Annotated in this window: 48 protein-coding genes, 1 tRNA gene and 1 riboswitch (1 of these 50 running past the window's edge); of the genes, 38 read left to right on the forward strand and 11 right to left on the reverse strand. The window is 70.9% G+C overall.

Going from position 1 to position 57,671, the window contains the following annotated elements; genetic code table 11:
• Window positions 1–241 precede the first annotated feature (241 nt).
• Window positions 242–1,165: a cellulose-binding protein gene (locus AC07DC_RS38640; protein WP_478919462.1), complete on the forward strand. Its 924-nt coding sequence runs from the start codon at window positions 242–244 to the stop codon at window positions 1,163–1,165.
• Between the two features lie 15 nt (window positions 1,166–1,180).
• Here AC07DC_RS38640 and AC07DC_RS38645 read toward each other — a convergent pair whose 3' ends face one another.
• Window positions 1,181–2,722 (reverse strand): MFS transporter, encoded by a 1,542-nt coding sequence (locus AC07DC_RS38645; protein WP_478919463.1) that lies wholly within the window; start codon window positions 2,720–2,722, stop codon window positions 1,181–1,183.
• 363 nt (window positions 2,723–3,085) lie between these two features.
• Here AC07DC_RS38645 and AC07DC_RS38650 point away from each other — a divergent pair, with 363 nt between their 5' ends.
• The 5 genes from AC07DC_RS38650 to AC07DC_RS38670 all read left to right on the forward strand — a co-directional run bounded on the left by AC07DC_RS38650 (window position 3,086) and on the right by AC07DC_RS38670 (window position 11,858).
• Window positions 3,086–3,877 carry an ABC transporter ATP-binding protein gene (locus tag AC07DC_RS38650; protein ID WP_478919465.1) on the forward strand — a complete coding sequence of 264 codons (792 nt, stop codon included), beginning with the start codon at window positions 3,086–3,088 and terminating at the stop codon, window positions 3,875–3,877.
• On the forward strand, window positions 3,874–6,441 hold the full coding sequence (locus AC07DC_RS38655) for an ABC transporter permease (RefSeq protein ID WP_478919467.1): 2,568 nt from the start codon (window positions 3,874–3,876) through the stop codon (window positions 6,439–6,441). The genes AC07DC_RS38650 and AC07DC_RS38655 overlap by 4 nt, the downstream gene beginning before the upstream one ends.
• Window positions 6,442–6,680: 239 nt before the next feature.
• Complete coding sequence (mfd, locus tag AC07DC_RS38660) at window positions 6,681–10,214, forward strand: transcription-repair coupling factor (RefSeq protein WP_478919469.1); 3,534 nt, start codon at window positions 6,681–6,683, stop codon at window positions 10,212–10,214.
• 190 nt (window positions 10,215–10,404) lie between these two features.
• Window positions 10,405–11,418, forward strand: a complete 1,014-nt coding sequence (locus AC07DC_RS38665) for a glycosyltransferase family 2 protein (protein WP_478919470.1) — start codon at window positions 10,405–10,407, stop codon at window positions 11,416–11,418.
• Entirely contained in the window at window positions 11,418–11,858 is a 441-nt protein-coding gene (locus tag AC07DC_RS38670; protein WP_478919471.1) for a GtrA family protein, read from the forward strand. Before AC07DC_RS38665 ends, AC07DC_RS38670 begins: the two co-directional genes overlap by 1 nt.
• Here AC07DC_RS38670 and AC07DC_RS38675 read toward each other — a convergent pair.
• Window positions 11,839–13,269 carry a DUF2079 domain-containing protein gene (locus AC07DC_RS38675; protein WP_478919473.1) on the reverse strand — a complete coding sequence of 477 codons (1,431 nt, stop codon included), beginning with the start codon at window positions 13,267–13,269 and terminating at the stop codon, window positions 11,839–11,841. The two genes, AC07DC_RS38670 and AC07DC_RS38675, sit on opposite strands and share 20 nt — an antisense overlap.
• 295 nt (window positions 13,270–13,564) lie before the next feature.
• On the opposite strand from AC07DC_RS38675, the gene AC07DC_RS38680 reads away from it, so the two are divergent.
• The 15 genes from AC07DC_RS38680 (at window position 13,565) to AC07DC_RS38750 (ending at window position 29,613) form a co-directional block, all read left to right on the forward strand.
• A complete protein-coding gene (locus AC07DC_RS38680) occupies window positions 13,565–14,167 on the forward strand; it encodes a hypothetical protein (protein WP_478919474.1) in 603 nt (200 codons plus the stop codon).
• Window positions 14,164–15,729 (forward strand): protein kinase domain-containing protein, encoded by a 1,566-nt coding sequence (locus tag AC07DC_RS38685; RefSeq protein WP_478919475.1) that lies wholly within the window; start codon window positions 14,164–14,166, stop codon window positions 15,727–15,729. The genes AC07DC_RS38680 and AC07DC_RS38685 overlap by 4 nt, the downstream gene beginning before the upstream one ends.
• Window positions 15,730–15,797: 68 nt before the next feature.
• The gene (locus tag AC07DC_RS38690) at window positions 15,798–16,508 is read left to right on the forward strand and encodes an HNH endonuclease family protein (protein WP_478919476.1); all 711 of its coding nucleotides are present in this window, start codon (window positions 15,798–15,800) and stop codon (window positions 16,506–16,508) included.
• A 125-nt stretch (window positions 16,509–16,633) separates the two neighbouring features.
• Entirely contained in the window at window positions 16,634–17,275 is a 642-nt protein-coding gene (locus AC07DC_RS38695) for a SurA N-terminal domain-containing protein (protein WP_478919477.1), read from the forward strand.
• A gap of 108 nt (window positions 17,276–17,383) precedes the next feature.
• Window positions 17,384–18,367 (forward strand): nucleoside triphosphate pyrophosphohydrolase, encoded by a 984-nt coding sequence (locus AC07DC_RS38700; protein WP_478919565.1) that lies wholly within the window; start codon window positions 17,384–17,386, stop codon window positions 18,365–18,367.
• 41 nt (window positions 18,368–18,408) lie between these two features.
• A complete protein-coding gene (locus AC07DC_RS38705) occupies window positions 18,409–19,110 on the forward strand; it encodes an endonuclease V (RefSeq protein ID WP_478919478.1) in 702 nt (233 codons plus the stop codon).
• On the forward strand, window positions 19,103–20,404 hold the full coding sequence (locus AC07DC_RS38710; RefSeq protein ID WP_478919479.1) for a cytochrome P450 family protein: 1,302 nt from the start codon (window positions 19,103–19,105) through the stop codon (window positions 20,402–20,404). The genes AC07DC_RS38705 and AC07DC_RS38710 overlap by 8 nt, the downstream gene beginning before the upstream one ends.
• A gap of 204 nt (window positions 20,405–20,608) precedes the next feature.
• A complete protein-coding gene (locus AC07DC_RS38715; RefSeq protein ID WP_478919480.1) occupies window positions 20,609–21,538 on the forward strand; it encodes a transglycosylase family protein in 930 nt (309 codons plus the stop codon).
• Window positions 21,539–21,798: 260 nt separating this feature from the next.
• Window positions 21,799–21,971, forward strand: a riboswitch (cyclic di-AMP (ydaO/yuaA leader).
• Window positions 21,972–21,975: 4 nt separating this feature from the next.
• The gene (locus tag AC07DC_RS38720) at window positions 21,976–22,677 is read left to right on the forward strand and encodes a transglycosylase family protein (RefSeq protein WP_478919481.1); all 702 of its coding nucleotides are present in this window, start codon (window positions 21,976–21,978) and stop codon (window positions 22,675–22,677) included.
• Between the two features lie 298 nt (window positions 22,678–22,975).
• Window positions 22,976–24,259: a phosphopyruvate hydratase gene (gene eno, locus AC07DC_RS38725; protein WP_478919482.1), complete on the forward strand. Its 1,284-nt coding sequence runs from the start codon at window positions 22,976–22,978 to the stop codon at window positions 24,257–24,259.
• Between the two features lie 94 nt (window positions 24,260–24,353).
• Window positions 24,354–24,860 (forward strand): FtsB family cell division protein, encoded by a 507-nt coding sequence (locus AC07DC_RS38730; RefSeq protein ID WP_478919483.1) that lies wholly within the window; start codon window positions 24,354–24,356, stop codon window positions 24,858–24,860.
• A 44-nt stretch (window positions 24,861–24,904) separates the two neighbouring features.
• Window positions 24,905–25,462 carry a DUF501 domain-containing protein gene (locus AC07DC_RS38735; RefSeq protein WP_478919484.1) on the forward strand — a complete coding sequence of 186 codons (558 nt, stop codon included), beginning with the start codon at window positions 24,905–24,907 and terminating at the stop codon, window positions 25,460–25,462.
• Entirely contained in the window at window positions 25,459–26,403 is a 945-nt protein-coding gene (locus AC07DC_RS38740) for a Ppx/GppA phosphatase family protein (RefSeq protein WP_478919486.1), read from the forward strand. Before AC07DC_RS38735 ends, AC07DC_RS38740 begins: the two co-directional genes overlap by 4 nt.
• Window positions 26,404–26,712: 309 nt before the next feature.
• On the forward strand, window positions 26,713–28,110 hold the full coding sequence (locus AC07DC_RS38745; protein WP_478919487.1) for an NAD(P)/FAD-dependent oxidoreductase: 1,398 nt from the start codon (window positions 26,713–26,715) through the stop codon (window positions 28,108–28,110).
• A gap of 165 nt (window positions 28,111–28,275) precedes the next feature.
• Window positions 28,276–29,613: a class I SAM-dependent methyltransferase gene (locus tag AC07DC_RS38750; RefSeq protein ID WP_478919488.1), complete on the forward strand. Its 1,338-nt coding sequence runs from the start codon at window positions 28,276–28,278 to the stop codon at window positions 29,611–29,613.
• 74 nt (window positions 29,614–29,687) lie between these two features.
• On the opposite strand, the gene AC07DC_RS38755 is transcribed toward AC07DC_RS38750, so the two are convergent.
• Window positions 29,688–32,222, reverse strand: coding sequence for an ABC transporter permease (locus tag AC07DC_RS38755; protein ID WP_478919489.1), 2,535 nt, complete (start codon window positions 32,220–32,222; stop codon window positions 29,688–29,690).
• 167 nt (window positions 32,223–32,389) lie between these two features.
• Window positions 32,390–33,190 carry an ABC transporter ATP-binding protein gene (locus AC07DC_RS38760; RefSeq protein ID WP_478919490.1) on the reverse strand — a complete coding sequence of 267 codons (801 nt, stop codon included), beginning with the start codon at window positions 33,188–33,190 and terminating at the stop codon, window positions 32,390–32,392.
• A gap of 402 nt (window positions 33,191–33,592) precedes the next feature.
• Here AC07DC_RS38760 and AC07DC_RS38765 point away from each other — a divergent pair.
• Both AC07DC_RS38765 and AC07DC_RS38770 read left to right on the forward strand, forming a co-directional pair.
• Window positions 33,593–33,674 (forward strand) — tRNA-Leu (locus AC07DC_RS38765).
• A 116-nt stretch (window positions 33,675–33,790) separates the two neighbouring features.
• Window positions 33,791–34,690, forward strand: coding sequence for a Bax inhibitor-1/YccA family protein (locus AC07DC_RS38770; protein WP_478919491.1), 900 nt, complete (start codon window positions 33,791–33,793; stop codon window positions 34,688–34,690).
• A gap of 77 nt (window positions 34,691–34,767) precedes the next feature.
• On the opposite strand, the gene AC07DC_RS38775 is transcribed toward AC07DC_RS38770, so the two are convergent.
• Window positions 34,768–34,998, reverse strand: coding sequence for a DUF4287 domain-containing protein (locus tag AC07DC_RS38775; protein WP_138356104.1), 231 nt, complete (start codon window positions 34,996–34,998; stop codon window positions 34,768–34,770).
• Window positions 34,999–35,123: 125 nt separating this feature from the next.
• Here AC07DC_RS38775 and AC07DC_RS38780 point away from each other — a divergent pair, with 125 nt between their 5' ends.
• A complete protein-coding gene (locus AC07DC_RS38780) occupies window positions 35,124–35,447 on the forward strand; it encodes a hypothetical protein (RefSeq protein WP_478919492.1) in 324 nt (107 codons plus the stop codon).
• 75 nt (window positions 35,448–35,522) lie between these two features.
• Here AC07DC_RS38780 and AC07DC_RS38785 read toward each other — a convergent pair whose 3' ends face one another.
• The 3 genes from AC07DC_RS38785 to AC07DC_RS38795 all read right to left on the reverse strand — a co-directional run bounded on the left by AC07DC_RS38785 (window position 35,523) and on the right by AC07DC_RS38795 (window position 39,268).
• Window positions 35,523–36,341 (reverse strand): hypothetical protein, encoded by an 819-nt coding sequence (locus AC07DC_RS38785; protein ID WP_478919493.1) that lies wholly within the window; start codon window positions 36,339–36,341, stop codon window positions 35,523–35,525.
• A 490-nt stretch (window positions 36,342–36,831) separates the two neighbouring features.
• The gene (locus tag AC07DC_RS38790) at window positions 36,832–38,052 is read right to left on the reverse strand and encodes an acetyl-CoA C-acetyltransferase (protein ID WP_478919494.1); all 1,221 of its coding nucleotides are present in this window, start codon (window positions 38,050–38,052) and stop codon (window positions 36,832–36,834) included.
• A 187-nt stretch (window positions 38,053–38,239) separates the two neighbouring features.
• The gene (locus AC07DC_RS38795; protein ID WP_478919495.1) at window positions 38,240–39,268 is read right to left on the reverse strand and encodes an SGNH/GDSL hydrolase family protein; all 1,029 of its coding nucleotides are present in this window, start codon (window positions 39,266–39,268) and stop codon (window positions 38,240–38,242) included.
• A gap of 196 nt (window positions 39,269–39,464) precedes the next feature.
• Here AC07DC_RS38795 and AC07DC_RS38800 point away from each other — a divergent pair, with 196 nt between their 5' ends.
• Window positions 39,465–40,844 (forward strand): cystathionine beta-synthase, encoded by a 1,380-nt coding sequence (locus AC07DC_RS38800; protein WP_478919566.1) that lies wholly within the window; start codon window positions 39,465–39,467, stop codon window positions 40,842–40,844.
• 143 nt (window positions 40,845–40,987) lie between these two features.
• The gene (locus tag AC07DC_RS38805; RefSeq protein ID WP_478919496.1) at window positions 40,988–41,755 is read left to right on the forward strand and encodes a hypothetical protein; all 768 of its coding nucleotides are present in this window, start codon (window positions 40,988–40,990) and stop codon (window positions 41,753–41,755) included.
• A 387-nt stretch (window positions 41,756–42,142) separates the two neighbouring features.
• Here AC07DC_RS38805 and AC07DC_RS38810 read toward each other — a convergent pair whose 3' ends face one another.
• Window positions 42,143–42,571: a hypothetical protein gene (locus AC07DC_RS38810; protein WP_478919497.1), complete on the reverse strand. Its 429-nt coding sequence runs from the start codon at window positions 42,569–42,571 to the stop codon at window positions 42,143–42,145.
• 186 nt (window positions 42,572–42,757) lie between these two features.
• Between AC07DC_RS38810 and AC07DC_RS38815 the strand changes: the two genes are divergently transcribed.
• From AC07DC_RS38815 to AC07DC_RS38825, 3 genes are all read left to right on the forward strand, one after another.
• Window positions 42,758–44,134 carry an acyl-CoA synthetase gene (locus tag AC07DC_RS38815; RefSeq protein WP_478919498.1) on the forward strand — a complete coding sequence of 459 codons (1,377 nt, stop codon included), beginning with the start codon at window positions 42,758–42,760 and terminating at the stop codon, window positions 44,132–44,134.
• Between the two features lie 112 nt (window positions 44,135–44,246).
• Window positions 44,247–45,125 carry a MurR/RpiR family transcriptional regulator gene (locus AC07DC_RS38820; RefSeq protein ID WP_478919500.1) on the forward strand — a complete coding sequence of 293 codons (879 nt, stop codon included), beginning with the start codon at window positions 44,247–44,249 and terminating at the stop codon, window positions 45,123–45,125.
• A gap of 123 nt (window positions 45,126–45,248) precedes the next feature.
• Entirely contained in the window at window positions 45,249–45,764 is a 516-nt protein-coding gene (locus tag AC07DC_RS38825) for a hypothetical protein (protein ID WP_478919501.1), read from the forward strand.
• A 70-nt stretch (window positions 45,765–45,834) separates the two neighbouring features.
• Here the strand turns inward: AC07DC_RS38825 and AC07DC_RS38830 are convergent, their stop codons facing one another.
• Window positions 45,835–47,163 carry a type III PLP-dependent enzyme domain-containing protein gene (locus AC07DC_RS38830; protein ID WP_478919567.1) on the reverse strand — a complete coding sequence of 443 codons (1,329 nt, stop codon included), beginning with the start codon at window positions 47,161–47,163 and terminating at the stop codon, window positions 45,835–45,837.
• A 118-nt stretch (window positions 47,164–47,281) separates the two neighbouring features.
• Between AC07DC_RS38830 and hutU the strand changes: the two genes are divergently transcribed.
• The 4 genes from hutU to hutI are packed head-to-tail and all read left to right on the forward strand — an operon-like array spanning window position 47,282 to window position 52,680.
• Entirely contained in the window at window positions 47,282–48,946 is a 1,665-nt protein-coding gene (hutU, locus tag AC07DC_RS38835; RefSeq protein ID WP_478919502.1) for a urocanate hydratase, read from the forward strand.
• Between the two features lie 11 nt (window positions 48,947–48,957).
• Window positions 48,958–50,148, forward strand: a complete 1,191-nt coding sequence (locus AC07DC_RS38840) for an allantoate amidohydrolase (protein WP_478919568.1) — start codon at window positions 48,958–48,960, stop codon at window positions 50,146–50,148.
• Window positions 50,139–51,476, forward strand: a complete 1,338-nt coding sequence (locus AC07DC_RS38845; protein ID WP_478919503.1) for a formimidoylglutamate deiminase — start codon at window positions 50,139–50,141, stop codon at window positions 51,474–51,476. The genes AC07DC_RS38840 and AC07DC_RS38845 overlap by 10 nt, the downstream gene beginning before the upstream one ends.
• Window positions 51,477–51,504: 28 nt before the next feature.
• A complete protein-coding gene (gene hutI, locus AC07DC_RS38850) occupies window positions 51,505–52,680 on the forward strand; it encodes an imidazolonepropionase (protein WP_478919504.1) in 1,176 nt (391 codons plus the stop codon).
• Window positions 52,681–52,704: 24 nt separating this feature from the next.
• Here the strand turns inward: hutI and AC07DC_RS38855 are convergent, their stop codons facing one another.
• On the reverse strand, window positions 52,705–53,595 hold the full coding sequence (locus AC07DC_RS38855; protein ID WP_478919505.1) for an RNA polymerase sigma factor SigF: 891 nt from the start codon (window positions 53,593–53,595) through the stop codon (window positions 52,705–52,707).
• A 292-nt stretch (window positions 53,596–53,887) separates the two neighbouring features.
• On the opposite strand from AC07DC_RS38855, the gene AC07DC_RS38860 reads away from it, so the two are divergent.
• The 5 genes from AC07DC_RS38860 to AC07DC_RS38880 form a co-directional block, all read left to right on the forward strand.
• Window positions 53,888–54,256: an STAS domain-containing protein gene (locus AC07DC_RS38860; protein ID WP_478919507.1), complete on the forward strand. Its 369-nt coding sequence runs from the start codon at window positions 53,888–53,890 to the stop codon at window positions 54,254–54,256.
• A gap of 123 nt (window positions 54,257–54,379) precedes the next feature.
• Window positions 54,380–54,859: an ATP-binding protein gene (locus AC07DC_RS38865; protein WP_478919508.1), complete on the forward strand. Its 480-nt coding sequence runs from the start codon at window positions 54,380–54,382 to the stop codon at window positions 54,857–54,859.
• Between the two features lie 116 nt (window positions 54,860–54,975).
• The gene (locus AC07DC_RS38870) at window positions 54,976–55,662 is read left to right on the forward strand and encodes an LPXTG cell wall anchor domain-containing protein (RefSeq protein ID WP_478919509.1); all 687 of its coding nucleotides are present in this window, start codon (window positions 54,976–54,978) and stop codon (window positions 55,660–55,662) included.
• Window positions 55,663–55,899: 237 nt separating this feature from the next.
• Window positions 55,900–57,207 carry a WxL domain-containing protein gene (locus AC07DC_RS38875; RefSeq protein ID WP_478919510.1) on the forward strand — a complete coding sequence of 436 codons (1,308 nt, stop codon included), beginning with the start codon at window positions 55,900–55,902 and terminating at the stop codon, window positions 57,205–57,207.
• A gap of 39 nt (window positions 57,208–57,246) precedes the next feature.
• A protein-coding gene (locus AC07DC_RS38880; RefSeq protein WP_478919511.1) for a DUF916 domain-containing protein crosses the window boundary here: on the forward strand, window positions 57,247–57,671 show its 5' portion. Its footprint extends 655 nt past the window's final position; only the first 425 of its 1,080 coding nucleotides appear in the window; it begins with the start codon at window positions 57,247–57,249; the stop codon falls past the right edge of the window.

Below are 57,671 nucleotides of genomic sequence, written 5' to 3' on the forward strand. Positions count from 1 at the left end.
CACGGGGGGGGGCCTGTCGGGTCCGCGTTTTGGGGCGCGGGGGGGGGGGCCCCCGGGGGGCGGGGGGCCCCCCCCCCCCCGCGGCGGGCGGGCCCCCCCCCCCCCCCCCCCCCCCCGCCGCGCTATGTACGGGCGATGGGTTGGGTAGGGGTAGGTCGGAGTGTCGCGGTATACACAATTCGGACATATAGACAAAAATGGATAACAAGGCACGGTTCGGAAGGACGGCGAGGGGCAGCGCATGAGCAGCACGGCAACACCTCACGGCTTCGACACCGTTCGCGGGCGCGGCTACCGGGTGGAACAGGTCGAACGCTTCCTCGAGGAACTGTCCGAGGATCGCGACGCGGCCTGGGAACGGGCCGCCCGGCTCACCGTCCTCGCGAACGAGATGGACACCGAGGCCGCAGCGCTGCGCGAACACGTCGACGCGCTCGGACCGGAGAGTTACCAGGCGCTCGGCGAGGGCGCGCAGGAACTGCTGCGCCTCGTCCAGGACGAGGCCGCGGCCGTCAGAGAACGCGCCGAGAACGAGATCCAGTACGCCCACGACGCCGCGGAGACCGCCCGCCGCGCCCTCCAGGACGAGGCCAGGGCCGCCGCCGCCGAGCGGCGCGCCATCGCGGAGGACCAGGCCGCCCGGGTGCTCGACGAGGCCCGCGGGCGCGCCGGCGAGATCCTCGACGAGGTGCGGACCGAGGCCGCCCGGGTACGCGGCGAGGCCGAACAGGCCCTGGAGGCCACCCGGCAGGACACCACGCGCACCCTCACCGACCTCGACAAGGAACAGCGCGAGCGGCTGGACGCCCTGGAGCACGAGATGGCCGAGCGCGAGGCCGGCGTCGACAGCCGGATCGGCGAGCTGGCCGGATACGCCGAACGCCGTCTTGAGGACGCGCGGGCGGCGCGCGCCGAGGCCGAGGAGTACGCACGGCGCGGGCAGGAGGACGCCGAAGCCCGCGCGGGAGCCCTGCTGGCCGAGGCCCGGATGCGGGAGGAACGCATCCGGCGCGAGAGCGAGCGGGAGCTGCGCGAGCACGAGGAGCGCCGCGAGGAGATCCGCGCCCACCTCGCCCACGTCCGCAGCAGCCTCGCGGCCCTCACCGGCCGCCCCCTGCCCGACGACGATCCCTCGGTCCCGGAACCGGGCCCGGCCCCGGAGTAGCGGAGCGGATGGACGTCAGTCGCCGTCCGTCAGGACGGGGAAGCGGCGCGGGGCGACGAACAACAGGACCAGCACGGCCGCCCCGGCCGCCGCTGCGGCCCCCACGTAGACATGGTCGACCGCCGCCGCCACCGCGCGCCGCACCGGCTCGGCCGCCCCGCCCGGCGGCGTGAGCGAAGCGGGCGCCGCGCCGAGCCGGGCGACCAGCGTGTGGTTGGCGACTGCGCCGAAGACGGCCGCGCCCACGCTCTGCCCGACCTGGCGGCAGAAGAGCACCGACGAGGTCGTCGTGGCCCGCTCCGCCCACCCCACCGTGGACTGCACGCCGACGATCAGCGGCAGTTGGAAGAGCCCGAGCGCGCCGCCGAGCAGCAGCATCATGAGCGCGGGCTGCCAGGCCGGCCCGCCGTAGGGCAGCAGCGGGAACGCGGCGAGGATCGCGGTGGCGCAACTCATGCCGATGACGGCGCTGTTGCGGAAGCCGATCCGCAGATAGACGCGGCTGCTCAGGGCGGCCGACAGCGGCCAGCTCAGCGTCATCACGGACAGCACGAACCCGGCGGCGACCGGCCCGAGCCCGAGGACGGTCTGGGCGTACGTCGGCAGGAAGACCGTCGGCGCGATCATGAGCAGCCCGAGCGCGCCGAGCGCCAGGTTCACGGAGACGATCACGCGCCGCCGCCAGACCCAGCCCGGGATGATCGGCTCGGCGGCGCGCCGTTCGATCACCACCGTGACGGCGGTGCAGACGGCGCTGGCGGCGAACAGGGTGAGGGACTGCCAGGACAGCCAGGACCATGCGATGCCGCCCTGGACGAGGGCGAAGAGCAGCAGCCCACCGGCGAGGAAGAGCGCGACCGCACCGGGCCAGTCGATGCGGTGGCGGGTGCGGGCGATGTTCTCGTGCAGATGGCGCAGGATGAGGACGAGGGCTGCCGCGCCCACCGGCAGGTTGATGAGGAAGATCCAGCGCCAGTCGCCGTACCCGGCGAGGAAGCCGCCGGCCAGCGGTCCCGCGATGGCGGACGCCGCCCACACGGTGGAGAGCGCCGCCTGGATGCGGCCGCGCTCCTTCAGCCCGTACAGATCGGCGGCCACGGTCTGCACGGTGCCCTGTATCGCACCGCCGCCCAGCCCCTGGACGATGCGGAAGGCGATCAGGCTCGCCATGTCCCAGGCTCCCGCGCACAGCAGCGAGCCGAGCAGGAAGAGCGCGATGCCCACCAGGAGCACCGGCTTGCGGCCGAAGGTGTCGGCGAGCTTGCCGTACACGGGCAGCGTCACCGTCACCGCGAGCAGGTAGCCGGAGAAGAGCCAGGAGAACACCGACAGGCCGCCGAGGTCGCCGACGATCTGCGGGACGGCCGTCGAGATGATCGTGGAGTCCATCGCGGCGAGCGCCATGGCGAGCATGAGCGCAGCGACGACCCGACCGCGCCGGGGCGGGCGGGCAGGTTCCGACGCAGCCGATGACCGGGCCGTACGTTCCACAGGACCGCTCACGGCGGCTCCCTCCCCTGGCGTCCACCGCAGTGTGTGTACACCGCACCATTCCATGCCGGACCAGGGTGGCGACAGTCGGTATCGGGGGCATCGCCGCAGGCAGGAGAAGGGTCTTGCACCTCACGCGACGTGAGGGCGCAGGATCGACCCCGAGGTCGCGACGGTACGGAAGTCGGCGACCCTTAGGGGAAAGTACTCACTTCCGCCTACGCGATGTTCGTACTGACGGAGGACGTTCGGAGGGCCCGGTGCTCCTTAAGGTCATCAGTGGGACGTGGTGGGGCTAACCCCACCAGCAAGACGGAGACCTGCCCCATCGCCACGACCCCAGGCTGACCAGCACTCTGATAACGCGGGACAGGGACCACCAGGTTCCGCAGGAGCCCGACGAAACACACGAGATTTCAGGAGATAGCAGTGACAACGGCTGTAACGATTCCCAAGTCCGGGGGCAGCGGAGAGCGTTCGGCTGTTGCCGCCCGTGCACGTCAGGTCACCAAGTCGTACGGCACCACCGAGGACACGCGCGTGGTCGCGCTGGACGCGGTGGACGTGGACATCGCCCGCAGCGGTTTCACCGCGATCATGGGCCCGTCCGGTTCCGGCAAGTCGACCCTGATGCACTGCCTGGCGGGTCTGGACACGGTCACCAGCGGACAGATCTGGGTCGGTGACACGGAGATCACCAAGCTGAAGGACAAGAAGCTCACCCAGCTCCGCCGTGACCAGATCGGCTTCATCTTCCAGGCGTTCAACCTGCTCCCGACGCTCAACGCGGTGGAGAACATCACGCTGCCGATGGACATCGCGGGCCGCAAGCCCGACCGCGAGTGGCTGAACCGCGTCATCGAGACCGTCGGCCTGGCCGGGCGTCTCAAGCACCGCCCGAACCAGCTCTCCGGTGGCCAGCAGCAGCGCGTCGCGGTCGCCCGCGCCCTCGCCGCCCGCCCCGAGATCATCTTCGGTGACGAGCCGACCGGAAACCTGGACTCGCGCGCTGGCGCCGAGGTGCTGGGCTTCCTGCGCCGCTCGGTCGACGAGCTCGGCCAGACGATCGTCATCGTGACCCACGACCCGGTCGCCGCCTCGTACGCGGACCGCGTCATCTACCTGGCCGACGGCCGCATCGTCGACGACATGGCGAACCCGACGGCCGACTCCGTTCTCGAGCGCATGAAGTCCTTCGACGCCCGTGGGAGGGTGTCGTGACCGTCTTCAAGACATCGATGCGCAACTTTGTCGCGCACAAGGGCCGGATGGTGCTCAGCGCCGTCGCCGTGCTCCTTTCGGTGGCGTTCGTCTGCGGCACGCTCGTCTTCACCGACACCATGACCGCGACCTTCGACAAGCTCTTCGCCTCCACGGCGTCGGACGTCTCGGTCAGCGCCAAGAAGGTCGACGACGCCCAGGACACCGGCAAGCCGGAGACCGTACCGTCCTCGCTGCTGGCGAAGCTGCAGCAGACCCCCGGGGTGCAGCAGGTCGAGACGCAGGTGGTCAGCGACAAGATCACCGTCGTCAACAGCAAGAACGAGAACGTCGGCTCCAAGACCGGTGCGCCCACCATCGCCATCAACTGGGACGAGCGCGACAGCAAGAAGTCGGTGGAGCTCACCTCCGGCCACGCGCCGCGCGGCCCGACCGAATCGTTGATCGATGCCGACACCGCCGCCAAGAAGGACCTGAAGATCGGCGACTCGCTCCGGGTCATCGCCACCCCCGGTGACTTCACCACCCGGATCGTCGGCATCGCGACCTTCAAGACCACCAACCCCGGTGCCGCGCTCGTCTACCTCGACACCCCGACCGCGCAGAGCAAACTGCTCGGCACCACGGACGCGTACACGAACTTCGGCCTGACCGCCAAGAGCGGCGTCAGCGACGAGCAGCTGAAGAAGGACGTCACGGCCGCGGTCGGCGCCGGCTACAAGATCCAGACGGCCGCCGAGGCCAACGCCGAGGCCAAGGACGACATCGGTTCGTTCCTGAACCCGATGAAGTACATCATGCTCGGCTTCGCCTTCATCTCGGTGATCGTCGGCATCTTCCTCATCATCAACACCTTCTCGATGCTGGTCGCCCAGCGGACCCGCGAGATCGGCCTGATGCGGGCCATCGGCTCCAGCCGCAAGCAGATCAACCGGTCCGTGCTCTTCGAGGCGCTGATGCTCGGCGTCCTCGGCTCGGTACTCGGCATCGGCGGCGGCATCGGACTCGCCATCCTGCTGATGAAGCTCATGGGCAAGCTCGGCATGCACCTGGACACCTCCGAGCTGACCATCAAGGCCACCACCCCGGTCATCGGGCTCGCGATCGGCGTCATCGTCACGGTGCTGGCCGCCCTGCTGCCCGCCCGGCGGGCCGGCAAGATCTCGCCGATGGCCGCCATGCGGGACGCCGGAACTCCGGCGGACGGCAAGGCCGGCAAGGTCCGCGCCACCATCGGTGTGCTGATGGCCCTGGCCGGCGCCGCCGCCCTGGTCGCGGCAGGCAAGGCGGACAAGGCGTCCCAGGGCTCCTCGTTCCTCGGCTTCGGCGTGCTCCTCACGCTGATCGGCTTCGTGATCGTCGGCCCGCTGCTGGCCGGTGTGCTCGTCCGCGCCCTCAGCACCGTCTCGCTGCGGTTCTTCGGTCCGGTCGGCCGACTCGCGGAGCGCAACGCGCTGCGCAACCCGCGTCGTACCGGCGCCACCGCCTCGGCGCTGATGATCGGCCTCGCGCTGGTCGCCGGACTGTCCGTGGTCGGCACCTCGATGGTGGCCTCGGCCACCGATCAGCTCGACAAGTCGGTCGGCGCGGACTTCATCCTGCAGACCGACAACCAGCAGCCGCTCAGCCCCGCGCTGGCCAAGGCCATCCACTCGGCCGGTCACCTGGAGCACGTCACCGACTACACGGGCACCAACGCCAAGCTGACGACCCCGGACGGCAAGGTCTCCACCAAGCAGTTGACGGCCGCCAGCCCCACCTACGCGCAGGACCTGCGCGTCGAGGCCGTCCAGGGCAAGCTGTCCGACGCCTACGGCGACAACTCGATGTCGGTCAACGAAGGCTTCGCCAAGGACCACGGCATCAAGATCGGCAGCGAGCTGACCGTCGCCTTCATCGGCGGCGAGACCGCGAAGCTGAAGGTCGCCGCGATCACGTCGGACGACACCACGTTCGACAAGGGCGCGATGTACACGAACATCGCCACGGCGAAGCGGTTCCTGCCGGCCGACAAGTTCCCGCCCAACGAGATCATGTTCGCCAAGGCCGTCGACGGCCAGGCCGGTGAGGCGGCCGCTTCCCTCAAGGCAGCGGTCAAGGACTACCCGCAGCTCACCGTCCGGGACCAGACCGACTACAAGGACCTCATCAAGAGCCAGGTCAACCAGCTGCTCTACATGATCTACGGCCTGCTCGGCCTCGCGATCGTCGTCGCCATCCTCGGCGTCGTGAACACGCTGGCCCTGTCGGTCGTCGAGCGGACCCGTGAGATCGGCCTGATGCGGGCGATCGGAATGTCGCGGCGCCAGCTGCGGCGGATGGTCCGGCTGGAGTCCGTGGTCATCGCCCTCTTCGGCGCCCTGGTCGGTCTCGGCCTGGGCATGGGCTGGGGCATCTCGGCGCAGCGGCTGATGGCCACGGTGGGCTTCGGAGTCCTGGACATCCCGTGGGGGACGATCATCATCGTCTTCTTCGGATCGGCCCTCGTCGGCCTGGTGGCCGCGCTGGTCCCCGCCTTCCGGGCGGGCCGGATGAACGTGCTCAACGCCATCGCCTCCGACTAGGCAGTCTCCCCACTGCCTACGAGGCGGCCCCGGAACGCAACCCCCCGCGTTCCGGGGCCGCCGTTTGTTGTCCTTCGTTGATGAGCGTGCGGCGAGTGTCGGCAACAAAAGGGGCGGCGCGTAGCGCTTCAAACAGGGGCGGTGGTCGGGCGACGGGTGGGCGTACGCTGGAGGAACCCCGGCCCGTTTTGACGTGTCGGGTCGTTCGCGTTGTCCAGCCCTGGGACGGAAACCCCTTCATGAGTCTGAACGGTCTGCTCGGCGTCGTCGTGAACGATCCGGCCCTCGCCGAAGCGGTCAAGGCCGGCAGCGACGGCAATCGCCCGTACGTCGACCTGGTGGGACCGCCCGCCGCCCGGCCGCTCGTGCTGGCGGCGCTCGCCGCCCGCACCGGCCGCACGGTCCTGGCGGTGACCGCCACCGGCCGGGAGACCGAGGACCTGGTGGCGGCGCTGCGCTCGTTGCTGCCGCCGGACTCCGTCGTGGAGTACCCGGCGTGGGAGACGCTGCCGCACGAGCGGCTGTCGCCGCGCTCGGACACCGTCGGCCGGCGGCTCGCCGTGCTGCGCAGGCTCGCGCACCCGCGGGCGGACGACCCGACGGCCGGGCCCGTGAAGATCGTCGTCGCGCCGATCCGTTCCGTGCTGCAGCCGCAGGTCAAGGGGCTGGGCGAACTGGAGCCCGTGTCGCTGCGCAGCGGGCAGAGCGCCGATCTCGGCGAGGTCGTGGACGGGCTCGCGGCCGCCGCCTACGCCCGCGTGGAGCTGGTGGAGAAGCGCGGCGAGTTCGCGGTGCGCGGCGGGATCCTCGATGTCTTCCCGCCGACCGAGGAACACCCGCTGCGCGTGGAGTTCTGGGGCGACGACGTCGAGGAGATCCGGTACTTCAAGGTCGCCGACCAGCGGTCGCTGGAGATCGCCGAGCACGGGCTGTGGGCGCCGCCGTGCCGGGAGCTGCTGCTCACCGACGAGGTGCGGGCGCGCGCGGCCGAGCTGGCGATCCAGCACCCTGAGCTGAACGAACTGCTCGACAAGATCGCCGAGGGTATCGCCGTCGAGGGCATGGAATCGCTGGCTCCGGTCCTGGTGGACGACATGGAGCTGCTGCTGGACGTGCTGCCGGCCGGGAGCATGACGGTCGTCTGCGACCCGGAGCGGGTCAGGACGCGCGCCTCCGACCTGGTCGCCACGTCACAGGAGTTCCTGGAGGCGTCCTGGGCGGCCTCCGCCGGCGGCGGGGTGGCGCCGGTCGACCTGGGCGCGGCCTCGCTCTGGTCGATCGCCGATGTGCGCGACCACGCCCGCGAGCTGGGCACGCCCTGGTGGTCGATCAGCCCGTTCGCCGCCGATGCCGAGCTGGACAACGACACCCTGCAGCTGGGCATGCACGCGCCCGAGCTGTACCGGGGGGACACCGCTCGCGCGCTCGCCGACACCAAGGGCTGGCTGGCCGACGGCTGGCGCACGGTCTACGTCACCGAGGGCCACGGCCCGGCTGCCCGCATCGTGGAGGTGCTGGGCGGCGAGGGCATCGCCGCCCGCCTGGACATGGACCTGGCCGACCTGGAGCCGTCCGTCGTCCATGTCGCGACCGGTTCGATCGAGCACGGCTTCATCGACGCGGCGCTCAAGCTGGCCGTGCTGACCGAGTCCGACCTCACCGGGCAGAAGTCCTCCACCAAGGACATGGGGCGGATGCCGTCGCGGCGCCGCAAGACCATCGACCCGCTCACCCTGCAGCCCGGCGACTACATCGTGCACGAGCAGCACGGCGTGGGCCGGTACGTCGAGATGGTGCAGCGCACCGTCCAGGGCGCCACCCGGGAGTACCTGCTGGTCGAGTACGCGCCCGCGAAGAAGGGGCAGCCCGGCGACCGGCTCTTCGTGCCGACCGACCAGCTGGAGCAGATCACCAAGTACGTCGGCGGCGAGGCCCCGACGCTGCACCGGCTCGGCGGCGCCGACTGGACGAAGACCAAGGCGCGCGCGAAGAAGGCGGTCAAGGAGATCGCCGCCGACCTGATCAAGCTCTACTCGGCGCGGATGGCGGCCCCCGGTTACACCTTCGGGCCCGACACCCCCTGGCAGCGCGAGCTGGAGGACGCCTTCCCGTACGTGGAGACGCCCGACCAGCTGACCACCATCGCCGAGGTCAAGGAGGACATGGAGAAGTCGGTCCCGATGGACCGGCTGATCTGCGGCGACGTCGGCTACGGCAAGACCGAGATCGCGGTCCGCGCCGCCTTCAAGGCGGTCCAGGACAGCAAGCAGGTCGCGGTCCTGGTCCCGACCACGCTGCTGGTGCAGCAGCACTTCACGACCTTCTCCGAGCGGTACGCGCAGTTCCCCGTCGTGGTGAAGGCGCTGTCGCGCTTCCAGTCCGACAGCGAGGCGAAGGCCGTGCTGGAGGGGTTGCGCGACGGCTCGGTCGATGTCGTCATCGGCACGCACCGGCTCTTCTCGTCCGAGACGAAGTTCAAGGACCTTGGCCTGGTCATCGTCGACGAGGAGCAGCGGTTCGGCGTCGAGCACAAGGAGCAGCTGAAGAAGCTGCGCGCCAACGTGGACGTGCTGACGATGTCCGCCACCCCCATTCCCCGCACCCTGGAGATGGCGGTCACCGGCATCCGCGAGATGTCGACGATCACCACCCCGCCGGAGGAGCGGCACCCGGTGCTGACCTTCGTCGGGCCGTACGAGGAGAAGCAGATCGGCGCCGCGGTCCGGCGTGAACTGCTGCGCGAGGGCCAGGTCTTCTACATCCACAACCGGGTCGAGTCGATCGACCGGGCGGCGGCGCGGCTGCGCGAGATCGTGCCGGAGGCGCGGATCGCCACCGCGCACGGGCAGATGGGCGAGAGCGCGCTGGAGCAGGTCGTCGTCGACTTCTGGGAGAAACGCTTCGACGTGCTGGTCTCCACGACGATCGTCGAGTCCGGCATCGACATCTCCAACGCGAACACCCTCATCGTGGAGCGCGGCGACAACTTCGGTCTTTCGCAGCTGCACCAGCTGCGCGGCCGCGTCGGCCGCTCGCGCGAGCGCGGCTACGCCTACTTCCTGTACCCGCCGGAGAAGCCGCTGACCGAGACCGCGCACGAGCGGCTCGCGACGATCGCGCAGCACACCGAGATGGGCGCGGGCATGTACGTCGCGATGAAGGACCTGGAGATCCGCGGCGCGGGCAACCTGCTCGGCGGCGAGCAGTCCGGGCACATCGCGGGCGTCGGCTTCGACCTCTACATCCGGATGGTCGGCGAGGCGGTCGCCGACTACCGCTCGGCGCTGGAGGACGGCGGCGAGCCCGACGAGACCCTGCTCGACGTCAAGATCGAACTTCCGGTGGACGCGCATGTCCCGCACGACTACGCGCCGGGGGAGCGGCTGCGCCTGCAGGCGTACCGCGCCATCGCCGCGGCCAACAGCCACGACGACATCGCGGCGGTTCGCGAGGAGCTCACCGACCGGTACGGCAAGCTGCCGGAGCCGGTGGAGAACCTGCTGCTGGTGGCCGGGCTGCGGCTGCTCGCCCGCAAGGTCGGGGTCTCCGACATCACCCTGGCGGGCAGCAACGTCCGGTTCGGTCCCGTCGAGCTGCGCGAGTCGCAGGAACTGCGGCTGAACCGGCTCTACCCGCGCACGGTCATGAAGAACGCGACCCGTCAGGTCCTCGTACCGCGCCCGACCACCGCCAAGATCGGCGGCACGCCCGTCATCGGACGCGAACTCCTGCTGTGGACGTCGGAGTTCCTGACCACGATTCTCGACAACTGATCCACCGCGCGACCGGACGGCGTTGAGACACGACCGACGGGTCTCCGACGGGTAACCGATACACAACCGGCGCCGCCGCGCCGTGAGTCATGTGGCGTTCAGATCGCCGTCATGTGGCCCTTGCGCGGCGGCCGCGCGGGGGTCGTGTACCGCGGGCAGCATTTCCGTGTATCCCACGGAAAGTGAATCCATGCGCCTGTCCGTTGTCGTTCCCTGTTACAACGAGGAATCCGGTGTAGAGCTTTTCGACGCGACGATCCGGGAGACCCTGGACCTTCTCCCCGTCGACTACGAGCTCTGCTACGTGGACGACGGCAGCTCGGACGCGACGCTGGAACGGTTGCGGAGCCTGGCCGAGAAGCACGTGGGCAGCACCCGGTACGTCTCGTTCAGCCGGAACTTCGGCAAGGAGGCCGGCATGCTCGCCGGGCTCCGCGAGGCCACCGGCGACGCCGTCGTGCTGATGGACGCCGATCTGCAGCACCCGCCGGAGCTGATCGTGCGGATGCTGGAGCTGTTCAGCCGTGGCCACGACCAGGTGATAGCGCGCCGTACCAGGGAGGGCGACAAGTTCGTCCGCAGCACGGTGAGCCGGCTGTACTACCGGATGGTCAACAAGTGGGTCGATGTCGAACTGACCGACGGGGTCGGTGACTTCCGGCTGCTCTCCCGTCGGGCCGTCGACGCGCTGCTGTCGATGCCGGAGTACAACCGCTTCTCCAAGGGGCTCTTCTCCTGGATCGGCTTCGACACGGTCACCTTCGACTACCGCAACGCCGCCCGCGCCGCGGGCGAGACGAAGTGGCGGTTCGGGGCGCTGCTCAACTACGGGATCGACGGGCTGATCTCCTTCAACAACCGTCCGCTGCGGATGGGAATCCATCTCGGCCTGGCGCTGGCCGGTCTGGCCGGCGTGTACGCCGCCTGGGTCACGGTGGCCGCGGTGGTCGGTGGGGTGACCGCGCCCGGCTATGTGACACTGATCGTCGCCATCGTCGGGCTCGGCGGGCTGCAGATGATGATGCTGGGGCTGATGGGCGAGTACATCGGCCGCATCTACTACGAGTCCAAGCGGCGGCCGCACTTCCTCGTCAAGGAGACCAACGTGCCGCCCTCCACCTTCGGCGGCCCGGACAGCGCACCCGCCACCGGTGCCGCCCTGCTGTCGGAGCGGCCGGCCCGCGCAGCGGAGGGCCGTCGCTGATGCCCGTGCGTCTCCTGCAGGTGGTGCGCTTCGGACTGGTGGGCGTGGTGAACACCGGTACGTTCTACGGCTGTTACCTGGTCCTGCACCGCTGGATGCCCTACTACCCGGCGTATGTCGTGGCGTTCGTGCTGAGCATGACCGGCTCGTTCTTCCTCAACACCTACTTCACCTACCGGACCCGGCCGACCTGGCGGAAGTTCCTGCTCTTCCCGCTGACCAACCTGACGAACTTCATCGTCACCTCGGTGGGCATGTACGTCCTGGTGGAGTGGTGCGGAGTGGGCGAGAGGCCCGCGCCGCTGATCGCCGCGGCCGCCGCGATCCCCGTGACGTATCTGCTCTCCCGGCGGATCCTGCTGAACCGCGAGCAGCCGGCCCCGACCCAGGAGCCCGCTCTCACCCCCGCTTCGACAGCACCTAGCCGCGACGCAGGATGACGTAGCCCTCGCTGTTGGCGATCTGGGTGTACGTCGCCGAGGGGTGGAGCTGGTGGGCGTAGTCGACCGGGTCGGGGACCCAGCCGTCACCGTTGTCGATGGCGATGTAGTCGGGAACGACGTTCTTTGCCCCGCCGACCCAGTAGACGGTGCAGCGGTTGACGAGCCTGCTGATCGGTCCGACGTTGGCCTCGACGCTCGCACCGTCCGGGATCTGCCGGAGCAGCTTCTCGACGGCCCTGACGTGCGCGCCGGGCTGATACGTGGCGGTGTGCGTGAGATCCGCCAGCGGGAGCGTGGTGGACAGCGCCAGGGCCGCGGCCGCCACCGCGGCGGGCAACTGCGAGGCGTAGGAGCGCAGCCAGCCCCGCGGGCTGTTGCGCGACTCGTGGACGGCGTCGACGAGGGCGAGGAAGACGACGGGCATCAGCACGGCGCTGTAGTGCCACTCCAGGCCCCAGTAGTGGTCGTCGTGGGAGATGAAGCGCCAGCCGATGGTGGGCAGGGCGGCGATCAGCAGCGGTGAGCGCAGCGCGAGGAGCCCGCTGGTCGGCAGCAGGATCCACAACAGGGTGCGCAGCGCGGTGTCCGGCGGGATGGTGCCGGCGACGGGCGCGCCGCTCCCGCCGAGCTTGTTCCAGTAGTCGTAGCCGCCGCTGTTGTTGAAGGCGGGGATGAGGACGCCGAACGCGATGGCGGCGAAGGCGATACCGAAGCCGATGAGCCAGATCGCGTACGAGGCGGTCCGCGGATCCTCGCGCCGGGTCCGCAGCAGCACGACCACGCCGATGGCGGCGAGGGTCGCGCCCATGTCCTCCTTGACGAGGATCAGCGGCAGCGCCCACCACATCGCCGTCTTCCACCGCTTGTGCAGCACGGCCTCCAGGGAGAAGGCGAGCATCGGCATGGCGAAGGCGATCTCGTGGAAGTCGAACTCGATGGCCCGCTGCACACCCCACGACAGCCCGTAGGCGACACCGACGGACAGCCCCCGGCCGCGGCCGAGGAAGTGCGCGGCGACCCGGGTGACGGGGACGACGGAGAGCGCGAAGAGGACGGCCTGCACCACGAGGAGGGTGACCGGCGTGGGGAAGACCCGGTAGAAGGGCGCGACCAGCGCGGTGATGGGGCTGAAGTGATCGCCGAGGATGTTGGTCCCGGGGCCCTTGAGATCGGCGACCGGCGCCTGGAAGTGCGCGTAGGACTTGATCGCCTGCTCGAAGATCCCGAGGTCCCAGGACATCGTCGCCATCCGCCGGAACCGGCAGACCGACAGGGTGGCGTACGCGATGAAGAGCGCGCCGGCCAGCCAGTACGGGTCCAGCCGGGGACGGAAGAGGCGCTGCAGGAGCGTGCCGGGGGCAGCACTTTTCCCGTGCTGGGCGGGGATGGCCGTGGTAGCCATGTCCATGCTGCGTTCCTTTCGCACGGGAAGACGCGCGGCACCCTCGGCTGTGCACGTCCGCCACGAAAAGATACGTGAGTGCCGCGGGGATGTGCTTCAGCCGGTCGTCGACCGGTCGCCGCAACCACTCGTATCGCAGTATGCGTCGCTCTTGGTGACAGTGACCAGACGGTGGTCGTACGGCGTACGGCGTACGGGCCCGGGTGCGGTCCGGTCCTAATTGTTGTGGCATCGTCAGACCGCTCGTCCGCCCCTGCCGATACGCTCGCTTTTCCAGCCATGACTTTGTTCAGGAGCAGCCATGAACGGCCCAGGCATCACGCCGCCCCCGACGAGTGACGGCACTCGGACCGGGCTGCGCGTCCTGTTCGTGCTGCTGGCGGTGCTCTCGTGCGGTTTTCTCGCCTGGGCGCCGCTGCTGCGGGTCGCCCTGCTGCGGCGCAACGTGGCGGACTGGGTTATCTGCGGGGCCTCCGGAGTCCTCACGATCACGCTGTTCGGGCTCATCGGTAACGAGCCGGGGGACACCGCGGGCCCCCGGTCGAACGCGGCACTGAGCGTCCTGCTGATCCAGGCCGTCGCGTCCGCGGTGTACTTCGTGGTCATCGACATCCGGCACTACCGGGAGCTGGACGCGCGGATGCCGCCGCGTCCGTACGGACAGCAGCCCTTCCCCTATGGAGCCCAGCAGCAGACGCAGTTGCCCACCCCGCGCGCCGACTACAACCCGTACCGCGACACCCCCACGCCGGCTCCCGTCCCGCCGGTCGCCCCGGTCCCGGACCCCAGCGCGACGCCGACGCCGGCCACGGGCCCGGCCGGCCCGCCCGCGCCGCGCATCGATCAGGTCCGCGCCGAACTGGACGAGCTGAGTGACTACCTCCGCAAGGAGGAAGGCCGGTGAACGGTCGGCTCGTCGCCGGGCGGTACGAGTTGGCCACCGTCCTGGGCCAGGGCGGCATGGGCCAGGTCTGGACGGCGTACGACCGCCGGCTGGACCGCCGCGTCGCCGTGAAGCTGCTGCGCCCCGACAAGGTCGCGGGCGGCGAGAACGTCGCCGAGCTGCGCCAGCGCTTCGACCGCGAGTGCCGGGTCACCGCCCAGGTCGACCACCCCGGCCTGGTCACCGTCCATGACGCGGGCACCGACGGCGACGAGCTGTACCTCGTCATGCAGCACGTCGAGGGCCAGGACCTCGGCGACCACCTCGCCGAGCACGACCCCTACCCGTGGCCCTGGGCGGTCGCGGTCGCCGCCCAGTTGTGCGCGGCGCTCTCCGCCGTCCACGCGGTGCCGATCGTGCACCGCGACCTGAAGCCGAGCAACATGATGGTCCGGCCCGACGGCACCGTCGTCGTGCTCGACCTCGGCGTCGCGTCCGTCATGGACACTGACACCACCCGCCTCACCCACACCGGCACGCCGATCGGCAGCCCCGCCTACATGGCCCCGGAACAGGCGATGGGCGGCGCCGTCGGACCGCGCACCGACCTGTACGCGCTCGGTGTGGTCCTGCACGAACTGCTCAGCGGCAACGTCCCGTTCCACGGCTCCACCGCGCTCGGCGTCCTGCACCGCCATCTCTACGAGGCCCCGGTCGCACTCCGCCAGCTCCGGCCCGAGCTGCCCGCGCAGCTGGAGTCCCTCGTCCTGCGGCTGCTCGCCAAGGACCCCCAGCACCGGCCCGCCGACGCCCAACGCGTCTACGGCGAACTGGCGTCGCTGCTCCCGACCTCCGGGACCGCGCACGCGCAGCGCGTGCCGGGGCCGATGGATCCCACCCGGCCGTTCCTGCGTCCGCACGCCCCCTGGCCCGACCGGCCCGGCACCGGCCAGGAAGGGGTCCAGCCGCCGGCGATGCCGTCGACGCCGCCTTCCACCACGTTCCCGCCGACACCGCCGGCCGGCCCGGACATCGCCGCCTCGGTCGACGAGGTCAGACGGCTCCTCGACGCGGGCCGCATCACGCAGGCCGTCGACATACTCGGCGGCGTCCTGCCCGCCGCCGCGGCGAAGCACGGCGAGCACTCGCCGATCGTGCGCATGCTGCGCAAGCAGTACGCCGCCACGCTCATGGAGGACGGCCAGTACCGCCGTGCGTTCCCCGAACTGCGGCGCCTGGCGGACGAGTTCGCCACCCAGAGCGGCCCGGCCGACCGTCAGGTCCTGCAGTTCCGCTACGAGGCGGCGCAGTGCCTCGAACAGCTCGGCGAGGCGGGCGCCGCCCTCGGCGAATACCGCACCCTTCTGCCGTACTTCGAGCAGTACGCGGCCACCGACCCGGCCCTCCCGCTGGAGATCCGCCGCCGGATCGGCCACCTCCTGCTCTCCGTCGGCGACCGCTCCACCGCCCGCGAGGTGCTCGCGCGGCTCCTCTACGACGCGGACCGCGTGCACGGGCCGCACCATCCCTTCTGCATCGAGCTGCGCCGCACCCTGGCATGGCTGGGCCAAGTGCGGGCATGAGGCGAGCAGATGGGTGGTCCGGCCGGGCCGCTCCGAACGCGGGGCCGTCAACGCCATAAGGTGCGCACATGTACAGACGCGGGGCACGGGCACCACACATAATCCTGTGCGGGCTGGCGATTGCCGGCCTGCTCGGCACGGCGGGCTGCAAGGCCGACACCCAGGGCGGTGCCGGCAACGGCAACGGACCGGGCAAGAGCGCGCCCGGCGGCAGTGCGCTGGCCGCCGCCGACTCCCTCACCGTCAAGGGGCGCGCGCCGAAGACCGGTTACACGCGGGAGAAGTTCGGCAAGTCCTGGGTCGACACCGACCACAACGGCTGCGGGACGCGCGACGACATACTGAAGCGCGACCTCACCGGAGAAACGTTCCGCGCGGAGCAGGGCGGCCACTGCGTCGTCACCTCGGGGACGCTCGACGACCCCTACACCGGGCAGAAGATCACGTACACCCGGGGCAAGAGCACGGTCGACATCGACCACGCGGTCGCGCTGTCCGATGCCTGGCAGAAGGGCGCCGGACAGTGGACGACCGACAAGCGGGTGCAGTTCGCCAACGACCCGATGAACCTGATCGCCGCCGACGCGTCCGCCAACCGCTCCAAGGGCGACGGCGACGCCGCGACCTGGCTGCCGCCGAACAAGGGCTACCGGTGCGCGTACGTGGCGCGGCAGGTGGCGGTGAAGAAGAAGTACGGGGTGTGGGTCACCGCGGCCGAGAAGGACGCGATGCGCAAGCAGCTGAACACCTGTCCGAACGAGAAGCTGCCCACCGCCTGAGTGGTTCGTGATCGGCCGGACAGGCCTCAGTTCGGCGGAGTGCTGGATATCGAAGCGTTCCGCTCCATATCCTCGATCTTCGCAAGGTCGAAGCACCGCCGCTCGATCCCATGCCGGGAGGCACCATGGTCCGCCGACGCACCGCCGTCTCGCTCGCCGCCGCCGCACTTGTTGCGATGACCCCTGTGATCAGCGCGTGCGGCACCCCGCACGCGGGGGCCGCAGCCGTGGTGGAGAACGAGACGATCTCCGTCTCGGACCTCCAGTCGAAGGTCAACGCGGTCCGCACCGCGCAGGAGAAGTCGCCCCAGGCGGCCGAACTCATCGGCGGAAGCAGTGATCTGACCAGCCAGACGCTCGGCACGATGGTGGTGACCAGGCTGCTGGACCGCGTCGCCAAGAACGTGGGCGTCACGGTCACCCGCTCCGACATCGGGCAGATGCGGACGGCGCTGGAGGCCCAGTCCGGCGGACCCGCCGCGCTGGCGCCCGCGCTGCTCGAGAAGTACAGCGTCGCGCCCTCCGACATCGACGCCTTCTGCCGGCTGCAGGTCGAGGCGGGCAAGATCATCTCCAGCCTCGGCGTCCAGCCCGGCAGCGACGGCGGCAACGCGGCACTGAACGAGCTGCTGGCCAAGACCGCCACGACCATGCAGATCGACGTGAACCCCCGCTACGGCACCTGGGACGCCCAGAACGCCCGCCTCACCGAAACCCACGAGCCCTGGCTCGCCCCGGTGGCAACAGCGCCCCTCCAGGGCGCCTAGGACCCGACCGGGCGGCCGCACGTAACGGCCGCCCGGACCGTCCGCCGTCGCGGGGACGCGGCGGAGCGGGGTTGTGGGGCGGGGTAGGTTCGAACGGTGGACGACTCGATGACCCCCGCGCCAGGCCGCCTCGTACTGCTCACCACCAGCCACCGGGTGGCTCCCGGGCTGCTGTCGTGGCCCGCGTGGGAACTGCTGCGCGCCGCCGACCAGGTCATCTGTGCGGACCCGGGGCATCCCCAGCTGCCGTATCTGCGGGAGGCGGGCGTGAGCGTCGTGCATGCGGCGCCCACCGGGCAGGAGCTGGTGGACGCCACCGCCGGCGAGCGGACCGTCGTCTATCTCCCGACCGCCGACAACGACCCCGCCGTCACCGACGAACTGGCCCGCCTCGGCGGATCGGGGCGGGTCGCGATGCCGGATCTGGAGCTGCTGCCCGGCTCGTACGACCTGCCGGGGGCGCGGCTGCTCGATCTCGTGCAGGTCATGGACCGGATCCGCGCGGAGTGCCCGTGGACCCGGGAGCAGACCCACACGGACCTGGCCAAGTACGGCATCGAGGAGATGTACGAGCTGGTCGAGGCGATCGAGGAGGGCGACCGCGAGTCGCTGCGCGAGGAGCTCGGGGACGTGCTGCTGCAGGTCGTCTTCCACTCCCGGATCGCCGAGGAGGACGCGGAGGAGCCGTTCTCGATCGACGATGTCGCCGGCACGATCGTCGACAAGCTCATCCACCGGCACCCGCACATCTTCGGGGACGAGATCGCCGAGACCCCCGAGGCCGTCCAGGCGAACTGGGTCCGCTTCAAGGCGATGGAGAAGCAGCGCGACTCGGTGACGGACGGTGTGCCGGTCGGGCAGCCGGCCCTCGCGCTGGCCGCGCAGCTCAGCACGCGGGCGCGGCGGGCCGGGCTGCCGGTGCCGGACGCCGCCGGTGTGGCGGTGCCGTCGGACGGCACGGCGCTCGGCGACCTGCTGCTGGCCCTGGCCTCCGCGGCCACCGCCGCCGGGCTCGACCCGGAATCCGCACTACGGGCCGCCGCCCGCCGCTACCGCGACACGCTGCGCGCGGCGGAGCAGCCGGGAGCATGACCGGGGCGACCGGGCCGCAGGCCGCCACGTAGCGTTCTGCCATGCAGATCGATGTGCCGCACGAGTGGCCGGCCGACGAGGCGCAGGCGCTGGAGATCCAGGACCGGCTGAGGGCGCGGGCGGACCACCGCGGGCCCGGGCCGCGGGAGCCGCGCCTCGTCGCGGGGCTGGACGTCGCGTACGCGGGTGACGGCAACGGCACGGGCGACCGGGTCGCCGCGGCCGTCGTCGTACTGGACGCGCGGACGCTCGCGCCGGTGGAACAGGCGACCGCCGTCGCCGAGACCTCGTTCCCCTACATCCCCGGGCTGTTCGCGTTCCGCGAGCTGCCCGCCCTGGTCGAGGCGCTCCGCAAGCTGAGCACCGTCCCGGAGCTGCTGGTCTGCGACGGTCACGGGCTGGCGCACCCCCGGCGGTTCGGCCTCGCCTGCCACCTCGGGGTGATCACCGGCATTCCTACGCTCGGGGTCGCCAAGACACCGTTCACCGGCAGCTACGACCCGGCCGCGCTGGGCCCGGAACGCGGGGTGTTCGCGCCGCTCGACGACGGCGGCGAGACCGTGGGCCGCGCGCTGCGCACCCAGCGGGGCGTCAAGCCGGTCTATGTGTCGACAGGGCACCGCATCGACCTGGACACGGCGTGCCGGCATGTCCTGGCGCTGGCGCCGGAGTACCGGCTGCCGCAGACGACCCGGCTCGCCGATCGCCTCTGCCGGGACGCGCTAGCGTCAGGGGGTGCCTGACGAGACTGCCGCCACCCCCGCGCCCACCCCCACCCCCACCCTCTTCACCTGGGAATTCGCCGCCGACCCGTACCCGGCGTACGCCTGGCTGCGCGAGCACTCGCCGGTGCACAGGACCACGCTCCCCAGCGGGGTCGACGCCTGGCTGGTGACGCGGTACGCGGACGCGCGGCAGGCGCTGGCGGACGCGCGGCTCAGCAAGAACCGGGGCCACCACAGCGAGGGCGCCAACGCCAAGAACAAGGTGGGCATCCCCGGCGAGCGCGGCGCGGATCTGATGACGCACCTGCTGAACATCGACCCGCCGGACCACACCCGGCTGCGGCGCCTCGTCTCGAAGGCGTTCACCCCGCGCCGCATCGCGGAGTTCGCACCGCGCGTGCAGGAGCTGACCGACCGCCTCATCGACGGCCTCCAGCGGGACGGGACGGGCGCGGTGAAGAGCGAGGCGGATCTGATCCACGAGTTCGCCTTCCCGCTCCCCATCTACACGATCTGCGACCTGCTGGGCGTCCCGGCCGAGGACCAGGACGACTTCCGGGACTGGGCGGGGATGATGATCCGCCACGGCGGCGGCCCGCGGGGCGGTGTCGCCCGGTCGGTGAAGAAGATGCGGTCGTACCTGCTGGAGCTCATCCACCGCAAGCGCGCGGACCCCGGCGACGATCTGATCTCCGGGCTCATCAAGGCCAGCGACCACGGCGAGCACCTGTCGGAGAACGAAGCGGCCGCGATGGCCTTCATCCTGCTTTTTGCCGGTTTTGAAACCACGGTCAACCTCATCGGCAACGGGGTCCACACGCTGCTGCGCCATCCCGAACAGCGCGCGCGACTCCAGGAGTCGATCGCCCGCGGCGAGAGCGACCTCCTGGAGACCGCGGTGGAGGAACTGCTGCGCTACGACGGGCCGGTCGAGCTGGCGACCTGGCGGTTCGCGACGCAGTCGCTGACGATCGGCGGACAGCGGATCGAGGAGGGCGAGCCGGTGCTGGTGGTGCTGGCGGCTGCCGACCGCGACCCCGACCGCTTCGACGGGCCCGACACGTTGGACCTGGCGCGGCGCGACAACCAGCACGTCGGCTACGGGCACGGCATCCACTACTGCCTGGGCGCCCCGTTGGCCCGTCTGGAGGCGCAGTCCGCCCTCGCGACGCTGCTGACCCGGCTCCCGGATCTGCGGCTGGCGGCGGACCCGGACGACCTGCGGTGGCGCGGCGGTCTCATCATGCGCGGACTGCGGACGCTGCCGGTGGGCTTCACCCCCGAGACCGGAACTGCTGAATCGGCGTCCTGAGTCCAGCCCTTCACACCGTTAAACCCTGATGGAACGTCAAAAATGTCCAGTACAAGAGGTACGAGCTGAAATCGACCGTGACCTTAGCGTGACGCCCGCTACACCGACTTGTGATCCCATGGTCAACACCGCTACGTTCTGCGGTCATCGCAGGCTTCTCGAATATGACGCAGGGCCGTAGTCAATGGTTTTGGAGATGACCGCATGCTGAAGTCCGGGAACGGCAGACACCGCCGACCGCGCCAGGCCTCGACCGCCGTTGTGGTGGTCGCGGTGACCGGGGCGGGGATCGCACTCCCGCTGCTCGGTGCGGGCGCCGCGCAGGCGGCCGACGCCACGACCTGGGACAAGGTGGCGGTGTGTGAGAGCGGCGGCATGTGGAGCGCCAACGCCGGCAACGGCTTCTACGGTGGTCTGTCGATCACCGAGGACACCTGGGAGCAGTACGGCGGCACGGCGTACGCCGAGCGCCCCGACCTGGCCAGCCGCTCGCAGCAGATAGCCGTCGCCGAAACGCTGCTCGCCGAACTCGGGCCGGACGCGTGGCCCGGTTGCTCGGGACCCGCGGGGCTCGTCACCGGCGGCGTGCCGGCGAAGGTCGACCCGGGTTCGATCCTGACCCCGGCCCCCACGACGACGCAGACGACGCCGACGGCGCCCGCGACGCCGAAGACCCCTCCGGCCGCCACGACGCCGACGACTCCGTCGACGCCCACGGGCACCTCGGCGCCCGACCCTGCGACCGTTCCCCCGGGCACCGCCAAGCAGCCCACCGGCGCCCCCACCACCACCCCGGACCCGACGGCCACCACTCCGGCCCCGGGGCAGAGCCAGGGCAAGCACGCCAAGCCCGAGTCGCCCGAGTCCGCCGGCGGGCTCTCCACCGACCGCGCCTCGCGCGATGCCGACCGGCCCACCGACACCGACGGCCTGAGTGATGACCAGAAGGCCGGTCAGAGCGATGTGGCGAGCGACGGCACCTACGTCGTGGTGTCGGGCGACAACCTGTGCGACATCGCCGCGGACCACCATCTGCGGGGCGGATGGAAGGCACTGTATGGGGCAAATGACCAGATTGTTGGGGACAATCCCGACCTGATTCTCCCTGGCCAGCACCTCGACTTGAGCTACTGAGTCCGCTCAACACGATCCCGGCACCCCGGTCCTTGTGACAAGGGTCTCCGTGGCGCCTGTGACCACCCGCTCGCGCTCCGCCGACTTTCTCCCTTCCGACCTGCGGGTCTGTGCGCCCGCTCAGCCGGACAGGGGAGTTGCTGTACGACACCGGGATGTTTGTCCTCGCCGGGATCGTGTGTTTAACGTCTAACTGCTCGCCACAGCGGGCCCCGCCGGTCAGGATCGCCGAGTCCTGCCGCCGACCGACGGGAACAGTCGACGCGAAAGCGCCGTAGGCAGGAGCGGGGGACCCAAGGTCTTCCGCCGGCCCGGCCCCGAACTCGTGGGGGACGGACCGGCTTGGGGTGAAGCAGCGCGGCGAGAGCCGTGCAGCCGGGCAACTCACGCCCGAACCCGACAGCTGACCTCGTAGGCGTCGGTGAGGATGACACATCATGGGTAAGCACCGTCGCCCGTCCAAGTTCACCCGAATTGCCGCGATTGCCGGTGTTACCACCGCTGCGATCGCCGTTCCGCTGATCGGTGCTTCCGGCGCCTCGGCCGCTTCGGTCGCCACGTGGGACGCCGTCGCCCAGTGCGAGTCCGGTGGCAACTGGTCGATCAACACCGGCAACGGCTACTACGGTGGCCTGCAGTTCTCCCAGTCCAGCTGGGAAGCGGCCGGTGGCACCGCGTACGCCGCCCGCGCCGACCTGGCCACCAAGGACCAGCAGATAGCGGTGGCCGAGAAGCTGCTCGCCCTGCAGGGCCCGGGTGCCTGGGCCTGTGCCGGCGCCGGCAACCTCACCGCCGGTGGCCCGGCCGCCAACGTGGACACCTCCGGTTCCGCCACGAAGAGCACCCCGTCGAAGAGCACCACCTCGCGCGACACCTCGGACACCGCCAGCCGCAGCAAGTCCGAGAACCGCGCCCCGGTCAAGAAGGCCAAGCCCGCCGCCAAGCCTGCCGAGACCAAGAAGGCCGCCCCGGTCCAGCAGGGCACCGGCGAGTACAAGGTCGTCACCGGTGACAGCCTCTCCGAGATCGCCCAGGCGCACCACGTCGCCGGCGGCTGGGAGAAGCTGTTCGAGCTGAACAAGAGCATCATCAGCGACGCCGACCTGATCTACCCGGGCCAGCAGCTGCACCTCAGCTGAGACCGGGAACCGCGGGCCGCGACCGCACCTGACTCACCGGCAGCCGCCCCGCCGGTTCCCGTCCGCTGAACCCTGATTCCCCCGGCCAGGCACGCACTCCCCCCGAGCGTGCCGGGCCGGGGGTTTTCCCGTTGGTCACGCGGTGTAAGGCACCGTTGGTCACCTGTTGTAAGTCTTTGGGCCCTTTTTCGTCTCAGGGGTCGGCCGATCGACTGGCCGACCCTCCTCGGGCGGTTAGGCTCGTGTCGCAAGAGCAGAGAGACACGCATCAGCTGTACACAGCCTGAAGGAGACACTCGTGCCGTCCATCGACGTCGTCGTAGCCCGGGAAATCCTCGACTCACGAGGCAACCCCACCGTCGAGGTCGAGGTCGGCCTCGACGACGGCAGCACCGGCCGCGCGGCCGTGCCGTCCGGTGCCTCGACCGGAGCTTTCGAGGCCCTGGAGCTTCGCGACGGTGACAAGAGCCGCTACATGGGCAAGGGCGTCGAGAAGGCCGTTCTCGCCGTCATCGAGCAGATCGGCCCGGAGCTGGTCGGCTACGACGCCACCGAGCAGCGGCTGATCGACCAGGCGATGTTCGACCTGGACGCCACCCCGGACAAGTCCTCGCTCGGCGCCAACGCCATCCTCGGCGTCTCGCTCGCCGTCGCGCACGCCGCCTCCGAGGCGTCCGACCTGCCGCTCTTCCGCTACCTCGGCGGTCCGAACGCGCACGTGCTGCCGGTCCCGATGATGAACATCCTGAACGGCGGGTCGCACGCCGACTCGAACGTGGACATCCAGGAGTTCATGATCGCGCCGATCGGTGCCGAGTCCTTCTCCGAGGCCCTGCGCTGGGGCGCCGAGGTCTACCACACGCTCAAGGGCGTGCTGAAGGAGCGCGGGCTCTCCACCGGCCTGGGCGACGAAGGCGGCTTCGCGCCGAACCTCGACTCCAACCGTGAGGCGCTCGACCTCATCGTCGAAGCCATCAAGAAGGCCGGCTACCAGCCCGGTCAGGACATCGCGCTCGCGCTCGACGTCGCCGCCTCCGAGTTCCACAACGAGGACGGTTCGTACGACTTCGAGGGCAAGAAGATCTCCGCGGGCGAGCTCTCGGACTACTACGCCGAGCTGGTCGCCGCGTACCCGCTGATCTCCATCGAGGACCCGCTGAACGAGGAGGACTGGGAGGGCTGGAAGGCCCTCACCGCCAAGCTCGGCGACAAGGTCCAGATCGTCGGCGACGACCTCTTCGTCACCAACCCGGAGCGCCTGCAGCGCGGTATCGACGAGGGCTCGGCCAACGCGCTGCTCGTCAAGGTCAACCAGATCGGCTCGCTCACCGAGACCCTCGACGCGGTCGAGCTGGCCCAGCGCAACGGCTTCAAGTGCATGATGTCGCACCGCTCCGGTGAGACCGAGGACGTCACCATCGCCGACCTCGCCGTTGCCACCAACTGCGGCCAGATCAAGACCGGCGCCCCGGCCCGCTCCGAGCGCGTTGCCAAGTACAACCAGCTCCTGCGCATCGAGGAGATCCTGGACGACGCGGCGGTCTACGCCGGTCGTTCCGCGTTCCCCCGCTTCAAGGGCTGATCGGCGGCACTGCCCGCAGGTCTGACCTACGTCCCCGTGCCCGGTCCCGTACCGTGGCCGGGGACGTAGGTACGTGCGGACGAGGGGAGACGGCGTGGGGGCGGATCGGTTCTCCACCGCGGCGCGGCTGAAGGCGATCGGCCAGGAGGCGCAGGCCCGCGTCTACCGCGCGGCGACCAGGCGCCCCGCCCCCCGGCGCAGCAAGCTCACCGGGCGGGCCGCGCTGCTGGCGCTCGTGCTCTGTGCGCTGATCGTCGCTCTCGCCTATCCGATGCGGCAGTACATCGCCCAGCGCTCGGACATCGCCGACCAGCGCAAGGAGGCCCAGCAGGCCAAGGAGCGCGTCGAGCAGCTGCGCGAGGAGAAGGCGCGCTGGCAGGACAACGAGTACGTGAAGACCCAGGCCCGCAAGCGGCTGCACTTCATGCTGCCCGGTGAGACCGGCTATACGGTGGTGAGTCCGACCCCGAGCGCCGGGCCCGTCAGCGACACCGGCGGCCGGCGGTCCTCGGACGAGGCCGCCGCGCACCGCCCCTGGTACGACAATTTCTGGGACAGCGTCGACCACGCCGACGCCGCCGGGAGCCCCTCCCGGCGGTAGCCGGGGCAACGCCCTCGCTGACCCTCCACGACCGAGAACGGCTCATGACAGATCACCCCGCTCCCACCCCCCGCACCACGCCGACCGAGGCCGACATCGCCGCGTTCAAGGAGCAGCTGGGCCGCCCGCCGCGCGGCCTGCGGGCCATCGCCCACCGCTGCCCGTGCGGGCAGCCGGACGTGGTCGAGACCCAGCCGCGGCTGGAGGACGGTACGCCGTTCCCGACGCTGTACTACCTGACCTGCCCGCGCGCCGCGTCGGCCATCGGGACGCTGGAGGCCGACGGCGTCATGAAGCAGATGACGGCCCGGCTCGCCGAGGACCCGGAGCTGGCCGCCGCCTATCAGGCCGCGCACGACGACTACATCACCCGCCGGGACGCCATCGAGGTACTGGAGGGCTTCCCGAGCGCGGGCGGCATGCCCGACCGTGTGAAGTGCCTGCACGTCCTGGTCGGCCACTCGCTGGCCGCCGGCCCCGGGGTGAACCCGCTGGGCGACGAGGCGATCGCGATGCTGCCCGAGTGGTGGCGCAAGGGCCCGTGCGTCAGCGGCGGCTGCCCCACCGAGCCCGCCCCGACGACGGACGAGGGGACCAGGTGACCCGGGTAGCGGCGATCGACTGCGGTACCAACTCCATCCGGCTGCTCATCGCCGACGCCGACCCGGTCACGGGTGAGATCGAGGACCTCGACCGGCGGATGACGATCGTCCGGCTCGGCCAGGGCGTGGACCGCACCGGACGGCTGGCGCCCGAGGCGCTGGAGCGGACCTTCGCGGCCTGCCGCGAGTACGCCGCCGCCATCAAGGAACTCGGCGCGGAGCGCGTGCGGTTCGTGGCGACGTCCGCCTCGCGCGACGCCGAGAACCGCGCGGATTTCGTGCGCGGTGTGGTGGAGATCCTGGGCGTCGAGCCCGAGGTGATCACCGGTGACCAGGAGGCCGAGTTCTCCTTCACCGGCGCCACCAAGGAACTGACCGACCACGACGGCCACGCGAAGCCGTACCTCGTGGTGGACATCGGCGGCGGCTCGACCGAGTTCGTGGTCGGAGACGACCATGTGCTCGCGGCCCGCTCCGTGGACATCGGCTGTGTGCGGATGACCGAGCGGCACCTGACCGCGGACGACGGCACGATCATCGATCCGCCGACGCTCGGCCGCATCACCGCCATCAAGGCCGACATCAACGCGGCACTCGACGAGGCGGCCGGCTCCGTCCCGCTGGAGCAGGCCCGCACCCTCGTCGGCCTGGCCGGCTCCGTCACCACGGTCGCCGCCGTGGCGCTGGGACTGACGGAGTACGACTCGGCCGCGATCCACCACTCGCGGATCTCCCTGGAGCAGGTCAGGGAGATCACCGGACAGCTCCTCGCGGCCACCCACGCGGAGCGCGCGGCGATCCCCGTGATGCACCCGGGCCGGGTCGATGTGATCGGCGCGGGAGCGCTCGTCCTGCTCCAGATCATGGAGCGGATCGGGGCCCGGGAAGTGGTCGTGAGCGAGCACGACATCCTCGACGGCATCGCCTGGAGCATCGCGTAGCACGAAGTTTGTGAAACTCTTCACATGAAGTTCCGGCCCTGCGGCGAAGTTTTCCAAGGCCGCAGGGCCCGGAACCCCTCAAAACCCTTGTGGCGCGGTGTTTCCTGGGTGTTACAGCCCTATGGAGACATGCCCAACGGGCGACGATCTTTGCTGATCAGAAGGTGCGCTCAACGCCCCGTCCGGGTCTCGGGTTCCCTCGGCGGACTGTGTGGCTGATCACGCGGCCGGGCAGTGTAGCAGAGGGTGTCCAGTACCTTGTGAAGGGGCTCACGAGCACCCCTCCATCAGGTGCTGGATACTCGAACCATGAGCACTTCGGAGCGTCCACGGATCCTCGTAGTAGGCGGCGGATACGTCGGCCTGTACGCGGCGCGCCGCATCATGAAGAAGATGCGGTACGGCGAGGCGACGGTCACTGTCGTCGACCCGCGCTCGTACATGACGTACCAGCCATTCCTCCCCGAAGCTGCCGCCGGCAGCATCTCCCCGCGCCATGTCGTCGTCCCGCTGCGACGCGTGCTGCCCGGTGCGGAGGTGCTCACCGGCCGCGTGATGAACATCGATCAGGACCGCAAGGTCGCGTCGATCCAGCCGCTCGTGGGCGAGACCTACGAACTGCCCTTCGACTACCTGATCATCGCGCTCGGCGCGGTCTCCCGTACCTTCCCGATCCCCGGCCTGGCCGAGAACGGCATCGGCATGAAGGGCGTCGAGGAGGCCATCGGCCTGCGCAACCACGTCCTCGAACAGCTCGACAAGGCTGACTCCACGACGGACGAGGATGTCCGCCGCAAGGCGCTGACCTTTGTCTTCGTCGGCGGTGGCTTCGCCGGCGCGGAGACCATAGGCGAGGTCGAGGACATGGCCCGCGACGCCGCCAAGTACTACCCGAACGTCAAGCGCGAGGACATGCGCTTCATCCTCGTCGACGCCGCCGACAAGATCCTCCCCGAGGTCGGCCCGCAGCTCGGCGAGTGGGGCCTGGAGCACCTGCGCGAGCGCGGTATCGAGGTCTACCTCAGCACCTCGATGAAGTCCTGCGTCGACAAGCACGTGGTGCTCGCCAACGGCCTGGAGGTCGACGCCTCCACGATCGTGTGGACCGCCGGCGTCAAGCCGAACCCGGCCCTCGCCCGCTTCGGCCTCCCGCTCGGCCCGCGCGGCCACGTGGACACCTCGGAGAAGCTCCAGGTGCAGGGCACCGACTACATCTGGGCCGCCGGCGACAACGCCCAGGTTCCGGACATCGCCGCCCGCAAGGCCGGCGTCGAGAACGCCTGGTGCCCGCCGAACGCCCAGCACGCGCTGCGCCAGGCCAAGGTCCTCGGCGACAACGTGGTCTCGGGGATGCGCGGCTTCCCGCAGCAGACCTACGCCCACGCCAACAAGGGCGCGGTCGCCGGTCTCGGCCTGCACAAGGGCGTCGCGATGATCGTCGTCGGCAAGACGAAGATCAAGCTCAAGGGCCGGCTGGCCTGGTACATGCACCGTGGCTACCACGGCATGGCCGTCCCGACCTGGAACCGCAAGATCCGGGTCTTCGCGGACTGGACGCTCGCGATGTTCCTCAAGCGCGAGGTCGTCTCGCTCGGCGCCATGGAGAACCCCCGCGAGGAGTTCTACGAGGCGGCCCGTCCGGCGCCGGCCCCCGCGAAGGCGGCGGTCCCGGCGAACGCGGCAGCCGAGAAGGCCAAGGCTTCCTGACGCCAGGTCGCACCGGTCCGCCAGGTCCGGTCGCAGATACGTAAGCCCGAAGGGGCGCCCGCCATCCGTGGTGCGGGCGCCCCTTCGGCGTACGCCCGGGGGCGCTCGGGTGGTTGGGCCGGAAAATCACTCGCGTCGGCGGTCGTCCGTCGTACGCTCGTACGCATGGCAGATGCGGCCCGTCGCATGCGCGACCTTGCTGAAAAAGCCCTACGGGCACCGTTCCCGCTGCGCGTCCGCGCATGGGACGGAAGTGAGGCCGGTCCTCCGGACGCCCCCACCCTCGTCATCCGGCGCCGGCGGGCACTGCGCCGGCTGCTGTGGAAGCCGGGCGAGCTGGGGCTGGCCCGGGCCTGGGTGGCCGGCGACCTGGACATCGAAGGCGATCTGTACGAGGCGCTGGACCTGATCGCCGGCATTGTCTGGGAGACCGGCGAGGAGGGCGCACCGCACGTCGGCGGGTTCCGGCGGGTGGCGGACGCGCTGCGGGACCCGCGCACCTACCGGCTCGCCCGCGAGGCCCTCGTGCTCGCCGGGCCGGGGCTGCCGCCCGCGCCGCCGCCCGAGGAGGCCCGCCGCCGGTTCGGCCCGCTGCACAGCCCGGGCCGCGACAAGCAGGCCATCAGCCACCACTACGACGTCGGCAACGACTTCTACGAGCGCGTCCTCGGCCCGTCGATGGTCTACTCCTGCGCCTACTGGGAGCACCCCGAAACGCACCCCGACGCCACCCTCGAAGCGGCCCAGCGGGCCAAACTCGACCTCGTCTGCCGCAAGTTGGCGCTCCGGCCCGACCAGACGCTGCTGGATGTCGGCTGCGGCTGGGGCTCGATGGTCCTGCATGCCGCCGAGCACTACGGTGTGCGCGCCGTCGGCATCACGCTCTCCACCGAGCAGGCCGCGTACGCCCGCAAGCGCGTCGCCGAGGCCGGCCTCACCGACCGGATCGACATCCGCGTCCAGGACTACCGCGCGGTCGATGACGGCCCGTACGACGCGATCTCGTCGATCGGCATGGCGGAGCATGTCGGCCGCGACCTGTACCGCGAGTACGCCACCCACCTCTACGGTCTGCTGCGGCCCGGCGGGCGGCTGCTCAACCACCAGATCGCCCGCCGCCCCTGGGTGGACGAGGAGGCGTACCACGTCGACGAGTTCATCGACCGCTACGTCTTCCCGGACGGCGAACTCGCGCCCGTGGGCTCGACCGTCTCCCGGCTGGAGGAGGCCGGTTTCGAAGTGCGTGACGTCGAGGCTCTCCGCGAGCACTACGCGCTGACGCTGCGGGCCTGGGTGAGCAATCTGGAGGACCACTGGCAGGAGGCGGTGCGGCTCGCCGGCGCGGGACGCGCGCGGGTGTGGCGGCTGTACATGGCCGCCAGCGCGCTGTCCTTCGAGCAGAACCGCATCGGCGTCAACCAGGTCCTGGCCGTCAGGACCCGGTCCTCCGGGGAGTCGGGCATGGCACGCGTCAGGCCGTGGCCCGTGGAGTCGAAGGCCTGAGCGCCGCCGCGGGCTCTCCCGGACGGATCCGGCAGAGCCCGCGGCGGCGTTGGAAACGCGGCGGAGGGAACGCGCTACTCCGCCTTGATGGCGCTGAGCATGTTGAGCCGGGCCGCGCGCCGGGCCGGCCACAGCGCGGCGAGGACGCCGACCACGGCGGCTCCGCCGAGGAAGATGCCGATCCGGTCCCACGGCAGGATCATCGTGTAGGTGTCCATGCTGCCGGCGATCAGCCGGCCCGCGGCCCAGCCGAGGAAGACCCCGAGCCCGATGCCGAGCACCGCGCCGAAGAGCGAGATCAGCAGGGACTCGAACCGGACCATCCGCTTGACGTCGCGGCGGTCGAGACCGATCGCGCGCAGCATGCCGATCTCGTGGGAGCGTTCGAAGACCGACATGGCCAGGGTGTTGATGACGCCGAGGACGGCGACGATCACGGCCATGGCGAGCAGCCCGTAGAGCATGTTCAGCATCATGCTGATCATGCCGCCGGCCTCGTTGGAGATATCGGCCCTGTCCTGCACCTTGATCGCCGGGTTGTCGCCCAGCGCCTTCTCTACGGAGTCCTTGGCGGCGGCGCTCGTGCCGTCCGCGGTTTTCACCAGGACCTTCGTGTCGGAGATCTTCGACAGGTGCGGATCGAGCGTCGCGGTGTCGACGAGGAAGCCGTTGAGCATCCCGTTGTCGTGGTAGATGCCGCCGATCTTCAGGGTGCCCTTGGCCTTGTCGTCATAGACGGTGGGCAGGGTGTCGCCGGCCTTCCAGCCGCCCTCCTTGGCGGTCTGGTCGTCCACGACGACGGTCGTGCCGCCGAGACCGGCGATCGAGCCGCTGGTGAAGTCGAGGTTGACCAGCTGCGCGATGGACTTGGTGTTGACGCCGGTCACCGGCCGGCTGTCGCCGCCGATCTCGATCCAGGCGTCCCGCATCGGGCTGGACGCGGTCACGTTGCCGAGGCCGCTGAGCGTCTTCTCGACCTCGGGGGAGAGGTGGGTGCCGGGGTTGACCATGCTGATCGTGTAGTCGGCCCGGATCGAGTCCGCGGCCATCTTGTCGATGCCCTTCTGGACCGAGGTCGCGATCACCGTGAGGCCGGTGATCAGCGTCAGACCGATCATCAGGGCCGAGGCGGTCGCGGCGGTGCGCCGCGGATTGCGGACCGAGTTCTGCCGGGCGAGCTTGCCGGTGACGCCGAACGGGCGCAGCAGCGGTCCCGCGGCGGCGATGACCGGCCGCGACAGCAGTGGCGTCAGGACGAACACCCCGATCAGCAGCAGCCCGCCGCCCGCGCCCAGCGGCATCTTGCCGCTCTCCGCGCTCATCCCGGCACCGGCCAGCACCAGGGCGACGCCCGCGCCGGCCAGCAGCGCGCCGAGGGTGTTGCGCAGCACCAGGCTCTTGACGGTGGCCGGGGCGTGCACGCTGCTCATCGCGGCGACCGGCGCGATCCTGGACGCCCGGCGGGCGGGCAGCCAGGCCGCGAGCATGGTGACGGCGACGCCGACGACCAGCGACGCCACGATCGTGCCGGGACCGACGACCAGCGGGCCGTCCGGCATCGTCGCGCCGGTCGAGCCGAGCAACGACCGCATGGCGACCGCGATGCCTATGCCCGTCACGAGGCCGACCACGGCGGCCGTCAGACCGACCACGAACGCCTCGATCAGCACCGAGCGCGTCACCTGGCGGCGGCTCGCGCCGACCGCGCGCATCAGCGCCAGCTCCTTGGTGCGCTGGGCGACCAGCATGGTGAACGTGTTGGCGATGATGAAGATGCCGACGAAGAGCGCGATACCGGCGAAGACCAGCAGCCCGGTGTTCAGGCCGCTCATCGCCGAGGAGATCTGGACGGCCTCGTCGTCCGCCAGCTTCTGCCCGGTGACCACCTCGGTGCCTTGGGGCAGTGCCTTCTCGACCTCGGCCTTGAGCGCTGCCTGGCTGGTGCCGGGCGCCGCCTTGACGTCGATCTCGTCGTACTGGCCGGACTTGGCGAAGAGCTTCTGCGCGGTGGGGGTGTCGAAGAGCACGAGGCTGCCGCCCGCCGCGACGTTGCCGTCGTCGGTGTCGAAGACGCCGGTGACGGTCTGGTGCATGACCGGGCCGTCGACGGACATCCGTACGGTGTCGCCGACCTGGAGGTCCGCGCGGTCGGCGGTCTTGGTGTCGAGCGCGACCTCCTCCGGCTGCTGCGGGGCGCGGCCGTCCGTCATCGCGTAGCGGGCGTCCTTGCCGTCCTTGCCGGCCGACCAGTTCCCACCCCGGGTGGACCAGCCGTCGCCGATCAGCTTGCCGTCCTTGTCGGCGACCGCGGTGAAGCCGGAGACACTGCCGGTGGCCGAGGCCGCGCCGGGCAGCGCGCGTACGGTGTCCAGCTGGCGCTGGGTCAGATGCGGCCGCTCGTTCTCGCCGGATCGGGCTGTGAAACCGGGCTTCACGGCGACGGAGACGTTCTCGTAGCTCTTGGCCGAGCTCTTCTTCAGGGCGCCGCCGATGGTGTCGGTGAAGACCAGGGTGCCGGAGACGAAAGCGACGCCGAGCATGACGGCGAGCACGGTCATCAGCAGCCTGGCCTTGTGCGCGAGAACGTTGCGCAAGGCAGTGCGGAACATGGGGATCAGTCCTGGTTCGGTCGGTCGGGCGGCGGTGCGGCGGCAGTGCGGGGACGGCACGGCGGCAGCGCGGAGGCACGGCGGAGCGGCACCACGGCAGGGCGGCGGCGCGGGCGGCTACTGGGGGGCGTACTGAGGTGCGTTGGGGGAGGCGGGGTGCGCCGGGCTCAGCTGGTGCGGCCCTCGGCGTCGGGGCCGGGGGTCTGGGCGTTCCCTCCCGAGAGATTCAGCATGCGCTCCAGGACGCCGTCCGAAGTCGGGTCGTGCAGCTCGTCGACGACGCGGCCGTCGGCGAGGAAGATGACCCGGTCCGCGTAGGACGCGGCGACCGGGTCGTGCGTGACCATGACGATCGTCTGGCCCAGCTCGCGCACCGAGTTCCGCAGGAACCCGAGGATCTCGGCGCCGGCCCGCGAGTCCAGGTTGCCGGTCGGCTCGTCGGCGAAGATGATCTCCGGCTGGCTCGCCAGGGCGCGGGCGACCGCCACGCGCTGCTGCTGGCCGCCGGACAGCTGGTTCGGCCGGTGCGACAACCGGTCGGCCAGGCCCACCGTGGCGATCACCTGAGCGAGCCACTTCTTGTCGGCCTTGCGCCCGGCGATGTCCATCGGAAGCGTGATGTTCTCGGCCGCAGTGAGGGTCGGCAGCAGGTTGAACGCCTGGAAGATGAAGCCGATCTTGTCGCGGCGCAACTGCGTGAGCTGCTTGTCCTTGAGCGACGCCAACTCCGTCTCGCCGATCCGCGCCGAGCCGGCGGAGACCGAGTCGAGCCCCGCCATGCAGTGCATCAGCGTGGACTTGCCGGAGCCCGACGGGCCCATGATCGCGGTGTACTCCGCGCGGCGGAACTCGACCGACACACCGTCCAGAGCGACGACCCGGGTCTCCCCCTCGCCGTAGACCTTGCTGAGGTCCGTGGCGCGGGCCGCCACCGTCGAGGTGCGGGAAGAGGTTCCGGTGGTGGTCACGGGGCGGCTCCAGGTGTGGGGTGAACGGCGACCCCTCCATCGTGACGGCTCGAAGCGCTCCGGGGATCAGCCCAGACTGTTGTTCTGGGGGCAGTCCTGGGAGGGACCCGGGAGGTCCGCCGTACTACTTGGGGATGACACCAGCCCCTGAGGCCCGGTGAGTCCGCCGCGTGTCGGCGTGGTCCGGCGTGGCTCCGGGAGGGTGTCTAGGGTGATCGATTTCGCGTCATATGCGAATGACGTGTGTGCGCCATGTGAAGGCCCCGGGGCTCCCGCTCCACCCCCTCAAGGCCCACTTGAGGATGCGTCAGGTACCCCTAAAATCAGACAACATGACGCGGATCGTGCCCTGTTGGGCCCGGTAACACCGATACGCTCGTCCTGCGTCGAGACCCCGCCCCCGCCCGGATGGTGGAACGCAGACACGGCGAGCTTAAACCTCGCTGGCCTCTTGGCCGTGCCGGTTCGAGTCCGGCTCCGGGCACCTCACATCTCCCGCGGGGCGCGTGCCAGAAGATCCTCCTCCGGCGGTACTCCGTCTCCTTTGCTAACCCATTACTCTGGAGGCAATGCCGTAACGCGCGGCCATGGAGGAGTGAGATGAGGAGCAGCAACCCGGTCTTCTCGCGGCGAGGCTTCAGCCGCGGGGACGGATACGCGGGCTTCGGCACGCAGCAGCAGGGCGCGGCCCCGCAGGGGTCGGGGAACCCGTACGCGCAGCAGGGCGGAAACCCGTACGCGCAGGGCGGCAATCCTTACGTCACGGCCGACCAGCAGCAACTCACGCCCGAGCAGCTCCAGCAGATGTACCAGGCCCCGCCGGCCGGACCGGCGCAGACCGGGCGCATGACGATGGACGACGTCGTCATGCGGACCGGTATGACGCTGGGCACCGTGGTCGTCGGTGCGGCGCTGGCATGGACGCTGCTGCCGGTGAACATGGGCATCGCCATTGCCTTCTCACTGGTCGCACTGGTCTTCGGCATGATTCAGGCGTTCAAGGCGACGCCGGTGCCCGCACTGATCCTGGCCTACGCGTTCTTCGAGGGAATCTTCCTCGGCGTGTGGAGCCACATGTACAACATCGCGTGGTCCGGAGCTCCGCTCCAGGCCGTGCTGGGCACGATGGCCGTCTTCGTCGGCATGCTCATCGCCTACAAGACCCGGCTGATCCGCGTCACCGAGCGGTACCAGCGCATCGGCATGGCGATCGCCATCGGCTTCGTGCTGCTGATGTTCGTGAACCTGCTGTTCGTCGCGTTCGGCGCAGCCCCCGACGGCGGTCTGCGCAGCAACGGCCCGCTCGGCATCATCGTCGGCATCATCGGTGTCTGCCTGGGCGCGTTCTTCCTGTCGCTCGACTTCAAGCAGATCGAGGACGGCGTCCGCTACGGCGCTGCGCAGAACGAATCGTGGCTGGCCGCCTTCGGTCTGACGCTCTCGCTGGTGTGGATCTACCTGGAGATGCTGCGGCTGATCGCGATCCTCCGGGGAGACTGACCCGGCCGCAGGACCCCGTACGTGACGGGCCCCCAGGAGGCACTACCTCCTGGGGGCCCGTCGTCGTACGCCCGGGGCTACCGGAGGTTGCGGGCTGCCCGCCTCAAGTCGTATTCGTGGACGATCGCCTTGGCATGTCCGTAGGACAGATCGTGTTCGCTGCGGAGCCAGCTGACTTTCTCGTCGAAGCGGAGGAAGGCTGGGCCGTCATCGACTGCGCGGAGCCAGTCGCGTACTTCTCGGCCGGTGCAATGGGGGATGCGGGAGAGCAGGTTCCGGTGGGTTTCCTCGGAGAAGATCTGGGACATCGGCGCCTCCGGTATACGGTGTCCGGTCATCTCACCGTGCCTGACTGTTGGGGCGTTGGCAACCATCCATGGCAGGCGGATGTGAGTGAGTGGCCGGAACACACGCCCCCGGTACGCTCGCCGACATGCTCGACTGCACTCCTTTGCGCTCCGCCATTGACCGATTGGCGGGCAGATTTCGCGCCCTGCCCCAGAGCCGGCTGCGCGACGGGGCCGCCGAAACAGGCCTTGAACTGGCACGATGGCTGGCCGCGGAAGCACAGCGGCTTGAATTCCCCGGGCGGGAACCGGCCTTGCTGCCGGACGACGGAGCCTTCGCGGTGGGCGACCAGATCGCGGTGGCCGGGAACGACCTGGCACTGGTGCTCGAACAGCGCCCGGAGTGCGGGGAGGTGCTCGAAGCGGCCCTCGTCCGTATCGACGGGGCCGCTCGGCGCTCGGGGGTCTGACGGGGTCGGAGGGTCCTCGGAGGGGTCTGCGAGGAAGGCTCAGAGGAGAGCTCCGAGGAAGGCTCCGAGAAAAGCTCAGAGGGAGGCGACGACCCGGTCGGCCAGGATGAAGACGCTCTCGTCGCCGTAGGTGAACGTCAGGGCGTACGCGCCGCCCACGGCGGAGCCGCCGAGGAGGACGGGGATCTCGCCGCGCTCCAGGGCGCCGGACAGCTGCAGGGCGGTCTCGCGGTGCCCCGGGGTCATGCAGAGCGTGGTGCCGTCGGCGAAGACGTACACGTCCAGCGTGCCCAGCGGGCCCGGACGGACGTCGGAGAGCGGTATGCGGCCCTCGGCGAGGTCGGTGAGGCGCTCGGCGGTCTGGTCCGGGTTGGCGACGACGGACGGGCCGGGCGCGGCGTGCAGATCGGGGAAGTCCGGGTAGTCGGCGAAGTCCTGCGCCGAGGGGTGCGGGAAGAAGCCGGGCGCCGGCAGGGCGAGCTCGGGCTCCAGACCGGCCAGGTCGGCCTGCCGGGGCAGGAACGGCAGCACCGTCGGAACCTCGTACTCGGCGTAGTCGGCGTAGTCGGTGCCCGCGGCGGGTATGCCGCCCCGGAAGAACGGGCTGTCCGCGGACTCGCGGGCTTCCTGCTCGGCCCAGAAGGCACGCGCCTCGGCGAGCTCGCGCTCCCGCTCGTCGGCGAGGGCGTCCGCGACGGCGGCCCGTATCTCGTCGGCCGGGGCCGGCCGGGCGGCCGGTACGGAGGTGGTGCCGGCCGCGGCGCCGGCGAGCGCGAGATCCCCGCGCAGGGCGGCGAGCTCACGGCGCAGGCCGCGGGCGGAGAGCAGGGCGGCGGACCCCAGGGCCACGGCAATGACCGCGACCACCAGCAGGGTGGAGAACAGGGCGCTCACAGACGTACTCCCGACTGACGTGATCCCGAGCAGTGCCCACCGGAGAGTGGACGAAACATCCCCCACACATCACTGTGCCTGTAAACCTCTCCCCTTCGCAGTGCGGAACGTCACGAAATGGACGGGTCTGAGGTCCTGGGCCATCCGGGTGATGCCGCCCTGACCTGCAAAAACGCGCCGCCCCCGGGCTCAGATAACAACCCGGGGGCGGTTCGATTGCGACTTAGATCACACGGTGTGACGGCGAAAGAGTTACGAGCGGGTCAGTTCGACGTTGCCGATCGCGACTCAGCTCAGCCGCTCGATGTCTCTGGTCGCGCTGAGCTTCGCCTCCGCTGCGGGCAGGTACCGCCCTCGTTCCTCGGGCGATCCCTACCCTGCGCTGCGACTCAGCTCAGCCGCTCGATGTCTCTGGTCGCGCTGAGCTTCGCCTCCGCTGCGGGCAGGTACCGCCCTCGTTCCTCGGGCGATCCCTACCCTGCGCTGCGACTCAGCTCAGCCGCTCGATGACCATCGCCATGCCCTGGCCGCCGCCGACGCACATGGTCTCCAGGCCGAACTGCTTGTCGTGGAACTGCAGCGAGTTGATCAGCGTGCCGGTGATGCGGGCGCCGGTCATGCCGAAGGGGTGGCCCACGGCGATCGCGCCGCCGTTGATGTTCAGCCGGTCCAGGTCCACGCCGAGGTCGCGGTAGGACGGGATGACCTGCGCGGCGAACGCCTCGTTGATCTCGACCAGGTCGATGTCGCCGATGCCCAGGCCGGCCCGCTTGAGCGCCTGCTTCGACGCCTCGACCGGGCCGTAGCCCATGATCTCGGGGGAGAGGCCGGAGACACCGGTGGAGACGACGCGGGCGAGCGGCGTGATGCCCAGCTCGCGGGCCTTCACGTCGGACATGATCACGAGGGCGGCGGCGCCGTCGTTCAGCGGGCAGCAGTTGCCCGCGGTGACCGTGCCGTCGGGGCGGAAGACCGGCTTGAGGCCCTGCACCGCTTCCAGCGTGACGCCCGCGCGCGGGCCGTCGTCCGCGGAGACGACCGTGCCGTCGGGCAGCGTGACCGGGGTGATCTCACGCTCCCAGAAGCCGTTCTTGATGGCGGCCTCGGCGAGGTTCTGCGACCGCACGCCGAACTCGTCCTGGTCGGCGCGGGTGACGCCCTTGATCGCGGCGAGGTTCTCGGCGGTCTGGCCCATCGAGATGTACGCGTCCGGGATGAGCCCGTCCTCGCGCGGGTCGTGCCACTCGCCGCCGCCCTTCTCGGCGCGGCCCAGGGTGCGCAGCTCGGCGTCGGCGAAGAGCGGGTTCTTGGTGTCCGGCAGGCCGTCGGAGCTGCCCTTGATGCTGCGCGAGACCATCTCGACGCCGGCCGAGACGAAGATGTCGCCCTCGCCGGCCTTGATCGCGTGCATCGCCATCCGGGTCGTCTGGAGCGATGACGAACAGTAGCGGGTGACCGTGCAGCCCGGCAGGTGGTCCATGCCCATCTGCACGGCCACGATCCGGCCGAGGTTGTACCCCTGCTCGCCGCCGGGCAGGCCGCAGCCGAGCATCAGGTCGTCGATCTGCCGCGGGTCCAGCTCCGGGACCTTCGCCAGCGCGGCCTGGATGATCGTGGCGGTCAGGTCGTCCGGGCGAAGATCCTTGAGGGACCCCTTGAAGGCGCGTCCGATGGGGGATCGGGCGGCTGAGACGATCACGGCTTCGGGCATCGCGACACACACTCCTCGTCGAGGCGGCTGGACTCTCTGGGAAGTTACCTGCACGTATCGCGAGGAGTCACGGGCTGTGGGCTGTGACACGGGACTCTTTCTGAGCGCGCGCTTAGGTCAGGTCGGCGCGACCGGTGCGTGCGGGCCGGTCGGGGCGCACCCGCCGGCCCGTACTCCGCCCGCTCCGTCAGGCCGACGACGCCTCCGTTGTCGCCGGTTCCGTCGTGTGCGGCAGCCGCTGGCGGCGGCGGTGCTTGAGCAGGGCCCAGCGGCCCCGCGGCCCGGATACGGCGTGCATCGCCGCGACGACCTCCGTGCCGCCCTCCGAGGCGGCCTCCACCGCGGCCTGGGCGACCGGCAGGAAGCCCTCGCCGCGCTGCGCGTCCGGACGCTCGTCCGCCTCCGGCCACACGCCCAGCGAGGCGCACAGCGTCGGCAGCAGCGCCATGGCCGCCGCCGCGTACCCCTCCGCGGAGGGGTGGAAGTTGTCCGGGCCGAACATCTCGCGCGGATGCGCCTCGAACTCCGGTCCGAGCAGATCGCCCAGCGAGACCGAACGGCCGCCGAGACCGACCACCCCTATGGTCTGCGCGGCGGCGAGCTGGCGGCTCATCCGGCGCGCCAACCAGCGCAGCGGCTGGTACACCGGCTCCACGGAGCCCAGATCGGGACAGGTGCCGACGACCACCTCGCTGCCCGCCTCGCGCAGCCGGCGCACCGCGTCCGACAGCAGCCGGACGGACTTGGCGGGCGGCATCCGGTGGGTGACGTCGTTCGCGCCGATCATGATCACGCAGACGTCGGGGGGCGGGGCGCCCACGTCGAGCAGGAGTGAGACCTGGCGCGCCAGGTCGTTGGACTGCGCCCCGGGATTCGCCACGTTCACCAGGGTGACGGGCCGCTCCGCGACCGCAGCCAGCCCGGAGGCGAGCAGCGCGCCCGGGGTCTCGCGCGCCCGGTGCACGCCCTGCCCCGCCGCCGTCGAATCGCCGAGGAAACAGAGTCGGAGCGGGATTTCATCCGTTCGGTGCGAGAACGCCGACCCGTATCTGCCGTCCGCGCGCGGCGGTACGTCGTCGGAGCCGCCGACCACCCGTCTCGCCAGGCTCATCTCGGCCAGCAGTACTCCGACGGCCGCCCCGCCGAGCAGACTGATCCCGCCACCGCCGAACGCCGCCGCGGTCGCAATCCGCCGTGCCACCCTCACCCTCGACATCGAGCCGGCTCACCTCCCTGCGTTTGTGCGTACAACACCTTGTTGCCCCGTCACGCGCCTACTGCAACGTGCCGTAGTGGTGATCAACCGACATTAGGGGGGTGGGAAGCAGAAGCGATCGAGGCGCGGACGAGCTGAGAGTCTGCGCGTTAGGCCATAGGCTGGCCGCACATTCACGGAGAACCCGGAGACAATGGTGCAGTTCCACGACTCGATGATCAGCCTCGTCGGCAACACCCCGCTGGTGCGGCTCAACAACGTGACCGAGGGCATCCAGGCGACCGTCCTGGCCAAGGTCGAGTACTTCAACCCCGGAGGCTCGGTCAAGGACCGCATCGCGGTCCGGATGATCGAGGCCGCGGAGCAGAGCGGTGAGCTGAAGCCCGGCGGCACGATCGTCGAGCCGACGTCCGGCAACACCGGTGTCGGCCTCGCGATCGTCGCCCAGCAGAAGGGCTACCACTGCATCTTCGTCTGCCCGGACAAGGTGTCGCTCGACAAGATCAATGTGCTGCGGGCGTACGGCGCGGAGGTCGTGGTCTGCCCGACTGCCGTCGACCCCGACCACCCGGAGTCGTACTACAACGTCTCCGACCGGCTGGTGCGCGAGACCCCCAACGCGTGGAAGCCGGACCAGTACAGCAACCCGAACAACCCGCTGTCGCACTACCACTCCACCGGCCCCGAGCTGTGGGAGCAGACGGAGGGGCGGATCACGCACTTCGTCGCGGGCGTCGGCACCGGCGGCACCATCTCCGGCACCGGCCGCTATCTGAAGGACGCAAGCGATGGCCGTGTCCAGGTCATCGGCGCCGACCCCGAGGGTTCGGTCTACTCCGGCGGCTCCGGGCGTCCGTACCTGGTCGAGGGCGTCGGCGAGGACTTCTGGCCGACCGCCTACGACCGTGAGGTCGCGGACGGCATCGTCGCCGTGTCCGACAAGGACTCCTTCCAGATGACCCGCCGCCTCGCCAAGGAGGAGGGCCTGCTCGTCGGCGGTTCCTGCGGCATGGCGGTCGTCGCGGCGCTGCGCGTCGCCGAGAAGCTCGGCCCGGACGACGTCGTCGTCGTCCTGCTGCCGGACTCCGGCCGCGGTTACATGTCGAAGATCTTCAGCGACGAGTGGATGGCCTCGCACGGCTTCCTCGACGAGGGCAACGGCCAGGCCCGGGTCTCCGACGTCCTCGCCCACAAGGGCGGCGGCATCCCGCAGCTCGTCCACATGCACCCGGAGGAGACCGTCGGCGAGGCGATCGACGTGCTCCGCGAGTACGGCGTCTCCCAGATGCCCATCGTCAAGCCGGGCGCCGGGCACCCCGACGTGATGGCGGCCGAGGTCATCGGCTCCGTCGTCGAACGTGACCTCCTGGATGCGCTGTTCGCCAAGCGCGCCACCCTCGAGGACCCGCTGGAGAAGCACATGAGCGGCCCGCTGCCGCAGGTGGGCTCGGGCGAGCCGGTCTCCGACCTGATGGCGGTCCTGGGCACCAAGTCCGACGCGGCGATCGTCCTCGTCGAGGGCAAGCCGACCGGCGTCGTGAGCCGTCAGGACCTGCTCGCCTTCCTGGCGAAGTAGTCCGCCGGCGCCGCAGCACCGGCGCAAGCACCATGCGGCCCCCTGCCCGGTCCGGGCAGGGGGCCGTCGGGTATTTTCTGCTGGCCCGTCGCAGTGACCCGAGCCGGACCGGGTCCCGCGTCCTCCCAGCAGAACGGCCCGCCATGACCTCCCGCACCTCCGCCCCGCTCCGAGCCGCCGCGCTGCTGCTCCTGCCCCTGGCGCTCGCCGCCTGCTCGTCCGCCACGGACTCGGCGGCCGGGTCCGGCCCGACTGCGACGGCCACGACCACCGCCACCGCTTCCGGCGCGACCACGTCGCCCGGCGCCACCGCCGTCCCGGCCGGTTCGAGCGCCCGACTGCTCACCGGCGACAAGCTGCGGGCCGTGCTGCTGCGGGGCGACGTGCTCCCCAAGGGGTACAAGGCCGACGCGGACGGCACCCGCGACAGTGGCCCGGACCTCGCACCCGAGGCCAAGGACGGCGCCGCCGGTGCGTGCGGGGAGCTGGAGCAGACCGCCTGGGTCCGCATCACCGGGATCGAGAGCGCCGCGTTCGCCCAGGGCGACTTCCTCAACGCCAAGCGCGAGGAGTTCAGCCAGGAGGTCGACACCTTCCGCGGTTCCGGTGCCCGGACCGTGATGACGCGCATCCAGCAGGCGTTCACCCGCTGCGCGCACTTCACCGACTCCGGGAGCGGTTCCCCGGTCCCCGTGAAGGTGAAGAGCGGCCCGATAGCGGGGTCGAACGGCCAGTCCATCAAGGCCGTGCTCACCTCGGACCAGTGGGCGGGCGGCACCACCCTGGTCGCGACCCGCGTCGGCAACAGCGTGATCACCACGTTCTACGCGGTCCAGTCCGCCGATCTCGGCGCCGCGGATGTGGCTCTCACCAAGAAGATCGCGAAGAACCTCACCATCGCCCAGCGCTGACGCGCCGGTCTGCGACGCGCTGACTGGGGGAAGCGCGGAACGCCGGGCCGCCGGCCGGAGTTGGGGGCCCGTTCACCCCGGGATTCGAAAGTGCTACATCCGCGTCACGCGGCCGCAGCACGCGCTTAACACGGGTCGGGCACATTGGTGTTCGTCGGGAAGAGAAGCCCGACAACGCAGGATGTGGCACCCAGGAACTCCGGAGCGGCTCCCGGACCTCTGAGGTGACCCTCCCTGGACGCGGTGTCTGGTCCTGACCCGGCGCGCGTCTGATGCGGGGACCGCCGTCGTCCCGCCCCCCGGGCGACCGGGGGTGCGGCGGTCCCCGCTCCACTTTTTTCCGCGGATTCGTCGAGCAGCTGCCCCGCGCGGGCCCGCTATGGCCCGCTACTCCCAGTCGCTGTCGGACTTCCGGCGGCGCTCGCCCCGCTCGCCCGTGAAGATGTGGCCGAGGGACTGGGCGACGTTCACGCCCACGATGCCGGCCCAGGTGATGAACAGGCCGGGGGTTCCCGCGTTGACCGCGCCGATCGCGGAGAGCGGGATCGCGGCGATCATGGTGAAGCCGGCGAAGCCGTAGCGGGCGAAGCGCGCGCTGGGCTCCGGCGTGCCGGGGCTGCGCCCGGCGCGGGCGAAGGAGGTCTGCTGCTCGGCCAGTTGGCGGCGGACCCGCTGCTCGACATGGCTGTCGAGGCGCTGGTCCACTTTCTCCATGAACGAGTCGACCAGTTCCGACTCGTACTCCGCACCGAGGTCCTTGCGGGCCTGAAGGGTGGCGGCGAGTTCTTTTTTGAGTTCCGGGTCGCGGGCGTCCATGACGCCACCGTACGGAGCGCGGCGGCGCTCGGCACTGGGGGAAACCCCCGATTCTTTTCGGGGGTGCCCCCTCCCAGCGGGCGATGCGTAGAGTCGCGGTGCTACCGCGCGGCGAGCGCCGTCGAGCCGGTCGAGCCCGGTCGAGCCCGCCGGGGCTCGGATTGAGACCTTCAGAGGAGCACACCCGTGCCGCTGTCACCCGCCCCCTCCTTGCTGACGGCCCTCACCGCGTCCGACGGTGCGGACCGGCCCGATGCCGTGACCGTCGCGGGGCGGTCCTGCTCGTACGAGGAACTGCTCGGCGCGGCGGGCGCGGTCGCGGCGCGGGTGGCGGGGGCGCCGGCGTTCGCGGTGCGGGCGACGGCGTCGCATGAGACGGTGGCCGCGGTGGTGGGCGGGCTGCTGGCCGGAGTACCGGTGGTCCCGGTGCCGCCGGACGCGGGACCGGCCGAGCAGAACCACATCCTGGGGGATTCGGGCGCGGCGCTGATCCCCGTCGACTTCGACGAGCGGGCCGGCTGGAGCGGGCCCGAGCCGGGGGCCAAGGAAGCCGCGCTCATCCTCTACACCTCGGGAACGACGGGCCCGCCCAAGGGCGTCGTGGTCTCGCGCGGCGCGATCGCCACCCAGCTCGACGCGCTCGCCGGGGCCTGGGAGTGGACCGCCGGGGACACCCTCGTGCACGGTCTGCCGCTGTTCCACGTGCACGGGCTGGTGCTGGGCGTGCTCGGCGCGCTGCGCACGGGCAGCCGGCTGGTGCACACCGGACGGCCCACGCCGCAGGCGTACGCGGCGGCGGGCGGCACCCTCTACTTCGGCGTGCCGACGGTCTGGTCGCGGGTGGTCCGCGACCCGGCCGCCGCGCGGGCGCTGACCGGCGCCCGGCTGCTGGTGTCGGGCAGCGCCCCGCTGCCCGCCCCCGTCTTCCGGGACCTGGAGGCGCTCACCGGGCAGCGGCCCGTGGAGCGGTACGGGATGACGGAGACGCTGATCACGATCAGCACGCGGGCGGCAGGTGAACGGCGTCCCGGCTCGGTGGGGCTGCCGCTGCCGGGGGTGGAGACCCGGTTGGTGGACGAGGACGGCGCGCCGGTCCCGTACGACGGCGCCACGGTCGGCGAGCTGCAGATCCGCTCGGGCACCCTCTTCGACGGTTACCTCGGCCGTACGGAGGCCACCGCCGCCTCGTACACCGCCGACGGCTGGTTCCGTACCGGCGACATGGCGATGGCGGAGCCGGACGGCATGCACCGGATCGTCGGCCGCGCCTCGACCGACCTCATCAAGTCCGGCGGCTACCGCATCGGCGCGGGCGAGGTGGAGAACGCGCTGCTCGACCACCCCGCGGTCCGGGAGGCGGCGGTGGTGGGCGCGCCGCACGAGGACCTGGGCCAGGAGATCGTCGCGTTCGTCGTGGCGGACGGGGTGAGCGAGGCCGAGCTGATGGACTTCGTGGCCGGGCATCTGTCGGTGCACAAGCGGCCACGGAAGGTCCGGTTCCTGGACGAGCTGCCGCGGAACGCGATGGGGAAGCCGCAGAAGGGGCGGCTGCCGGCGGTGTAGTCGGCTCGGTGGCTGGTTCCGGTGCGTCCGAGTGCGTCCGGTGGACACTCCTTGCCAGGCTGCATGGATTCATGCAGAGTCAGCGACGACTGAATAGGCCAGGAGGACGTTGATGGGTACGACGGAGGTCGGGGGCGACGCCGCGGAGGCGGGCGCGGCCGAGGGCGCCTCGGCGCGGCTGCTGAAGCTGTTCGAGTCGCACCGGCTCACCCCGACGCAGCGCCGGATCGCCCACTGCCTGGTGCGCCGATCGGCGGACGCGCCGTTCCTGTCCAGCGTCGAGGTCGCCGAGCTCGCCGGGGTCAGCCAGCCGTCCGTCACCCGCTTCGCCGTCGCGCTCGGCTTCGACGGCTACCCGGCGCTCCGCCGCCACCTGCGCGAGGTCGCGCCGGTACGGCCCGGCCCCGAGGCCGCCCCGTACAACGAGTACCAGCAGGCCGTGCACGCCGAGATCGAGAACCTCCGGCACCTCGCCGCCCTCCTCGCCGACCCCGCGCCCGTCGCCCGTGCCGGCGCCGTGCTCGCCGCGTCCCGGCCGCTGCCCGTCCTCGGTCTGCGCGCGGCGGGCGCGCAGGCGCGCGGCTTCGCGTACTTCGCCGCGAAGGTCCACCCCGACGTCCGGCTCCTCGACGAGGGCGGCACGATGTTCGCCGATCGCGTCGACGGCGCGGTCCGGGCCGGTGCGAGCGCGCTGCTCTGCTTCGCCCTGCCGCGGCATCCGCGCGAGGTCGTCGAGGCCCTGATGTACGCGCGCCAGGCCGGCCTGACGGTCGTCACCGTCGCCGACAGCGCCTTCGCCCCGGTCGCCGCCTGCTCCGACCTGCTGCTGCCGGCCGCGGTGGGTACCGGGCTCGCCTTCGACACGGCGTGCGCCCCGATGCTGCTCGGACGCGTCCTGCTGGAGTCGATGTGCGACCACCTGCCGGACGCGCAGGCGAGCCTTGAGGGGTTCGACGCGCGGGCCGCGGCCCGGGGGCTGTTCACCGACTGAGCCGGGCTGTCGTTTTCCTGTCCGGTCCTCATGAAATTCTGAGGATCGCTGAGTACCCTCCCGTGCAACTGGACGCTGTGTAGCGGTGTGGCAGCGGTGTGGACGTATCGGAGGAGGACGGTCGTGGCGCGCGGGGCATACACGCTGGCTCGGGTGGGGGTGCTGGTGCGGGTCGCTGCGCGCTGGCTGTTCTGGCTGGGTGTGCCGGCCGCCGTGGGAGGTCTGTTCGTCCCCGGCCTGACCGGGCGCCGGATCGGGATACTCGGCGGCGCGGCCCTGTTCATCGTCGCGGCCGTCGTCGCTTTCGCGGCACGCCGCGGGCGGTACGTGGCGCTCGGCGCGGATGCCACGCGGGCCGGCAAGTCCGTCTTCCTGCAGGACCGCCGGGTCACGGCGCGGATCTGGGTCCGGCGCCGGCGGTGGTGGCTGCTCGCGGCTTTCGCGGGGGCCGCGGCGTCGATGCTGCTCGCCTCGTCGGCGGGCGGGATGCTGCTGGCCGGGGTCGGGGCGGGGCTCTGGGCGAAGTCGCTGTGGTTCGGCCGCTTGGAGCGGTCGCGGGACGTCCGGTACTGGGTGCGGCCGGATCGGGTGAGCGTTGCGTCGCCGTACGAGACGACGGGCTTCGCGGCGGGGCGGTAACGGGCCGGGTCGGTGACCGGGTCCTCCAGGAAAAGCCCGCCGCAGGCGCGACGGACCCGCCGGCGGCGGGTCAGTTCAGGGTGGTCAGGGACTCGGTGTGGGCGGCGCCGCTTTCGGCCAGGAGGTCCTCGACGCTCTGGGCCGCGCGCACCAGCGCGAACCGCACCGAGCCGTCCGCCGACGCGTGGTAGCCGTACACGGCGGGGCGCGGGAGCGAGTTGTAGGCGAAGTGGTTGGAGAAGTAGTAGGCGCCGGTGTCGAGGAGGGCGACGAGGTCGTCCGCTTCGAGGCGGGGCAGGGGGCGGGCCTGGGAGAGCAGGTCGCCGGCGAAGCAGCAGGGGCCGGCCACGTCCTGGACGACGGGGTCGCCGGTCTTGGGGCGGCCCTTGGGGTCGAGCGCGGCGACGCGCAGCGGCCAGGAGCCGGGGGCGAAGACCGTACGGGTGGCGAGCTGTGCGCCCGCGTGGGTGATCACGATGGGCCGGCCGCCGGCCGACTTGGCGTACTCGACCCGGGCGAGCACCGTGCCGGCCTTGGCGAGCAGTGAGCGCCCGAATTCGGTGACGATGGTGTACCGGCCGTCGAAGAGGCCGGGGACGCTCTCGCGCAGCAGCTGCGCGTACGTCCGGAAGGTCGGCGTGACCGTGTCGGAGGCGAAGTTCACGGGGAGGCCGCCGCCGATGTCGAGAGTGGTGACCTGCTGGCGGCCGGCGGCGAGGTTGATGCGCTCGGCCAGGTCGTGGGTGGCCCGGACACCGGCCGCCATGAGGTCCAGCGGTACGCCCTGGGAGCCGGTGTGGGTGTGCAGCCGGGTGAGCCAGGGGCGGTCCGCGTAGGCGCGCAGGATCCACTCCTCGGCGCCGTCGTCGCGCAGCGCGATGCCGAACTTCGAGGTGGCGGTCGCGGTGCTCATGGCGCCGATGGTGCCGCCGCCGATCTGCGGATTGACCCGCAGGCCGATGGGGGACGTGGTCGGGGTTGCCGCCACCAGGGTGTCGAGGCGGGCGAGCTCCTGCGGGTTGTCGGCGTTGACGGCGATGCCCAGGGCGAGCGCTTCGCGCAGCTCGGTGACGGTCTTGGCGGGGGAGTCCAGGACGATGCGGTCGGCCGGGAGGCCCGCGGCGCGGGCGATGGCGAGCTCGCCGGGGCTGGCGACCTCGGCGCCGATGCCGAGTCCGGCGAGCAGCCGCAGGACCGGGACGAGGGCGGCGGCCTTGACGGCGAAGGTGTGGGTGACGGTAACGCCAGGAGTGGCGAACGCCTCTTGGAGGGCGGCCGCGGCCTCCTGGATACCGGTGATGTCGAGAAGACCGATGACTGGTTTGTCCGGTACGAGTAGATTCTGTTCCACTGCCGCGCGCAGCGCGTGGCCCCGTCGTGCTGTCGCGTCCGGCGTCATGCGGGTCATCCCATCACCCGGCCAGAGGTGACGCCACCCCGCACTGTTGACTAGACGTATTCATCCAGACAGGATGTGAATAGTTAGATCCATCGATGCACAGAGGGAGGCCGGGCCGATGTCGGGACCGAGGATCGTGCGGGCGCCGCGCGGTACGGAACTGAGCACTCAGGGATGGCAGCAGGAAGCCGCGCTGCGGATGCTGCAGAACAACCTCGACCCGGAGGTCGCCGAGCACCCCGAGAAGCTGGTCGTCTACGGCGGTACCGGCAAGGCCGCGCGGGACTGGCGCTCGTTCGACGCCATGGTCCGCACCCTGCAGACGCTGAAGCAGGACGAGACGATGCTCGTCCAGTCCGGCCGTCCCGTCGGCGTGATGCAGACGCACGAGTGGGCGCCGCGGGTGCTCATCGCCAACTCCAACCTGGTCGGCGACTGGGCCAACTGGGAGGAGTTCCGCCGGCTGGAGTCGCTGGGCCTGACCATGTACGGCCAGATGACGGCCGGCTCGTGGATCTACATCGGCACCCAGGGCATCCTCCAGGGCACCTACGAGACGTTCGCCGCGGTCGCCGCCAAGAAGTTCGGCGGCACGCTGGCCGGGACGATCACGCTCACCGCCGGGCTCGGCGGCATGGGCGGCGCCCAGCCGCTGGCCGTCACCATGAACGGCGGCGTCGTGATCTGCATCGACGTGGATCCGCGCGCGATCTCCCGCCGCATCGACCACCGGTACCTGGACGTCAAGGCCGATTCCCTGGCGCACGCGATGCAGCTGGCCACCGAGGCCCGCGACAAGCGGGAGCCGCTGTCGATCGGGCTGCTGGGCAACGCCGCCGAGCTGCTGCCGCAGATGCTCGCCGAGGGCGCGCCGATCGACATCGTCACCGACCAGACCTCGGCGCACGACCCGCTGGCCTATCTGCCGGTGGGCATCGCCTTCGACGAGATGGCCACGTACGCGGCCGAGAAGCCCGCCGACTTCACGCTGCGGGCCCGCGAGTCGATGGCCCGGCACGTCGAGGCCATGGTCGGCTTCATGGACGCCGGGGCCGAGGTCTTCGACTACGGCAACTCGATCCGCGGCGAGGCACAGCTCGCCGGGTACGAGCGGGCCTTCGACTTCCCCGGGTTCGTGCCCGCCTACATCCGGCCGTTGTTCTGCGAGGGCAAGGGCCCGTTCCGCTGGGCGGCGCTCTCCGGCGAGGCGTCCGACATCCACAAGACGGACAAGGCGATCCTCGACCTCTTCCCGGAGAACGAGTCGCTGCACCGCTGGATCAAGCTGGCGCAGGACAAGGTCCACTTCCAGGGCCTGCCCGCCCGTATCTGCTGGCTCGGCTACGGCGAGCGCGACAAGGCCGGCGAGCGCTTCAACGACATGGTCGCCGGCGGTGAGCTGGCCGCGCCGGTCGTCATCGGGCGCGACCACCTGGACTGCGGCTCGGTGGCCTCGCCGTACCGCGAGACCGAGGCGATGCTCGACGGTTCCGACGCCATCGCCGACTGGCCGCTGCTCAACGCCATGGTGAACGTCGCCTCCGGCGCGTCCTGGGTCTCCATCCACCACGGCGGCGGCGTCGGCATGGGCCGCTCCCTGCACGCCGGTCAGGTCACGGTCGCGGACGGCACCAAGCTCGCGGGCGAGAAGATTCGCCGGGTGCTGACCAACGACCCCGGCATGGGCGTCATCCGGCACGTGGACGCGGGCTACGACCGCGCCGACGAGATCGCCGACGAGCGCGGTGTGCGGATCCCGATGCGCGAGGGCGACTCCGAGTGAGTTTCCACAGCATGTGGACGGAGCTGCTGCCCATCGGCCGCAGCTCCGTCTCCGGGGGATACCGCCGCTACGCCTGGAGCGGCGCCGACCTGGACTGCCGGGCGTGGTTCCGGGAACAGGCGGAAGCCCGCGGGCTGACCTACGAGGTCGACCGCAACGGCAACCAGTGGGCCTGGCTGGGCGACCCGGCCGCCGGCGACGCGGTCGTCACCGGCTCGCACCTGGACTCCGTCCCGGACGGCGGCGCCTTCGACGGGCCGCTGGGCGTCGTGTCGTCCTTCGCCGCGCTCGACGAACTGCGCGAGCGCGGGACGGCGTTCAGCAAGCCGCTGGCCATCGTCAACTTCGGTGACGAGGAGGGCGCCCGCTTCGGTCTGGCCTGTGTCGGATCGCGGCTGGCCGCCGGGCAGCTGACTCCGCAGAAGGCGTACGAACTGCGGGACGCGGACGGCGTCAGCCTGCCGCAGGCCATGGAGCAGGCCGGTTACGACCCGGCCGGCATCGGCCCGGACCCGGAGCGGCTCGCCCGCATCGGCGCGTTCGTGGAACTCCATGTCGAGCAGGGCCGGGCGCTGGACCTGACCGGCGACGCCGTCGGTATCGCCTCCGCGATCTGGCCGCACGGCCGTTGGCGGTTCGACTTCCACGGCGAGGCCAACCACGCGGGCACCACCCGCCTGGAGGACCGCCGCGACCCGATGCTCAGCTACGCCGACACGGTGCTGGCCGCCCGCCGGGAAGCCCAGGTGGCCGGGGCGCTGGCCACCTTCGGCAAGGTGAGCGTCGAGCCCAACGGCGTCAACGCCATCGCCTCGCTGGTGCGCGGCTGGCTCGATTCACGCGCCGCCGACCAGGAGACGCTGGACCGGGTGGTGGCCGGGATCGAACAGGCCGCCACCGAGCGGGGGGCCCACGACGGCATCGACGTCCGCGTGACCCGCGAATCGTTCACCCCGGTCGTCGAGTTCGAGCACGCGCTGCGCGACGAGGTCGCCAAGCTGCTCGGCGGCGTCGTCCCGGTGCTGCCGACCGGCGCGGGACACGACGCCGGGATCCTGTCGGCGAGTGCCCCGACCGCCATGCTGTTCGTACGCAACCCCACCGGTGTCTCGCACTCGCCCGCCGAGACCGCCGCCGAGGACGACTGTCTCGCCGGGGTGACCGCGCTCGCCGACGTACTGGAAGGTCTCGCGTGCAGCTGACGTACTGGACGGAATACGCCTGGCTCAACGCGGTCGCCGAGCCGGGCGTGGCGATCGACACGGCGGACGGCCGGATCACCGGCGTCAGGACCGGAGTCGACACGCCACCTCCCGGCGCCGTGGCGCTGCGCGGATTCACCCTGCCGGGACTGGCCAACGCGCACTCGCACGCCTTCCACCGGGCGCTGCGCGGCACCGTCCAGGTCGGCTCCGGCACCTTCTGGACCTGGCGCGAGATCATGTACTCGGTCGCGGCGGAGCTCGACCCCGACACGTACTTCGCGCTCGCGCGGGCGGTGTACTCGGAGATGGCGCTGGCCGGCGTCACCTGCGTCGGTGAGTTCCACTATCTGCACCACGCTCCCGGTGGTAGGCCGTACGACAACCCCAACGCCATGGGGGAGGCGCTGATCGCCGCCGCGGGAGAGGCGGGCATCCGGATCACGCTGCTCGACACGGCCTACTTCTCGTCCGGCTTCGGCGCGCCCCCCGACCGGCACCAGACGCGGTTCGCCGACGCCGGCCCCGACGCCTGGGCGGAGCGCGCCGACGCCCTCAAGGACCGCGACCACGTCCGGATCGGCGCCGCCATCCACTCGGTGCGCGCCGTGCCGCCGGCCGGTATCGCCAGGGTCGCCGAATGGGGGGCGGCACGGCAGGCCCCGCTCCACGTCCACCTGTCGGAACAGCCGGCCGAGAACGAGGGCTGCCTCAAGGCCCACGGCCGCACCCCGACGCGGCTCCTCGCCGACCACGGGGCGCTGGGCCCGCGGACCTCCGCCGTGCACGCCACCCACCTCACCGGCGAGGACATCCGGCTGCTCGGCGGCAGCGGCACCGTCGTCTGCATGTGCCCCACCACGGAACGTGATCTCGCCGACGGCATCGGCCCGGCGCGCGACGTCCAGCGCGCCGGAAGCCCGCTGTCGCTCGGCAGCGACAGCCATGCCGTCATCGACCTGCTCGAAGAGGCACGGGCCATGGAGCTCAACGAGCGGCTGCGCACCCGCGCCCGCGGGCACTGGACGGCCGCGCAGCTGCTGCGGGCCGCCACCGAGGACGGCCATGCCTCGCTCGGCTGGGCGGACGCCGGCCGGATCGAGACGGGCGCGCTCGCCGACTTCACCACCGTCGCTCTGGACTCGGTCCGCACCGCCGGCACGCTGCCGCGCCTCGCCGCGGAGACGGCCGTGTACGCCGCGACCGCCGCGGACGTGCGGCATACCGTGGTGGGCGGGCGGCACATCGTCCGGGACGGTGTCCACCAGTTGGTGCCGGACGTTCCGGCCGCGATGGGCGAAGCCGTCGCCCGCCTGCGGCGTTCCTGACTCCCCATCCTCACGGAGGACCACCGCGATGCCCACGACCGTCATCACCAACATCGGCAGCCTGGTCACCAACGACCCGTCCCTCGGTACCGGGCCGCTCGGCCTGGTCGCGGACGCGGCGGTGGTCATGGCGGAAGGCCGCATCGCATGGGTCGGCCCGGCGGGCCGGGCGCCGGCCGCGGACGAGGTGTACGACGCGGGCGGCCGGGCGATGCTGCCCGGGTTCGTCGACTCGCACTCGCACCTGGTGTTCGGCGGCGACCGTACCCAGGAGTTCAACGCCCGCATGTCGGGCACGCCGTACACTGCGGGCGGCATCAGGACCACGGTCGCCGCGACCCGCGCCGCCAGTGACGCCGAGCTGGACGCCACCGTGGCCCGCTATGTGGCCGAGGCGCGGCGGCAGGGCACCACGACCATCGAGACGAAGTCCGGCTACGGGCTGACCGCGGAGGATGAGGCGCGCAGCCTGCGCATCGCCGCCGCGCACACCTCGGAGACCACGTACCTGGGCGCGCACATCGTCGCGCCGGAGTACGCGGACGACCCGGCCGGCTACGTCGACCTGGTCACCGGGCCGATGCTGGAGGCCTGCGCGCCGCACGCCCGCTGGGTGGACGTGTTCTGCGAGAAGGGGGCGTTCGACGGGGACCAGGCACGCACGATCCTCACGGCGGGCGCGCGGGCCGGACTGGTCCCGCGGGTCCACGCGAACCAGCTGACGTACGGCCCCGGAGTGCAGCTGGCGGTCGAGCTGGAGGCGGCGTCCGCCGACCACTGCACGCATCTGACGGACGCGGACGTCGACGCGCTGGCGTCCAGCGGTGGCGTGACGGTCGCGACACTGCTGCCCGGCGCCGAGTTCTCCACCCGCGCCACCTACCCCGACGCCCGCCGGCTGATCGACGCGGGCGCGGCGGTGGCGCTGTCGACGGACTGCAATCCGGGGTCGAGCTTCACCAGCTCGATGCCGTTCTGCATCGCCGTCGCCGTACGCGACATGCGGATGACGCCCGACGAGGCGGTCGCGGCCGCGACGCTCGGCGGGGCGCGGGCGCTGCGCAGGGACGACGTCGGAAGGATCACGGCGGGGGCGCGAGCGGATCTGATGCTGCTCGACGCCCCCAGCCATGTACATCTGGCCTACCGGCCGGGTGTGCCGCTGGTCAGCCGGGTGTGGCAGGGCGGGGTCCGCGCGGCGTGACCCGCGGCCGCGCGGCGCCGGCCGTCACTCCTCGACGAGCAGCCCGCGCCGCAGGCGCGCCAGCGTCCGGGAGAGCAGCCGCGAGACATGCATCTGCGAGATGCCGAGCTCCTCGCCGATCTCCGACTGGGTGAGGTTGCCGGTGAACCGCAAGGAGAGGATCTGGCGTTCGCGCGACGGGAGTTCGGCGATCAGCGGCTTCAGGGACTCGATGTACTCGATGCCTTCGAGGTCGTGGTCCTCGTAGCCGATGCGGTCGGTCAGCGCCCCTTCCGAGTCGTCCTCGTCGGCTTGGGCGTCGAGCGAGCTCGCGGTGTACGCGTTGCTCGCGGCCATGCCCTCGATGACCTCTTCCTCGCTGATCCGCAGCCGGCCGGCCAGCTCGGCCACGTTCGGCGAGCGGTCCAGCTGCTGGGCCAGCTCGTCGCCGGCCTTGGCCAGGTCCAGCCGCAGCTCCTGCAGCCGGCGCGGCACCCGCACCGACCAGCTGGTGTCGCGGAAGAAGCGCTTGATCTCGCCGATGATCGTCGGCATCGCGAAGGTGGGGAACTCCACGCCGCGGCTGAGCTCGAAGCGGTCGATCGCCTTGATCAGGCCGATCGTGCCGACCTGGATGATGTCTTCCATCGGTTCGCTGCGGGTGCGGAACCGCGAGGCCGCGAACTTCACCAGGGCGAGATTGAGTTCCACCAGCGTGTTGCGGACGTAGGAATATGCGTACGTGCCCTCGTCCAGCGTCTCCAGGCGCAGGAAAAGCGTCTTGGACAGGGCGCGTGCGTCGACCGGACCCACCGTGTCGAACGGGGGTATCTCGGGGAGCCCCTGCAGCCCCTCCGGCTCTTCCAGGTCTTCTTGGTCGGAGCCAACGGACGGGTTGGTCGTCGTCGCGGTTGTCGCGTCGAGCCGGGGTGTCATGCTCGCCTCCCTCGGTTACGGCATCAGGCTGCCGGGTGCCATGCCTCTACTACGGTGTGCTGCGCCTCCGAGGCGGCCGTTTCGGACAGGTGTTGTTCAACCCCTACCCCGTTTCACGCTGTGAGCGCAAATTTTCCGGAGGTCGTCCGAAGGACGATTGGCGGCCCGCGGACGGGGCAGTCGTGAGGCATCCGGGGGGCGTCCACAGGGCAGCTGAAGGGCGGCTTCCGCGCGATTCGCGATGCGCGTAGGGTTCGGAGTGCGCATGACCCGAGATTCCAGAGGAGCGCACATGGACCGCGGGATGGTCGGTACGACCGGCCGGGACCGGCTGCACGTGGACGTGCGACAGCACGGCACCTGCGCCGTTGTCACGCCTGCGGGCGAGCTCGACCACCACACCGCGGAGCTGCTCAGCGAGCCGCTCGAAGCGTGTGTCGCCGCGGGCTGCACCAAGCTCGTGGTGGACTGCTCGCGGCTGGATTTCTGTGATTCCACCGGATTGAACGTCCTGCTCGGCGCCCGGCTGAAGGCCGAGGCGGCCGGTGGAAAAGTGCATCTGGCGGGTATGCTGCCGGTTGTCGCGCGTGTGTTCGAGATCACGGGTGCCGAAGCCGTGTTCACCGTCCATGCCACCTTGGATGAGGCATTGCAGGAGTGACGGACGCATCGCCTGTGGCGATCTCCCACTCCACCCTGTTTCGTAGGACTCCCGAGGTGTCCCCGGGAATCCGTCGGGCAGGAGACTCCTGAAACTGTCGGACATCGGTGAGGTGAGGCGCTGATGAGCACCACTCGGCCCCACGCGGCGGACGACCGCGATTCGGACCCGGGCGACATTGTCGTGCCCGAGGCCGGATCCGCGCGGGTCCTGCGGCTCCTGGGTGAGAGTGCCATCGTTCCGCGCGCCCGCGACTTCACTCGTGAGGCGCTGCAGGCGTGGGGCTGGCTGCCCGCCTCCTCCCCGGAGGGCCGGGCGGCGGCCGAGGATGTGCTGCTCGTCGTCTCGGAACTGGTCACCAACGCGTGCCTGCACGCGGACGGCCCCGACGAGCTGCGGCTGATCCGCAGCAACAAGGTGCTGCGACTCGAGGTCGCCGACAGCGGTGCCGGGGAGCCGGCGCCGCGCGTTCCGCACCGGGCGGGCCGGCCCGGCGGACATGGCATGTTCATCGTGCAGCGGCTGTGCACGGACTGGGGCGTCGCGCGCCACGCCGAGCGGCCGGGCAAAACGGTGTGGGCCGAACTGGCAGCTCCCGCCTGATTTCCCGTTGATTTCCGGCTCCTCACTTTCTCTTCCTTCTCCAAGATCACGGGCGTACTGTCGGCCGCCGAATCTGATGTGCCGTCAGTAACTTGTGGCGGAAGGGAGAAGAGCCGATGAAACACGTCAAGAACAACGTCCTCAACCGAGCGGCCGCCCGCGGTGGAGTGCTGGCCCTCGCGACGGCGGCCGCGGCGGGTGCGGCGCTGCTGGTCGCCCCGGCCGCACAGGCCGAAACGGTGGACGTCGCCTACAGCTGCCAGTCGCCGATCGGGAAGAAGGACGCGGTGTCGCCGATCGACATCACGAGCGTCCCGTCCGGCTCCGGCTACAAACTCACCATGACTTTCAAGAAGGGTGTCTCCTCCAGTCCGATCGAACTCGGCAAGGGGGCGATGAACCCGAGTGCGACGATCAAGGTCGGCGGCGCGGACCCCGGTTCGGTGTCGGTGGTCGGCACCCCGAACGACGCGGCGATCCCCGCCAACACCCCCATCAAGATCAATGACCTGACGGGCACCTACACTCCCAAGAAGTCGGGCAAGGTCACCTTCACGGCCGGTGTGCTCACCATCAAGGCCCTAGGCACGGTCACGACCTGCAATGCCACCAACAGCCCCAAGCCCTCGCTGTCGCTGGACGTCAAGGCGGCGGCCGGCGCCACGACCCCGCCCGACTCCACGCTGCCGCAGACCGGTCCGGCCGACAACGCCGTGGCGCTGGGCACCTTCGGCGGCACGGTACTGCTCGCCGGTGTGGCCGGCGTGCTCTGGCTCACCCGCCGGGCTGCTCGGACCCGCTGATCCGGACCGTGGCACCGACTCCGCCGTCGGTGCCGCGGCCCGGCATGTCCACTATCCCAACTGCCCTGACCAGTACGGACGTTGCATCTGACGGGTAGTCAAATCTGGTCGTCCGGCTCCATTGACTTCTTTCGGCCGCCCCGTCTCAATGTCCAGCGTCGGCGCAGGGGAAAAGGGACGCTGCGCCCGGACCGTGATCAAGGGGACAAGATGATCGCTCACGCGCGAAGATCCGTCATGCGCGGACGGAGACTGGCCGCCGTGCTCGGGGCCGCCGCACTCATGGTGGGGGGCGGTGCGATTCTCGCGGCGCCCGCCCAGGCGGCGACGGCCGTGGACTTCCAGACGCACTGTATTCCGCCCGCCGTGGCAGGGCTGCCGCCCATCGACGGGGTGTCCAACGCGACCGTGACGGTCGCGCCCATGAACCCGAAGGTCGGTGACACGGTCACCGTCACCTACACCCTCACCAAGGCGGCGGCGAGCAACCCGACGGACATCGCGCTGCCCGCCGATGTCGTCACCCCCCGCGCCAGTGTCGTGCTCGGCGGCGCCCAGACCGGCGCGGTCGCCGTGACCGGCCCCAAGAGCAACCCGCCGATCCCGGGCAAGGGCGCCTTCCCGCCGCTGGTCATGACCGGCACCTTCGTGGTCACCGCTCCCGGCGACATCACCCTGTCGCCCGGCGACTACACCATCCACACCAGCTACATCCTGGAGCTGGACACCGTCTGCACCGTCACCGGCGGGCCCGCGCCGGTCTCCGAGACCGTCACCGCGAGCCCGGTGGCCAACCCCAACCCGCGCACCCTGGGACTGGGCTCGGCCCAGGGTGACCCGGGCACCGCGGTCGCCGTCACCGGCGGTCACTTCACCGCGGGCGCCAACGTCACGGTCCTGGCCCTCGCCGGGTCCAACCCGACCGCGGACATGGCCACCGCGACCGCCGACGCGCAGGGCGGCTTCACCGCCTCGCTCGTCGTCAACGACCTCGCGACCACCGGCATCGTGGCCTTCGAGGGCGCGAGCTACGACCCGGCCACCGCCGCCGGCCCGGTCCCGTACAAGGTCAACGACAACACCCCGATCCCGCCGGGGAGCCAGAAGCTCAACGCCTCGGTCACCCCCGGGACGCTCTCCATGACCCAGGCAGGCGACACCGTGGAGATGACCCCGGTGAACTTCGGTGACGGCGGTGCCTCGACCGGCGCACTGCAGACGGTCACCGTCAAGGACTTCCGCGGCGGCGCCGCGGGCTGGTCCCTGACCGGCTCGGTCACCGACTTCAAGGGTCCGGGAGGCGCCGTCATCGGTGCCGACAAGCTCAGCTGGACCCCGGCCTGCACCGCCAAGGCGGGCAGCCTCAGTGTCTGCGCCGCGGGTTCGCCCGGCGCCGTTGGCACCGCCGGCGCCACGCTGGCCACGACGCCCAACGGCACCGTGACCGGTGGTGAGTTCACGGCCGACGCGGGTCTGTCGCTGAACGTTCCGGCCTACTCCGGCCCAGGAACCTATTCCGGAGTCTTGACCCTGACCCTGACCTGACGCACAGTCAGTTAACTCGGACCGAGGGAGATGCCAGACATGTCGAGGGCCAAGGCGTTGGCAGTGCTGCTGACGGTCGTCGCGTTGCTCGGCATCGGTCTCGGTCCCGCGGCAGGACCGGCCGGCGCCGCCGACAACGGGCGCTGGTCGGTCTTCCCCGCCCCTGCGGGCGGGGCCAAGGACAAGACGAGTACCAGCCAGGAACGCCAGTTCTTCACGTTGGAGGCGGGACCCGGCACCACCGTCAAGGACAAGGTCTCGGTCTCCAACCTCTCCGACGCGCCCATGCATTTCACGATCTACGGCGCCGACGCCTACAACACCCCGCGCGACGGCGGCTTCGCCGTGCGCGGTCCCGAGGAGACCAACAAGGACATCGGCACCTGGGTGAAGCTCGCCCAGGGCAGCCTCACCGTCCCGCCCAGGACCCGCGCCGACATCCCGTTCACCCTCACCGTCCCCGA

The organism is Streptomyces sp. NPDC045021, from assembly GCF_056432645.1.

Coding starts and splice junctions, on each gene's coding strand:
- AC07DC_RS38640 (WP_478919462.1), top strand. CDS start 242: ATGAGCAGCACGGCAACACCTCACGGCTTCGACACCGTTCGCGGGCGC.
- AC07DC_RS38645 (WP_478919463.1), bottom strand. CDS start 2,722: ATGGAATGGTGCGGTGTACACACACTGCGGTGGACGCCAGGGGAGGGA.
- mfd (WP_478919469.1), top strand. CDS start 6,681: ATGAGTCTGAACGGTCTGCTCGGCGTCGTCGTGAACGATCCGGCCCTC.
- AC07DC_RS38665 (WP_478919470.1), top strand. CDS start 10,405: ATGCGCCTGTCCGTTGTCGTTCCCTGTTACAACGAGGAATCCGGTGTA.
- AC07DC_RS38670 (WP_478919471.1), top strand. CDS start 11,418: ATGCCCGTGCGTCTCCTGCAGGTGGTGCGCTTCGGACTGGTGGGCGTG.
- AC07DC_RS38675 (WP_478919473.1), bottom strand. CDS start 13,269: ATGGACATGGCTACCACGGCCATCCCCGCCCAGCACGGGAAAAGTGCT.
- AC07DC_RS38680 (WP_478919474.1), top strand. CDS start 13,565: ATGAACGGCCCAGGCATCACGCCGCCCCCGACGAGTGACGGCACTCGG.
- AC07DC_RS38690 (WP_478919476.1), top strand. CDS start 15,798: ATGTACAGACGCGGGGCACGGGCACCACACATAATCCTGTGCGGGCTG.
- AC07DC_RS38695 (WP_478919477.1), top strand. CDS start 16,634: ATGGTCCGCCGACGCACCGCCGTCTCGCTCGCCGCCGCCGCACTTGTT.
- AC07DC_RS38700 (WP_478919565.1), top strand. CDS start 17,384: ATGACCCCCGCGCCAGGCCGCCTCGTACTGCTCACCACCAGCCACCGG.
- AC07DC_RS38705 (WP_478919478.1), top strand. CDS start 18,409: ATGCAGATCGATGTGCCGCACGAGTGGCCGGCCGACGAGGCGCAGGCG.
- AC07DC_RS38715 (WP_478919480.1), top strand. CDS start 20,609: ATGCTGAAGTCCGGGAACGGCAGACACCGCCGACCGCGCCAGGCCTCG.
- AC07DC_RS38720 (WP_478919481.1), top strand. CDS start 21,976: ATGGGTAAGCACCGTCGCCCGTCCAAGTTCACCCGAATTGCCGCGATT.
- AC07DC_RS38735 (WP_478919484.1), top strand. CDS start 24,905: ATGACAGATCACCCCGCTCCCACCCCCCGCACCACGCCGACCGAGGCC.
- AC07DC_RS38745 (WP_478919487.1), top strand. CDS start 26,713: ATGAGCACTTCGGAGCGTCCACGGATCCTCGTAGTAGGCGGCGGATAC.
- AC07DC_RS38750 (WP_478919488.1), top strand. CDS start 28,276: ATGGCAGATGCGGCCCGTCGCATGCGCGACCTTGCTGAAAAAGCCCTA.
- AC07DC_RS38755 (WP_478919489.1), bottom strand. CDS start 32,222: ATGTTCCGCACTGCCTTGCGCAACGTTCTCGCGCACAAGGCCAGGCTG.
- AC07DC_RS38770 (WP_478919491.1), top strand. CDS start 33,791: ATGAGGAGCAGCAACCCGGTCTTCTCGCGGCGAGGCTTCAGCCGCGGG.
- AC07DC_RS38775 (WP_138356104.1), bottom strand. CDS start 34,998: ATGTCCCAGATCTTCTCCGAGGAAACCCACCGGAACCTGCTCTCCCGC.
- AC07DC_RS38780 (WP_478919492.1), top strand. CDS start 35,124: ATGCTCGACTGCACTCCTTTGCGCTCCGCCATTGACCGATTGGCGGGC.
- AC07DC_RS38790 (WP_478919494.1), bottom strand. CDS start 38,052: ATGCCCGAAGCCGTGATCGTCTCAGCCGCCCGATCCCCCATCGGACGC.
- AC07DC_RS38795 (WP_478919495.1), bottom strand. CDS start 39,268: ATGTCGAGGGTGAGGGTGGCACGGCGGATTGCGACCGCGGCGGCGTTC.
- AC07DC_RS38805 (WP_478919496.1), top strand. CDS start 40,988: ATGACCTCCCGCACCTCCGCCCCGCTCCGAGCCGCCGCGCTGCTGCTC.
- AC07DC_RS38810 (WP_478919497.1), bottom strand. CDS start 42,571: ATGGACGCCCGCGACCCGGAACTCAAAAAAGAACTCGCCGCCACCCTT.
- AC07DC_RS38820 (WP_478919500.1), top strand. CDS start 44,247: ATGGGTACGACGGAGGTCGGGGGCGACGCCGCGGAGGCGGGCGCGGCC.
- AC07DC_RS38830 (WP_478919567.1), bottom strand. CDS start 47,163: ATGACGCCGGACGCGACAGCACGACGGGGCCACGCGCTGCGCGCGGCA.
- hutU (WP_478919502.1), top strand. CDS start 47,282: ATGTCGGGACCGAGGATCGTGCGGGCGCCGCGCGGTACGGAACTGAGC.
- AC07DC_RS38840 (WP_478919568.1), top strand. CDS start 48,958: ATGTGGACGGAGCTGCTGCCCATCGGCCGCAGCTCCGTCTCCGGGGGA.
- hutI (WP_478919504.1), top strand. CDS start 51,505: ATGCCCACGACCGTCATCACCAACATCGGCAGCCTGGTCACCAACGAC.
- AC07DC_RS38855 (WP_478919505.1), bottom strand. CDS start 53,595: ATGACACCCCGGCTCGACGCGACAACCGCGACGACGACCAACCCGTCC.
- AC07DC_RS38860 (WP_478919507.1), top strand. CDS start 53,888: ATGGACCGCGGGATGGTCGGTACGACCGGCCGGGACCGGCTGCACGTG.
- AC07DC_RS38865 (WP_478919508.1), top strand. CDS start 54,380: ATGAGCACCACTCGGCCCCACGCGGCGGACGACCGCGATTCGGACCCG.
- AC07DC_RS38870 (WP_478919509.1), top strand. CDS start 54,976: ATGAAACACGTCAAGAACAACGTCCTCAACCGAGCGGCCGCCCGCGGT.
- AC07DC_RS38875 (WP_478919510.1), top strand. CDS start 55,900: ATGCGCGGACGGAGACTGGCCGCCGTGCTCGGGGCCGCCGCACTCATG.